At 61.7% G+C, this 56,503-nt stretch carries 54 protein-coding genes and 1 pseudogene (2 of these 55 running past the window's edge); 27 read left to right on the forward strand and 28 right to left on the reverse strand.

What is annotated here, in order from left to right; translation table 11 throughout:
• Positions 1–552, reverse strand: the start of a protein-coding gene (locus QMO80_RS22400) for an ABC transporter substrate-binding protein (RefSeq protein WP_131710463.1). Its footprint begins 564 nt before the window's first position; the window shows 552 of its 1,116 coding nt (coding positions 1–552); the start codon lies at positions 550–552; its stop codon lies beyond the left edge, outside the window.
• 308 nt (positions 553–860) lie between these two features.
• Between QMO80_RS22400 and QMO80_RS22405 the strand changes: the two genes are divergently transcribed.
• Genes QMO80_RS22405 through QMO80_RS22430 form a run of 6 tightly spaced genes read left to right on the forward strand, consistent with a single transcriptional unit; the run spans position 861 to position 9,560 of the window.
• Positions 861–2,942 carry a hydantoinase/oxoprolinase family protein gene (locus QMO80_RS22405; RefSeq protein ID WP_283200615.1) on the forward strand — a complete coding sequence of 694 codons (2,082 nt, stop codon included), beginning with the start codon at positions 861–863 and terminating at the stop codon, positions 2,940–2,942.
• Positions 2,943–2,952: 10 nt separating this feature from the next.
• On the forward strand, positions 2,953–4,620 hold the full coding sequence (locus QMO80_RS22410; protein ID WP_283200616.1) for a hydantoinase B/oxoprolinase family protein: 1,668 nt from the start codon (positions 2,953–2,955) through the stop codon (positions 4,618–4,620).
• The gene (locus tag QMO80_RS22415) at positions 4,617–5,828 is read left to right on the forward strand and encodes a pyridoxal phosphate-dependent aminotransferase (protein WP_283200617.1); all 1,212 of its coding nucleotides are present in this window, start codon (positions 4,617–4,619) and stop codon (positions 5,826–5,828) included. The genes QMO80_RS22410 and QMO80_RS22415 overlap by 4 nt, the downstream gene beginning before the upstream one ends.
• Positions 5,829–5,840: 12 nt before the next feature.
• Entirely contained in the window at positions 5,841–6,653 is an 813-nt protein-coding gene (locus tag QMO80_RS22420; protein WP_283200618.1) for an NAD(P)-dependent oxidoreductase, read from the forward strand.
• 7 nt (positions 6,654–6,660) lie between these two features.
• Positions 6,661–7,854: an FAD-binding oxidoreductase gene (locus QMO80_RS22425; protein WP_283200619.1), complete on the forward strand. Its 1,194-nt coding sequence runs from the start codon at positions 6,661–6,663 to the stop codon at positions 7,852–7,854.
• Positions 7,855–7,874: 20 nt separating this feature from the next.
• A complete protein-coding gene (locus QMO80_RS22430) occupies positions 7,875–9,560 on the forward strand; it encodes a thiamine pyrophosphate-binding protein (protein WP_283200620.1) in 1,686 nt (561 codons plus the stop codon).
• Positions 9,561–9,596: 36 nt separating this feature from the next.
• Here QMO80_RS22430 and QMO80_RS22435 read toward each other — a convergent pair whose 3' ends face one another.
• On the reverse strand, positions 9,597–10,328 hold the full coding sequence (locus tag QMO80_RS22435) for a FadR/GntR family transcriptional regulator (RefSeq protein WP_097628120.1): 732 nt from the start codon (positions 10,326–10,328) through the stop codon (positions 9,597–9,599).
• A gap of 60 nt (positions 10,329–10,388) precedes the next feature.
• Positions 10,389–13,430 (reverse strand): FAD-binding and (Fe-S)-binding domain-containing protein, encoded by a 3,042-nt coding sequence (locus tag QMO80_RS22440; RefSeq protein ID WP_283200621.1) that lies wholly within the window; start codon positions 13,428–13,430, stop codon positions 10,389–10,391.
• A 98-nt stretch (positions 13,431–13,528) separates the two neighbouring features.
• On the opposite strand from QMO80_RS22440, the gene QMO80_RS22445 reads away from it, so the two are divergent.
• The 6 genes from QMO80_RS22445 to QMO80_RS22470 all read left to right on the forward strand — a co-directional run bounded on the left by QMO80_RS22445 (position 13,529) and on the right by QMO80_RS22470 (position 16,759).
• On the forward strand, positions 13,529–14,278 hold the full coding sequence (locus tag QMO80_RS22445) for an SDR family NAD(P)-dependent oxidoreductase (protein WP_283200622.1): 750 nt from the start codon (positions 13,529–13,531) through the stop codon (positions 14,276–14,278).
• A complete protein-coding gene (locus tag QMO80_RS22450; RefSeq protein WP_283200623.1) occupies positions 14,271–15,020 on the forward strand; it encodes an SDR family oxidoreductase in 750 nt (249 codons plus the stop codon). Before QMO80_RS22445 ends, QMO80_RS22450 begins: the two co-directional genes overlap by 8 nt.
• A gap of 183 nt (positions 15,021–15,203) precedes the next feature.
• The gene (locus tag QMO80_RS22455; protein ID WP_283200624.1) at positions 15,204–15,494 is read left to right on the forward strand and encodes a hypothetical protein; all 291 of its coding nucleotides are present in this window, start codon (positions 15,204–15,206) and stop codon (positions 15,492–15,494) included.
• Positions 15,495–15,623: 129 nt separating this feature from the next.
• A complete protein-coding gene (locus QMO80_RS22460; RefSeq protein ID WP_283200625.1) occupies positions 15,624–15,974 on the forward strand; it encodes a hypothetical protein in 351 nt (116 codons plus the stop codon).
• Between the two features lie 31 nt (positions 15,975–16,005).
• Positions 16,006–16,335 carry a DUF2934 domain-containing protein gene (locus tag QMO80_RS22465; protein WP_283200626.1) on the forward strand — a complete coding sequence of 110 codons (330 nt, stop codon included), beginning with the start codon at positions 16,006–16,008 and terminating at the stop codon, positions 16,333–16,335.
• 4 nt (positions 16,336–16,339) lie between these two features.
• Positions 16,340–16,759, forward strand: coding sequence for an HD domain-containing protein (locus tag QMO80_RS22470; RefSeq protein WP_283200627.1), 420 nt, complete (start codon positions 16,340–16,342; stop codon positions 16,757–16,759).
• Between the two features lie 64 nt (positions 16,760–16,823).
• Here QMO80_RS22470 and QMO80_RS22475 read toward each other — a convergent pair whose 3' ends face one another.
• Together QMO80_RS22475 and QMO80_RS22480 are read right to left on the reverse strand one after the other, a co-directional pair.
• Positions 16,824–17,093 (reverse strand): antibiotic biosynthesis monooxygenase, encoded by a 270-nt coding sequence (locus QMO80_RS22475; protein WP_283200628.1) that lies wholly within the window; start codon positions 17,091–17,093, stop codon positions 16,824–16,826.
• Between the two features lie 54 nt (positions 17,094–17,147).
• Entirely contained in the window at positions 17,148–17,411 is a 264-nt protein-coding gene (locus QMO80_RS22480) for a hypothetical protein (RefSeq protein WP_283200629.1), read from the reverse strand.
• A 273-nt stretch (positions 17,412–17,684) separates the two neighbouring features.
• Between QMO80_RS22480 and QMO80_RS22485 the strand changes: the two genes are divergently transcribed.
• The 3 genes from QMO80_RS22485 to QMO80_RS22495 all read left to right on the forward strand — a co-directional run bounded on the left by QMO80_RS22485 (position 17,685) and on the right by QMO80_RS22495 (position 19,041).
• A complete protein-coding gene (locus QMO80_RS22485) occupies positions 17,685–18,191 on the forward strand; it encodes an HIT family protein (protein ID WP_283200630.1) in 507 nt (168 codons plus the stop codon).
• A gap of 159 nt (positions 18,192–18,350) precedes the next feature.
• Positions 18,351–18,626: a type II toxin-antitoxin system Phd/YefM family antitoxin gene (locus QMO80_RS22490; RefSeq protein WP_283200631.1), complete on the forward strand. Its 276-nt coding sequence runs from the start codon at positions 18,351–18,353 to the stop codon at positions 18,624–18,626.
• Positions 18,613–19,041, forward strand: coding sequence for a plasmid maintenance toxin (PemK-like) (locus tag QMO80_RS22495; RefSeq protein WP_283200632.1), 429 nt, complete (start codon positions 18,613–18,615; stop codon positions 19,039–19,041). The genes QMO80_RS22490 and QMO80_RS22495 overlap by 14 nt, the downstream gene beginning before the upstream one ends.
• A 46-nt stretch (positions 19,042–19,087) precedes the next feature.
• Here the strand turns inward: QMO80_RS22495 and QMO80_RS22500 are convergent, their stop codons facing one another.
• The 7 genes from QMO80_RS22500 to QMO80_RS22530 all read right to left on the reverse strand — a co-directional run bounded on the left by QMO80_RS22500 (position 19,088) and on the right by QMO80_RS22530 (position 27,171).
• Positions 19,088–20,938, reverse strand: a complete 1,851-nt coding sequence (locus QMO80_RS22500; RefSeq protein WP_283200633.1) for a DUF2264 domain-containing protein — start codon at positions 20,936–20,938, stop codon at positions 19,088–19,090.
• 76 nt (positions 20,939–21,014) lie between these two features.
• Entirely contained in the window at positions 21,015–22,289 is a 1,275-nt protein-coding gene (locus tag QMO80_RS22505) for a sugar ABC transporter substrate-binding protein (RefSeq protein ID WP_283200634.1), read from the reverse strand.
• Positions 22,290–22,320: 31 nt separating this feature from the next.
• The gene (locus QMO80_RS22510; RefSeq protein WP_283200635.1) at positions 22,321–23,037 is read right to left on the reverse strand and encodes a YesL family protein; all 717 of its coding nucleotides are present in this window, start codon (positions 23,035–23,037) and stop codon (positions 22,321–22,323) included.
• A gap of 18 nt (positions 23,038–23,055) precedes the next feature.
• Positions 23,056–24,165 carry an ABC transporter ATP-binding protein gene (locus tag QMO80_RS22515; RefSeq protein ID WP_283200636.1) on the reverse strand — a complete coding sequence of 370 codons (1,110 nt, stop codon included), beginning with the start codon at positions 24,163–24,165 and terminating at the stop codon, positions 23,056–23,058.
• Positions 24,166–24,180: 15 nt separating this feature from the next.
• Positions 24,181–25,353, reverse strand: coding sequence for a glycoside hydrolase family 88 protein (locus QMO80_RS22520; protein ID WP_283200637.1), 1,173 nt, complete (start codon positions 25,351–25,353; stop codon positions 24,181–24,183).
• A 4-nt stretch (positions 25,354–25,357) separates the two neighbouring features.
• On the reverse strand, positions 25,358–26,194 hold the full coding sequence (locus QMO80_RS22525) for a carbohydrate ABC transporter permease (protein ID WP_283200638.1): 837 nt from the start codon (positions 26,192–26,194) through the stop codon (positions 25,358–25,360).
• Positions 26,191–27,171 carry a carbohydrate ABC transporter permease gene (locus QMO80_RS22530; RefSeq protein ID WP_283200639.1) on the reverse strand — a complete coding sequence of 327 codons (981 nt, stop codon included), beginning with the start codon at positions 27,169–27,171 and terminating at the stop codon, positions 26,191–26,193. Before QMO80_RS22530 ends, QMO80_RS22525 begins: the two co-directional genes overlap by 4 nt.
• 220 nt (positions 27,172–27,391) lie before the next feature.
• Between QMO80_RS22530 and QMO80_RS22535 the strand changes: the two genes are divergently transcribed.
• Positions 27,392–29,185, forward strand: a complete 1,794-nt coding sequence (locus tag QMO80_RS22535; protein WP_283200640.1) for a heparinase II/III family protein — start codon at positions 27,392–27,394, stop codon at positions 29,183–29,185.
• A gap of 69 nt (positions 29,186–29,254) precedes the next feature.
• Positions 29,255–30,103 carry a carbohydrate-binding protein gene (locus QMO80_RS22540; protein WP_283200641.1) on the forward strand — a complete coding sequence of 283 codons (849 nt, stop codon included), beginning with the start codon at positions 29,255–29,257 and terminating at the stop codon, positions 30,101–30,103.
• Here QMO80_RS22540 and QMO80_RS22545 read toward each other — a convergent pair.
• Both QMO80_RS22545 and QMO80_RS22550 read right to left on the reverse strand, forming a co-directional pair.
• The gene (locus QMO80_RS22545; protein WP_283200642.1) at positions 30,098–31,108 is read right to left on the reverse strand and encodes a GlxA family transcriptional regulator; all 1,011 of its coding nucleotides are present in this window, start codon (positions 31,106–31,108) and stop codon (positions 30,098–30,100) included. The two genes, QMO80_RS22540 and QMO80_RS22545, sit on opposite strands and share 6 nt — an antisense overlap.
• Positions 31,105–31,671 (reverse strand): isochorismatase family protein, encoded by a 567-nt coding sequence (locus QMO80_RS22550; RefSeq protein ID WP_283200643.1) that lies wholly within the window; start codon positions 31,669–31,671, stop codon positions 31,105–31,107. The genes QMO80_RS22545 and QMO80_RS22550 overlap by 4 nt, the downstream gene beginning before the upstream one ends.
• Positions 31,672–31,875: 204 nt before the next feature.
• Here QMO80_RS22550 and QMO80_RS22555 point away from each other — a divergent pair, with 204 nt between their 5' ends.
• Together QMO80_RS22555 and QMO80_RS22560 are read left to right on the forward strand one after the other, a co-directional pair.
• Entirely contained in the window at positions 31,876–32,544 is a 669-nt protein-coding gene (locus tag QMO80_RS22555; protein ID WP_283200644.1) for a response regulator, read from the forward strand.
• Complete coding sequence (locus tag QMO80_RS22560) at positions 32,534–33,934, forward strand: sensor histidine kinase (RefSeq protein WP_283200645.1); 1,401 nt, start codon at positions 32,534–32,536, stop codon at positions 33,932–33,934. Before QMO80_RS22555 ends, QMO80_RS22560 begins: the two co-directional genes overlap by 11 nt.
• Positions 33,935–34,015: 81 nt before the next feature.
• Here QMO80_RS22560 and QMO80_RS22565 read toward each other — a convergent pair whose 3' ends face one another.
• The 4 genes from QMO80_RS22565 to QMO80_RS22580 all read right to left on the reverse strand — a co-directional run bounded on the left by QMO80_RS22565 (position 34,016) and on the right by QMO80_RS22580 (position 37,854).
• Positions 34,016–34,897 (reverse strand): ABC transporter permease, encoded by an 882-nt coding sequence (locus QMO80_RS22565; RefSeq protein WP_283200646.1) that lies wholly within the window; start codon positions 34,895–34,897, stop codon positions 34,016–34,018.
• An 11-nt stretch (positions 34,898–34,908) separates the two neighbouring features.
• Positions 34,909–35,727, reverse strand: a complete 819-nt coding sequence (locus tag QMO80_RS22570; RefSeq protein WP_283200647.1) for an ABC transporter ATP-binding protein — start codon at positions 35,725–35,727, stop codon at positions 34,909–34,911.
• A gap of 94 nt (positions 35,728–35,821) precedes the next feature.
• The gene (locus QMO80_RS22575; protein ID WP_283200648.1) at positions 35,822–36,835 is read right to left on the reverse strand and encodes an ABC transporter substrate-binding protein; all 1,014 of its coding nucleotides are present in this window, start codon (positions 36,833–36,835) and stop codon (positions 35,822–35,824) included.
• Positions 36,836–37,125: 290 nt separating this feature from the next.
• Positions 37,126–37,854 (reverse strand): FadR/GntR family transcriptional regulator, encoded by a 729-nt coding sequence (locus tag QMO80_RS22580; protein ID WP_283200777.1) that lies wholly within the window; start codon positions 37,852–37,854, stop codon positions 37,126–37,128.
• 199 nt (positions 37,855–38,053) lie between these two features.
• Here QMO80_RS22580 and QMO80_RS22585 point away from each other — a divergent pair, with 199 nt between their 5' ends.
• Both QMO80_RS22585 and QMO80_RS22590 read left to right on the forward strand, forming a co-directional pair.
• Positions 38,054–38,314: a CopG family ribbon-helix-helix protein gene (locus tag QMO80_RS22585; RefSeq protein WP_049734928.1), complete on the forward strand. Its 261-nt coding sequence runs from the start codon at positions 38,054–38,056 to the stop codon at positions 38,312–38,314.
• Complete coding sequence (locus tag QMO80_RS22590; protein ID WP_283200649.1) at positions 38,314–38,589, forward strand: type II toxin-antitoxin system RelE/ParE family toxin; 276 nt, start codon at positions 38,314–38,316, stop codon at positions 38,587–38,589. Before QMO80_RS22585 ends, QMO80_RS22590 begins: the two co-directional genes overlap by 1 nt.
• Before the next feature lie 64 nt (positions 38,590–38,653).
• On the opposite strand, the gene QMO80_RS22595 is transcribed toward QMO80_RS22590, so the two are convergent.
• Positions 38,654–39,661 carry a LacI family DNA-binding transcriptional regulator gene (locus QMO80_RS22595; RefSeq protein WP_283200650.1) on the reverse strand — a complete coding sequence of 336 codons (1,008 nt, stop codon included), beginning with the start codon at positions 39,659–39,661 and terminating at the stop codon, positions 38,654–38,656.
• Positions 39,662–39,868: 207 nt separating this feature from the next.
• Here QMO80_RS22595 and QMO80_RS22600 point away from each other — a divergent pair, with 207 nt between their 5' ends.
• The 6 genes from QMO80_RS22600 to QMO80_RS22625 all read left to right on the forward strand — a co-directional run bounded on the left by QMO80_RS22600 (position 39,869) and on the right by QMO80_RS22625 (position 47,649).
• Positions 39,869–41,188, forward strand: a complete 1,320-nt coding sequence (locus tag QMO80_RS22600) for an alpha-L-fucosidase (RefSeq protein ID WP_283200651.1) — start codon at positions 39,869–39,871, stop codon at positions 41,186–41,188.
• Positions 41,189–41,237: 49 nt separating this feature from the next.
• Positions 41,238–42,458: a sugar ABC transporter substrate-binding protein gene (locus QMO80_RS22605; protein WP_283200652.1), complete on the forward strand. Its 1,221-nt coding sequence runs from the start codon at positions 41,238–41,240 to the stop codon at positions 42,456–42,458.
• 100 nt (positions 42,459–42,558) lie between these two features.
• A complete protein-coding gene (locus QMO80_RS22610) occupies positions 42,559–43,485 on the forward strand; it encodes a carbohydrate ABC transporter permease (RefSeq protein WP_283200653.1) in 927 nt (308 codons plus the stop codon).
• Entirely contained in the window at positions 43,475–44,359 is an 885-nt protein-coding gene (locus tag QMO80_RS22615; protein WP_283200654.1) for a carbohydrate ABC transporter permease, read from the forward strand. The genes QMO80_RS22610 and QMO80_RS22615 overlap by 11 nt, the downstream gene beginning before the upstream one ends.
• A gap of 199 nt (positions 44,360–44,558) precedes the next feature.
• Positions 44,559–45,488 (forward strand): substrate-binding domain-containing protein, encoded by a 930-nt coding sequence (locus QMO80_RS22620; RefSeq protein ID WP_283200655.1) that lies wholly within the window; start codon positions 44,559–44,561, stop codon positions 45,486–45,488.
• Positions 45,489–45,504: 16 nt separating this feature from the next.
• Positions 45,505–47,649 carry a methyl-accepting chemotaxis protein gene (locus QMO80_RS22625; RefSeq protein ID WP_283200778.1) on the forward strand — a complete coding sequence of 715 codons (2,145 nt, stop codon included), beginning with the start codon at positions 45,505–45,507 and terminating at the stop codon, positions 47,647–47,649.
• Between the two features lie 288 nt (positions 47,650–47,937).
• On the opposite strand, the gene QMO80_RS22630 is transcribed toward QMO80_RS22625, so the two are convergent.
• The 9 genes and pseudogenes from QMO80_RS22630 to QMO80_RS22670 all read right to left on the reverse strand — a co-directional run.
• A complete protein-coding gene (locus QMO80_RS22630) occupies positions 47,938–48,900 on the reverse strand; it encodes an MBL fold metallo-hydrolase (RefSeq protein WP_283200656.1) in 963 nt (320 codons plus the stop codon).
• Positions 48,901–49,087: 187 nt separating this feature from the next.
• Positions 49,088–49,380: pseudogene (locus QMO80_RS22635) on the reverse strand (NAD(P)(+) transhydrogenase (Re/Si-specific) subunit beta); the annotation flags it as partial.
• A 234-nt stretch (positions 49,381–49,614) separates the two neighbouring features.
• On the reverse strand, positions 49,615–50,232 hold the full coding sequence (locus QMO80_RS22640) for a TetR/AcrR family transcriptional regulator (RefSeq protein ID WP_283200657.1): 618 nt from the start codon (positions 50,230–50,232) through the stop codon (positions 49,615–49,617).
• Positions 50,233–50,278: 46 nt separating this feature from the next.
• Positions 50,279–51,712, reverse strand: a complete 1,434-nt coding sequence (locus tag QMO80_RS22645) for an NAD(P)(+) transhydrogenase (Re/Si-specific) subunit beta (RefSeq protein ID WP_283200658.1) — start codon at positions 51,710–51,712, stop codon at positions 50,279–50,281.
• A 19-nt stretch (positions 51,713–51,731) separates the two neighbouring features.
• Positions 51,732–53,303 (reverse strand): Re/Si-specific NAD(P)(+) transhydrogenase subunit alpha, encoded by a 1,572-nt coding sequence (locus tag QMO80_RS22650; protein ID WP_283200659.1) that lies wholly within the window; start codon positions 53,301–53,303, stop codon positions 51,732–51,734.
• Between the two features lie 82 nt (positions 53,304–53,385).
• Positions 53,386–53,832 (reverse strand): RidA family protein, encoded by a 447-nt coding sequence (locus QMO80_RS22655; RefSeq protein ID WP_283200660.1) that lies wholly within the window; start codon positions 53,830–53,832, stop codon positions 53,386–53,388.
• Between the two features lie 43 nt (positions 53,833–53,875).
• The gene (locus QMO80_RS22660; RefSeq protein WP_283200661.1) at positions 53,876–54,382 is read right to left on the reverse strand and encodes a cupin domain-containing protein; all 507 of its coding nucleotides are present in this window, start codon (positions 54,380–54,382) and stop codon (positions 53,876–53,878) included.
• A gap of 203 nt (positions 54,383–54,585) precedes the next feature.
• A complete protein-coding gene (locus QMO80_RS22665) occupies positions 54,586–55,890 on the reverse strand; it encodes an MFS transporter (RefSeq protein WP_283200662.1) in 1,305 nt (434 codons plus the stop codon).
• Between the two features lie 39 nt (positions 55,891–55,929).
• On the reverse strand, positions 55,930–56,503 hold the 3' portion of the coding sequence (locus QMO80_RS22670; protein WP_283200663.1) for an SDR family oxidoreductase. 215 nt of this gene lie beyond the right edge of the window; the window shows 574 of its 789 coding nt (coding positions 216–789); its start codon lies off the right edge, out of view; its stop codon occupies positions 55,930–55,932.

A 56,503-nucleotide genomic window follows, 5' to 3' on the forward strand; every position in this document is an offset into this window, starting at 1 on the left:
GACGGCGTCCACCAGGCCCTGGCCATAAGTGTCCTTGTCATGGATGAGGGCGATCTTGTCCCGCTTCAGCGTATCCAGAATGAAGCTGCCGGCCACCACGGCCTGCTGGTCGTCACGGCCGCAGCCGCGGAACAGATTATCGAAGCCGCGATCGGTCACGGTCGGGTTGGTCGAGGAGGGCGTCATTTCGAGGATGCCGGCGTCATTGTAGACTTCGGACGCCGGGATGGTGTTGGACGAGCAGAAATGCCCGATCACGGCCTGGACCTTGTCCTGGTCGACGAAACGGTTGGCGACCGCCACTGCCTGCTTCGGTTCGCAAGCGTCGTCACCCTTCACCAGTTCGATCTTCTTGCCGTTGATGCCGCCATTGGCGTTGACGTCGCCGACATAGGCCGAGACGCCGCTGAACACCTGCTCACCGAAGGTCGCATTGGCGCCGGTAAAGGGGCCGGCGACGCCGATCTTGATCGTGTCGGCTGCGAAAGCGCTGGAAAAGAGCAGGGCGGAGGCGAGCGTGGTCGCCGTAAGAAGCGTTGAGATGGATTTCATTGTGCTTTCCCTCTGGTTGAAGCAACTCTGATGTTCTTGTCTTTCGGGATGCGGGTTCGGCCCGCATTCACTCTTTGCCGTCACGCGAAGTCATTATTTTTATTCAGTTATTCGTCGTTCTCAAAAAAACGCTTGGAAAGCGCGTTTCGAGATTTTTGACTGTTTTTCCAATTGACACTTATATGATAAGTGACATATACGAAGATCGTCAAGCGGAAATGTTGCAGCGGCGCTGGCAACAGTGAAGAATGGCTGGATGCGGGGCCGCATGAGTGCGGACTCGAACGTGAGAACTGGGGAACAAGACGGTGAGCAGCACGCCACGAAACTGCCGGGTGGGCGTCGATATCGGCGGCACCTTTACGGATATCGCTCTCGACCTCGATGGGACGCTTCACTCGACGAAGATATTGACCGATTATACGGCGCCGGAGCGGGCGATCCTGAAGGGCGTCAAATCCGTCGCCGAGATGGCGGGCATCGCCCTTTCGGAGATCGGCATCCTTATCCACGGCACAACGCTTGCCACCAACGCTCTCATCGAGCGGCGCGGCGCCAGGACCGCTTTCGTGACGACCGAAGGGTTTCGCGATGTGCTGGAGATGCGCACCGAGAACCGTTTCGAACAATATGATCTCAATATTTCCCTGCCGCCGGCGCTGATCGCCCGCGCCGACCGCTTCGTCATACGCGAGCGTATCGATGCTACCGGCAAGGTCCTGCTCGATCTGGACGAGGCCTCGGTCGCCGCAGCCGTCGGGAAGATTGCGGCGGGCGGCTATGAAAGTGTCGCGATCGGCTTCATTCATGCCTATGCCAACGGCGCGCATGAAATTGCCGTCCGCGATGCGATCCTGAAGCGGCTTCCCGATATTTCCGTTTCGATCTCGTCGGAAGTTTCGCCGCAGATGCGCGAGTTCGAGCGCTTCAACACGGTCTGCGCCAATGCCTATGTTAAGCCGGCGATCAAATCCTATCTCGACCGTCTCGTCGTGTCGCTGAAGGAGATCGGCGTCGGCTGCCCGGTCTTTATGATCCACTCCGGCGGTGGGATCGTTTCGGTCGAGAGCGCCTCCGAATTTCCGGTGCGCCTCGTCGAATCCGGTCCTGCGGGCGGCGCGATTTTTGCGGCCGACATCGCCCGCCAATATGGCCTCGATACAGTTCTGTCCTTCGACATGGGCGGCACGACCGCGAAGATCTGCCTGATCGAAAACCAGGTGCCGAAGACAGCAAAGACTTTCGAGGTCGCGCGCACCTATCGCTTCCGCAAGGGATCCGGCATGCCGATTTCCATCCCTGTCGTCGAAATGGTGGAAATCGGCGCGGGCGGCGGTTCGATCGCTTCGGTCGACGGCATGCGCCAGATCCGCGTCGGGCCGCATTCGGCTGCCTCCGAGCCGGGGCCGGCCTGTTATCAGCGCGGCGGCAAGAATCCGACGGTAACCGACGCGGACCTGATCCTCGGTAAGCTCGATCCCGATAATTTCGCCGGCGGCGCCATCCCGCTTTCCATCGAGGCGAGCCGTAAGGCGATGAGCGACGATATCGGCGCAGTCATCGGCCTCGACCCGGAAGCTTCCGCCTACGGCACCTGCGAGATGGTGGATGAGAACATGGCAAATGCCGGCCGCGTCCATACCGTCGAGAACGGAAAGAACATTTCCGATTTCACCATGATCACCTTCGGCGGCGCAGGCCCGCTGCATGCCGCGCGGCTCTGCGAAAAGATGGGGATCTCGACCTTCCTCGTGCCACCCGGCGCCGGCGTCGGTTCAGCGATCGGCTTCCTCAAGGCGCCGTTCGGCTATGAATCGGTCCGCAGCGCCGTCTTCAACCCGTCGCATTTCGAATATGCCGAGGCCAACCGGCTGCTGGAAACCATGAAGGCTGAAGCGCTCGGCTTCGTCGAAGGCGGTCTCGACGCCGGGGCTCCGGTCATCGAACGCACGCTCTTCATGCGCTATGCCGGGCAGGGCTGGGACATTCCGGTGCCGCTTGCTGAAGACAACTTCGATTCAACGAGCGCTGAAGCGATCGCAGCCGCGTTCGAGCGTGAATATGAGCGCTTCTTCGGTCGTGCCATCGAAGGTTTGGATATCGAGATCGTCAGTTGGTCGGTCAAGGCGAGTTCGCCGCTGCCGCCGGTCGAGCGCATCCCTTCCGTCGCCGAAGGCGGTGTCGTGCCGCCGGTCAAGACCCGCCGCCTGTTCGAGGCCTCGCAGGGCGCCTATCTCGACGCCGGCATTCACGAGCGGACCACGCTGAGGCCGGGCGACGTCGTCAAGGGTCCCGCCGTCATCGTCGAGCGCGAGACATCGGCGGTCCTTACCGCCTCCTTCAAGGCCATCGTCCAGCACGACGGCTGCCTGCTCGTAACCCGGATCTGAGGATCGTCACATGAACAAATCCATGATCGATATCCATATGCAGGTCATGTGGAACCGGCTGATTTCCGTCGTCGAGGAGCAGGCGCAGACGCTGATCCGCACGGCCTTCTCCACCTCCGTCCGCGAGGCGGGCGATCTGTCGGCCGGCGTTTTCGACCTCGACGGCCGCATGCTGGCGCAGGCGGTGACCGGTACGCCCGGCCACGTCAATGCGATGGCGGAATCCGTCGCGCATTTCATTGCCGATATCGGGCCGGAGAATATCTTCGAAGGCGACGTCTACATCACCAACGATCCGTGGAAGGGGACGGGCCACCTGCACGACATCACCGTCGTCACGCCCTCCTTCCATCGCGGCAAGCTGGTCGGTTATTTCGCCTCGACCGCCCATGTCGTCGATGTCGGCGGCCGCGGGTTCGGCCCGGATGCGCGCGAGGTCTATGAAGAAGGCATCTTCATCCCGATCATGAAGTTCTTCGAGCGCGGCGAGTTGAACCGGACGCTGATCCACATCGTCCGCAACAATGTGCGCGAAAGCGACAAGGTCGTCGGCGACTTCTATGCGCTCGCCGCCTGCAACGAGACCGGCCATCGCCGGCTCATCGACATGCTGACGGAATTCAATCTCTCCGACTTGTCGACGATCGGCACCTTCATCCTCAAGCACAGCCGCGAGGCCACGCTGGAGCGGCTGAGGAACCTTCCGCATGGCGCCTGGAGCTACAGCCTCGATCTCGACGGCTATGACGAGCCGGTGCATCTGGCAGCCAGGCTCAGCATCGGTCCCGAGGGCATCGTCGTCGATTTCGACGGCACCTCCGGCATGAGCAAGTTCGGCATCAACGTGCCGCTCGTCTATGCAAAGGCCTATGCCTGCTACGGCATCAAATGCGTGGTGGCGCCTGAGATTCCGAACAATGCGGCCTCTCTCGCCCCCTTCGACGTGGTGGCGCCTGAAGGCTGCATCCTCAACGCCAAGCGGCCGGCGCCGGTCGCGGTGCGCCACGTCCTCGGCCATTTCGTGCCGGATCTCGTTTTGGGCGCGCTGCATCAGGCGCTCCCGGGCCAGGTGCCGGCCGAAGGCGCGAGCGCGCTCTGGAATCTGCATATGAGCGTGCGCCCGCTTTCCGACCAGATCGGCGGCAAGGGCGCGGAAATCCTGATGTTCAATTCCGGCGGTTCCGGTGCGCGTGCCTCGCTCGACGGCTTGAACGCCACCGCCTTTCCGAGCGGCGTGCACACGATGCCGATCGAGGCGACGGAGAATGTCGGCCCGGTGATCGTCTGGCGCAAGGAACTGCGCGAGGGTTCAGGAGGAGCGGGCGGGCAGCGCGGCGGTCTCGGCCAGATGATCGAGATCGAGGCGGCCGAAGGCTTCAGCTTCCGTTTCTCCGCCATGTTCGACAGGCTCGGCCATCCCGCGCGCGGTCGTGACGGCGGATTGGACGGCGCGGCCGGCGCCGTTGCGCTCGATGACGGCACGGTTCTCAAGGGCAAGGGGCTGCAGTTCGTGCCGGAAGGCCGCCGCCTCGTTCTCTCGCTTCCGGGCGGCGGCGGTTACGGCGATCCGGCCGCCCGCCCGAGTGAGGCGGTCGAACACGATCTCAGGCATGGATACATCACCGAAGAACAGGCTGGCGCCTACGGCCGGAGCCGGACCCAGGGAGGCAAGGTATGAATATGATTGCATTCGAAAGCGCGCGTGTCGCGACGATCAAGTCCTCGCCCTCCATGGCGGTCTCCATGGCCGCCAAGGCAATGCGGGCCAAGGGAGAGCATGTCATCGACCTGTCGCTCGGCGAGCCCGATTTCGATACGCCCGCTCACATCGTCGAAGCTGCGATCGAGGCGATGAAGCGCGGCTTCACGCGCTATACGGCGCCGGACGGCCTGCCGGAACTGCGCCAGTCTATCGTCGCCAAGTTCAAGCGCGAAAACGGCCTCGACTATGCCATGGACGAAATCTCCATCGGCAACGGCGCCAAGCAGATCCTCTTCAACGCTTTCCTCGCCACCTTGGAGCCCGGCGACGAAGTGGTCGTGCCGGCGCCCTACTGGGTCTCCTACACCGACATCGTCATCCTGCATGGCGGCGTGCCGAAGGTCGTTGCCTGCGGCGTCGAGGATGCCTTCAAGATCACGCCGGAACGCCTCGAAGCGGCGATTACGCCAAGGACGCGCTGGTTCCTGTTCAACTCGCCATCGAACCCGACCGGCGCGATCTACACGGCGGACGAGTTGAGGGCGCTGGGCGCGGTGCTGGCGCGCCATCCCCATGTCGCCATCATGTCGGACGAGATCTACGAGCATATCGTCTGCGCCGACGTGCCGTTTACCTCCTTCGCCGTCGCCTGCCCGGAGCTGAAAGAGCGCACGCTGATCATCAACGGCGTTTCGAAGGCCTATGCGATGACGGGATGGCGCCTCGGCTATGCGGCTGGTCCGAAGCAATTGACCAAGACCTTGAACAAGCTCCAGTCGCAGAGCACGACCTGCCCGTCCTCCATCACCCAGGTCGCGGCCGCTGCCGCCCTCGACGGCCCTCAAGACTTCGTCACGACGGCGGTTGCTGAATATAAGGCGCGCGGCCAACTTGTCGCCAAGGGTTTCGCCGCGATACCGGGCCTCGAAGTGCGGGCGCCCGAAGGCGCCTTCTACCTCTTCCCCAAATGCGCCGGCTATATCGGCAGGACGGCGCCTGACGGCACCCGGATTTCCAACGATACGGAACTGGCCTCCTATCTCCTGAAAGAGGGGAAGGTCGCCACCGTCCCCGGTGCCGCTTTCGGCGTCGAGCCCTATATCCGCCTTTCGTTCGCAACATCGCGCGAAAATCTCGCCATTGCCATCGAGCGCACCGCCGATGCGCTGGCCAGACTTCGCTAAGGGGAAAATATTATGACCGATTATCAGCGCACGCTTCTTACCGGCGCGGCTGGCGCTCTCGGAACCCAGCTGCGCGAATCCGGAACAAGGCTCGGCAAGATCGTCAGGCTGTCGGCGCGCAAACCCTGCGAAAACCTTGCTCCGCACGAGGAGGATGTTCCGGCTGATCTTTCCGATTTCGACGCCGTCTTGAAAGCGGTGGAGGGCTGCGACGCCATCATCCATATGGGCGGCCAGGGGCTGGAAGCGTCCTGGAACACCATTCTCAACGCCAATATCGTCGGCAGCTACAACATTTATGAGGCGGCCCGGCAGCACGGCGTCAAGCGTATCGTCTATGCCAGCTCCGTTCACGCTATCGGTTTTTACGAGCGCACCGAGACGATCGACGGCAACGCGCCAACCCGCCCCGACAGCCTCTACGGCGTGTCGAAGACCTTCGTCGAAAACCTCGGCCGCTATTATTTCGACAAGTTCGGCATCGAGACGGTCAGTCTGCGCATCGGCTCCTCCTTCCCGGAGCCGACGGACCGGCGCCATCTCATCACCTGGCTTTCCTATCGCGATTGCCGCCAGCTCGTCGAAAAGAGCCTGTCGGCCGAACGCGTCGGCTTCATGGTCGCCTATGGCATGTCCGACAACAGCCGGGCTTTCTGGGACAACCGTACGGCGGCTTCCCTCGGTTACAAGCCGGAAGACAGCGCCGACGACTACGAAGAAAAGGTCTTCGCGAAGACACAGCAGGGCGATCCCAACGATCCGGCCGTGCGCTTCCAGGGCGGCAGCTTTGCCGCCGCCGGCCATTTCGAAGACGAGAAGAAGTGAGACGCCGATGCAAGCATCCAAGTCATCCTATGACGTGGTGATCGTCGGCGGCGCGGTGGTCGGCAGTTCGGCCGCCTATTTCCTCGCGACCAATCCCGATTTCAAGGGTTCGGTCCTGGTGATCGAAAAGGACTGGACCTATCAACGCTCGGCCACCGCGCTTTCCTCCAGTTCCATCCGCCACCAGTTCTCCAATGCAATCAACGTCAAGGTCTCGCAATTCGGCACGGAGTTCATCCGCAACTTCAAGGAAAACGTCGCCATCGATGACGACACGCCGGAGATCGGCTTTCACGAGGCCGGTTACCTGTTCCTTGCCGAGGACGAGCGCGGCGATCAGGTCTTGAGACGCAATCACGAGACCCAGCTTTCCTGCGGCGCCGAGGTGACGCTTCTCGATCCTGACAGCCTCGGCCGGCGGTTTCCCTGGCTCAATCTCGAAGGGCTGACGCTCGGCAGCACCGGTGAGCGTGGCGAGGGCTGGTTCGACAGTGTCGGCCTGCTGCAGGGCTTTCGCAAGAAGGCTCGCTCGCTCGGGGTCGAATACATCGAAGACGAGGTCGTCGCCGTCAACAGAGAGGGAGACCGCGTCGTATCCGTATCGACGAAGAGCGGTCAGACGATCGCATGCGGCACGATGGTCAATACCTCAGGCACCAACGGCAAGAAGGTTGCGCGGATGGCCGGTCTCGACGTTCCCATCGAGCCGCGGCGGCGCTCGCTGTTCGTCGTCGATTGCCGCACGCCGCTCGAGGGAAAAGTCGGCCTGACGATCGATCCGACGGGCGTTTTCTTCCGGCCGGAAGGCAAATTCTATCTGATGGGCACCTATCCCAAACACGATCCGGAAGTGGACCCGAACGATTTCGACGTCATGCATGACGAATTCGACGAGGAAATCTGGCCGATCCTGGCGAACCGGGTTCCGGCCTTCGAAGCGATCAAGGTCGTCAACTCCTGGGCCGGCCATTACGACTACTGCACCCTCGACCACAATGTCGTCCTCGGGCCGCATACGGAAGTCGGAAATTTCCTCTTTGCAAACGGCTTCTCAGGCCACGGCCTGCAGCAGTCGCCGGCGATGGGCCGGGGTCTCTCGGAGCTGATCGCCTATGGCGGCTTCAAGACCCTCGATCTTTCGCCATTCGGCTATGAGCGGGTGACGGTGAACCGGCCCTTCCTCGAAGACGCCGTCATCTAACGAACAGGAGAGGGAACCCGATGAGAAACGAAACATCAAAGCGCAGCGGCGGCCAGGTGCTCGTCGATGCCTTGCGCATCCACGGCGTCGATCGTGTGTTCGGCGTGCCGGGTGAAAGCTATCTTGCCGCCCTCGACGCCTTCCACGACCTAGAAGAGGCCATCGAATTCGTCATCTGCAGGCAGGAGGGCGGGGCTGCCTATATGGCGGAAGCCTACGGCAAGATGACCGGCAAGCCCGGCATCTGTTTCGTGACCCGCGGGCCGGGCGCCACGAATGCGTCTATCGGCGTGCATACGGCTTTCCAGGATTCGACGCCGATGATCCTGTTCATCGGCCAGGTGGCGCGCGACCAGATGGAGCGCGAAGCATTCCAGGAGATCGATTATCGCCGGATGTTCGGCCAGATGGCGAAATGGGTGGTCGAGATCGAGGACGCCGCCCGCATCCCCGAACTCATCAGCCAGGCGTTCCACCGCGCCGTCAACGGCCGGCCGGGACCGGTGGTCGTCGCGCTTCCCGAGGATATGCTGACCGATATGGTCGATGTCGCCGACACGCCGCCCCACAAAAAGGTCGAAGCCTTTGCCGGCGAACAGCAATTGGAGGAACTGCTCGGTCTTCTCTCGCAGGCCAAGCGCCCGATGGCGGTCGTCGGCGGCGGCGGCTGGACGCAGCAGGCCGTTGCCGATCTGAAGGCCTTTTCGGAAGCCTTCAGCCTGCCGATCGCCGCGTCCTTCCGTTGCCAGGATCTGTTCGACAACGAGCATCAAAACTATGCCGGCGATCTCGGCCTTGCCGCAGGGCCGAAGCTGATCCGGCATATCAAGGATTGCGATCTGCTGATATCGATCGGCGCCCGTCTCGGGGAGATGACGACAGGCGCTTATACGCTGATCGACATTCCCGTTCCGAGGCAGTCACTCGTTCACATCCATCCTGGCGCCGAAGAACTCGGGCGGGTCTATCACGCAAGCCTGCCGATCAATGCCAGTGTCGCCGGTTTCTTGTCGCAGGCGGCAAAGCTGAAGCCGCCTGTCGCACCGGTATGGACGGATTGGACCAGGACTGCCCATACCGACTACCTCGAAAACCTCAAGCATCCCGAGGTGCCGGGTCCGGTGCAGATGGGCGACATCATGGAATGGCTGCGCGGCCATCTCAAACCCGATGCCATCCTGACCACCGGCGCCGGCAATTATTCCGCCTGGGCGCATCGTTTCTATCAGTATCGCTCGTTCCGCACCCAGCTCGGGCCGACCAACGGCTCCATGGGTTATGGCGTGCCGGCGGCGGTCGCCGCCAAGATCACCGATCCCTCGCGCACGGTGGTTGCCTTTGCCGGCGACGGATGTTTCCTGATGAACGGCCAGGAACTCGCAACGGCGATGCAATATGACGCCCGGGCGATCTTCCTCGTCATCAACAACGGCATGTACGGAACGATCCGCATGCATCAGGAGCGCAGCTATCCCGGCCGTGTTTCCGGCACCCGCCTGACGAACCCGGATTTTGCCGCGCTGGCGCGGTCCTACGGCCTGCATGGCGAGACCGTGGAGAAGACGGAGGACTTCGCCGGCGCTTTCGAACGCTGCGAGGCATCGGGCAAGCCCGGCCTCATCGAAATCCGAATCGACCCGGAAGCGCTGACGCCGAAAATGAGCCTGACGCAGATTCGCCAGCAGGCGATTGCTCAGGGAAAATGATCGGGAATGCGCCGCCTGAAAGCCAGGCGGCGCGCTTCAATCTTCCGCGTCGATGCTCGCCGGCTCGTCAAGCATCGTGCGGTAACGATGCAAGCTTTCTTCCAGGTGGGTGATCAGCGCGTTCTTCGCGGCCTTGACGTCACCCTGGGTGATCGCGGCCAGAATGGCGGCATGTTCCTTGTTTATCTTCTTCAGATAACCGCTGTAGCCGCGCGCCGATTGCCGATGCTTGAGCACGAGATCGAAATTGATGCTCTCCATCACCGCTTCCAGAAAACTCGGAAAATGCGGATTGCGGGTGGCACGGGCGATCGCAAGGTGGAATTCGTAATCGGCGCGCGCCTCGACGACGGCATCATCGGTGACCAGGTTTTCGAGGGCGTCGTAGGCCCGGGCGATCTCGGCAAGCGCCTCTGGCGTACGCCTCGCGGCTGCAAGCGCGACGGACTGGATCTCGACGCCGAGCCGCAATTCCAGGATTTGCATCGCCGAGCGAATATCCTCGATGCGGCTGATCTCGAAATTGAGAGTCTTGGCATCCTTGTCGGAAACATAGACGCCGGCGCCCTGGCGCGCGGTCACCCTGCCGCCGACCTTGAGCGAGGTGAGCGCCTCGCGAATGACGGTTCGGGAAACGCCGAATTCCTCGCACAGCTGGGCACTTGACGGAATTTTCTCGCCGGGTGCATAAAGGCCGGAGTCGATGCGCTCCATCAGCTTCGCAACGACGATTTCCGCGAGATTGCCTCGTTGCGTGATGATTGACACTTGTGTGCTCCGGTTTCCACGATCGAATTTAGCACATATCACATGTCATGCCACATATGATCACGAGATGTCCGGCTTTTCGGAAATTATCCGGTTGATGACCTGAAACGGATGCGGGATACGCTTGCCGTCGATTTCCTTTACCTGGGAGCGGCACGAATATCCTGTCGCCATGAGGATATAGGCTTCACCGGCCGCATCAAGCTCGGGCTTCCAGCTCATTGCGTAGAGACGTTCGGAGATCGGCCGGTTGCGGGCCTCGTGGCCGAAGGTGCCGGCCATGCCGCAACAGCCGGTTTGTGCCGCCTGAAGGTCGATGCCGAGGCTTTCGAATATTTTCTGCCATTGTGCGACGGAGGCGGGCGCATTGGTGCGCTCGGTGCAATGGGCCATCAAGCGGAAGCTTTTGCCTTCGGCAGCGGAAGGCGAGGCGGCGAGCCGATCGAGGTTGGCGACCAGCCATTCCTGCGGCAGCAGGACATTGGCCTTCGATATCCCGTTATATTCGCTGCGAAAGGCGAGCGTCATCGATGGATCGAGCCCGACGAGCGCCACGCCTGTTTCATCCAGTCGCTCGAGATAGCGGGCCGTCCGCTTGGCCGCCGCCTCGAAGCGTCCGAGATAGCCATGAACATGCAGGGCTTTGCCATTGGTGTGGGAGGCTGCAAGGAACGGCGTGAGCCCGATTTCCCTGGCGAGCCCGATTGCGGCAAGCGCAACGTCAGGATCGAAATAGGCGGTGAAGGCGTCGGCGACGAAGACGACGCAGCGCTGCCGTTCTTGCGGCGGCAGAGCTTCGATCGTTTGAGAGGTCGCAAGCGGCACGCCGAGGCGGGCGGCTTCCCTGGCGAGCGAGGTCCGCGGCAGATGCGGCAGGGAGGTCAGCCCGGCGACACGCATCATCGTCCTGCCGGCGCGCGTGCCCACGACCAGATTATAGGCGGGCCGGATGCGCCGGACAAGCGGCAGGGTGGTTTCGATCGCCGCGACCAGCGGATCCTTCAGCGGGCGGAGGTAGCGTCCGTAATAGAGTTCGAGGAATTTCGAGCGGAAGGCCGGCACGCTCACCTTCACCGGACATTGCCCCGCGCAGGCCTTGCAGGCTAGGCACGTGTCCATCGCCGCGCGCACCTCGTGGGAAAAGTCATCGCGGTTTGCCGGGTTCAGCGAATTGAAGGCGCGCCGCGCGAGGCTGGCGAACGGAATGCTCCGCCGCAGGCGCGCCGCCTCCTCGCGGGGGTCGATGCCTTTTTCAGCAAGCAGCCTCAGCCATTCCCGCATCAGCGCGGCGCGGCCCTTGGGCGAAAAGCGCCGGTCGCGCGTCGCCTTGTAGGAGGGGCACATCGGGCTCGTTTCGTCGAAATCGAAGCAGGCGCCGTTGCCGTTGCAATAGGCGGCGTTGTCGAAGGCGGAGCGGATCTCGTTGCCGATGATGCGATCGATGCCTCCGCGCAACGGAACATCGTCGATCTTCGTCAGTCCCTCCGCGGAAGGGGTCGCGATCTTGCCAGGATTGAGCCGATTCTCGGGATCGAATGCCCGCTTGATCTCCTGCAGGCTGGGATAAAGATCGCCGAAAAATTCCGGCACATATTCCGAACGTACGCCCTTGCCATGCTCTCCCCAGAGCACGCCGCCATATTTGCGGGTGAGCGCCACGACGGCGTCGCTGACTTCGCGAACCAGCCTGATATGATCGTCGCAGGTGAGGTCGAGCGCCGGCCGCACGTGCAGGACGCCGGCGTCGACATGGCCGAACATGCCGTAGGAAAGGCCCGCGCCATCGAGAAGCGCACGGAAGTCGCGAATATAGGCCGCCAGATTTTCCGGCGGCACGGCCGTATCCTCGACGAAAGCGACGGGTCTGACCGGCCCTTCCACGTTGCCGAGCAGGCCGACCGCGCGCTTGCGCATCGACCAGATCGCCTCGACATCGGCATGACCCCGGGCGATCGTATAGCCGGCATGGCGGGCATTCGCGCCCGTGTCGAGCGCGGCGGTCACCTCCGCAAGCTGGCGTTCGAGTTCCTCTTCATCGTCGGCGAGCACTTCGGCAATGTTGATGCCGTTCGTCGTGCTGTCCGGATCGTCGGGAAAGAAGCGGGCAATGCCGGTCCAGACGATGTCGCCTTTCGCGAGGCCGAGAACTTTCTCGTCGACCGTTTCCACCGAGGCGACGTTCAGCGCCACGAGGTTGCGGGCATCCTCCAGGGCGGTGTTGAAGTCGCCGTAGCGGATGTTGATCAACGCCGCATGGGCGGGGATCGGCAGAAGGTTGAGTTCGGCTTCTGCGATCATCGCCAGCGTTCCCTCCGAGCCGCAGAGTATGGCATTGAGGTCGAAGTGTCCGTCGTCACGTGTGACATGGGCGAGGTCGTAGCCGGTCATATAGCGGTTCAGCTTCGGGAAGATCTCGGCGATCCGCTCGTGCTTTTCCCGCGCGATCCGTTCGACCGTCCTGTGGATCTCGCCGATTCTGCCCTCTCGCGCGACGGTCTCCTCGAACGCCTCCGCGTCGAGCGGGCGCGACCAAAAGTCGGATCCATCAGTGAGCACGACACGCAATCCGAGGACGTGGTTGCTGGTCTTACCGTAGAGGCAGGAGCCCTGGCCGCAGGCGTCGGTGGAGATCATGCCGCCGACGGTGGCGCGGTTGGAGGTGGAGAGTTCGGGAGCGAAAAAGAGGCCATGGGGCTTCAATGCCCGGTTCAACTGATCCTTGACGACGCCCGCCTGGACGCGCGCAATCCTTCGGACGGGATCGATCTCGAGAACGGACGTCATGTGCCGCGAACAGTCCAGCACAATGCCCGATGTCAGCGATTGACCGTTGGTGCCGGTGCCGCCGCCGCGCGGCGCGAGGCTGATCCCTCGGAAGGCGGGTTCCGATAGCACGGCCGCCACGACCTGCAGGTCTTCGACGGCCCGCGGAAAAAGGATGCCGGTCGGTTCGACCTGGTAGATGGAATTGTCGGTCGAAAACACGGTTCGGCTTGCCGCGCCGGTTTCGATATCGCCGGAAAACCCCGCCTCGACAAGCCGCTGGAAGAAACCTGCGGGGGGCAGGGGGATTGAAACCTTCGGCTGGAGGCGTGGAATCATTTCGAAACCTTCAGAATGCACTTGAGCTTTGCCAAGCTTAGCATATAAGTGATAACATACAATGACGACGGCGCAACGCCAAACAATGAGGTGGAACTTTGAAGAACCAGACCGCAATCATCGTCGGCGGCGCTTCCGGGCTCGGATTGACGACAGCGAAGCTCATGATCACCCATGGGGCCACCAGGATCGGGCTCATCGATCGCAATGAGGAACTGCTGGCCGCGTCGACTGCGGCGCTGCGCGCGCTCGGCGCCGAGGTTGCAACGGCCGTTGCCGATATTTCCAAGGCGGAAACGGCGCATCGCGGCTTCAACGAGATCGCCGGCACGCTCGGCCGGATCCATGTGCTCGTCAACAGCGCCGCCATCTATCCCAGGCGGCCTATCCTCGAGATCACCGACGAGGAGTGGGATCTCGAAAATGCGATCAACGTCAAGGGTACCTATCATATGATGGTCGCCGCCGTCCTGCATATGCGCCAATATGTGAACGCGCCCGCGGTGACGGGGCGGATCGTCAACGTGACCTCGGTCGATGCTTTCAAGGCCCACCCCCAAAACGCCCATTATGCCGCCACCAAGGCAGCCGTCGTCAGCCTGACGAAATCTTTTGCCCAGGAATGCGCCAAGGATCAGATCCTTGTCAATTCCGTCGCACCCGCCGGTTTTGCGACCGACCGCGCAAAGGAGCTCGGATTTCTGCCCGAGCTCGCCAAGGCCAGCGCGCTCGGCCGCGCGGCCGAGCCGGTCGAGATGGCGGAATGGATCGTCATGATGGCGTCGAGCCGCAACACCTATGCCACCGGCGAAAACGTCGTCGTCAGCGGAGGCTATATCTATGTCTGAGCCGCTGGCCTATCGGGTCGCCGTCGTCACGGGTGCGACGAGCGGCATCGGCCGCGCCACCGTCGACAGGCTGCGCCACATGGGGTTGACGGTTTATGCCGTCGGCCGAAACGCCGAAGCGCTAGATGAACTGGCCGGCGAGAGCGGGGCGAAGCCGATCCGGGCCGATGTCCGCGATACCGCTGAAATCGTGCGGCAGCTTGACGGTGTTGATGTCGATATCCTGATCAACAATGCCGGCATTCTCTCGACGCGGGCGACATTCAGCGAGATCGAGCCTTCCGAGATCGATGCGATGATCGACATCAATCTCAAAGCGCCGATGCATCTGACCCGCGCGTTCCTGCCTGCCATGGTCGAGCGAAAGCGTGGCCATCTCATCTATATCGGTTCGAGCGGCGGTCAGGCGCCCTATCCGAATATGGCCGCCTACGGCCCGTCGAAGGCCGGGCTCAGCCTGTTCTGCGACAATCTGCGTTGCGACCTGCTCGGAAGCTCGGTGCGGGTGACGGAGGTGGTGCCGGGCCGCGTGCAGACGGATCTCTACCGAACCGCAATGGCCGGCAATCAGGCGCGAACCCTGCTTTACGACAGCTACCGCCCGATACAGCCCGCTCACATCGCTTCGATCATCGCGAATGCCATCGAGCTTCCTGTTTTCGTCGACGTGTCCCGGATCGAGGTCTTCCCGACCGACCAGGCGACCGGCGGCGGTGCGATGGTCAAATTCTCTGAGCAGTAAGCGGGCGATCCGCAGACTTGCCGCCGATGACCGAGCCTTCGGTTCCGGCAATCCGGCGCCTCGATCGCCCGGCAAACAATGCCGCCGCCGAGGCGCCCGTCTCGCCCCTCCAGGGAACAGAAGCGTGGCTCCGGCGTTCGAAATGAAAGACGATGATTCCCACGTCTTTCCGGAGTGCCTGTCATGGAAGAGAAGACCAATATAATCAAAGACCTCAGCGTCGAGGAACGCGAGGAGATTTTCGTCGACATCGCCCGTTCGCTGGAAGACACGGCACGTGAGGCCCTTGTCGAGGGCGATGCGCAATTTGCAGAACTTTCCATCAACATGGCTGAAGCAATCCGGGTCAGCGCCGATGAGCTGGCCCGTGACGATCCCGAGAATGCCGAGTGCGTGCTGCTGCGGGCAACGGCGATGATATCGCAGTTCGAGGCCGTGCACCCCTATCGCATGGTGAGCATGGCCGTTCATTGACGGCCAGGATGCCGGCCGGGCGCTCCGGCCCGAGCCCTCACTCAGATCATTGCTATCGGTGGGAACTCTCGCTACCCGCGAGGGTTATCGGATCACAACATCCTTTGCATGAATGGAAGGAGGACCGATATGACGTCCAAATCCGCCGTGCCGCCGGAAAGCGGCACTGACGACGCACGCTCCGCCGACACGCAGCAGGCGGCGGATGATCGTCGCCGGACGTTGGAGAATGCCCGCAGGAGTGTAGGCGCGCTAATAGGCGGCGGCGACAGCGAAACCCCCAGCCTGAAACTTGCGAAGGAATATCTGAGACTCGGCGGCTGCCGCCGATCCAAAATTGACGACAACATCACCGAGGTCCGCCAATGGGAAGAGGATCCGCCGGAGGCCGAACGGTTCTGGAAGGAGCGGGTGGAGACGCTTTCAAAAGATGAGCGTAAACAGGTGGAGGATTTTCTGCCGACCATCAACACGCCCTGAACGGCTCATTCAACTGTGCTTGGAGGAGATCATGGCCATAGACAAGCACGAGCAGATACGTCGCCGTGCCTACGAAATCTGGGAGGCCGAGGGTCGCCCGGATGGTGCGGACCAGCGCCATTGGCTGCAAGCCTGCGATGAACTGGCCGGCGAGGACGAGCATGAGACGCTGCAGGACCTGCTCGAAGAAGACGACAGGGATGAGGCGGCGCTGCTTCAGGGCGCCGGTGAGAGCGGCGATCTCGATCGCCGGCCACCAAAGCGCGGCCGGGTCGCCAAGGTTCTTCCCGTGCCGGATATCGAAATGACGACGGGCGAAAAACCGTCCCAGCGGAAGATCAGGAAGACCGAAGGGCCATGATCCGATGCGGCATCTCGATCACGCAATCCAAATCGCTCTCAAGGCGCATGAAGGCCAAGTTGACAAGACCGACCGGCCGTTCTTCGAGCACTGCCAGCGGGTAGCACTTCTCGTTTCCGGCGACGACACCCGAACGGTCGCCTACCTTCATGACGTCGTCGAGAAGGGGAGCGGCTGGACGCTCGACAGGCTGAGGGAGGAAGGCTTTCCGCCGGCGATTATCTCCGCGGTCGATGCCCTGACACGGCGGGCCGACGAGTTGGATGACGATTTCGTCAGTCGCGCGGCATCCAATCCGCTGGCCCTGCCGGTCAAGCAGGCCGACCTCGAAGACATTCTTCGCCAGGCCGAACAGGCCGGCAAGAAAACGGAAAAGTACCAGCGCGGCCTGGATCTGCTGCGTGCCCTGAGGAGCGGGCAATAAGAGCACTCGGCAGAGAGCGCATTCATCTCATGCGCCGCAAGCGGCCTCGATCGTTTGGCCTATTTCAGGTTTTATTGGCAAACCACACGATCGGGGTGCCGAGCACCCCTCCCTTGCGCATCGCTGCCTTCAGCTCTTCCAGCTTACTGAAAGCCTGAGCCGCTTCCAGCGTGGCAAATTCGTGCGTAACGGTAATGTCGTTCGGATTGTCGGTGGCCCGGTAGACGGCTTCCGCCGTAACGCCATTGGCCTTTTGCACCTGCCGAAACGCATCATATATCTTGCGCCATGTGGGGTAATCGGAGACCTCATGCCTGACGAAGAGAGTCGTCATATCATCCTCCCGCGTTGATCCGCGCTGCATTGCCAAGTCCCGTAGAGATGTGTGTTACGATTGAACCAGGATCATCATGGTTTCCGGCAGGACGCCGTCACTGGCCATCGCATCAGCCGCGGCCTTGGTCTGCATGAAGTCCATCAACTTTTGCATGTCCGCAACGTCCATGACCAAACCGACGCGGTTAGAGCTTTGCGGGTCTGCAAAGGTGCGAATATTCGTGACGCCGACGGGTTCCAGTACCTGTTTGCGAACAGGCGAGGCGAGCCAGTGTTTCGTGTCTTTGACGTCGTGACAGACCATTACGGTAGGCATTGCATCCTCCTCCCATGGTTTCAAAAGAAATCAGAGTATACCACCAGGTTCGTCAGGATTTCACTTCAATAATATCTATTGATGGAGAATTAATTTATGAAATTGAGAGGGTTAGTATGATTATTATCAGTAATCCGAAAATGTTAATGGCGCGCGAGAAGATAAAATACATAAAGCTCGGCAAATCTGGAAGATCGTGACGCACTTTAGGATACGATGGCATATCGGTCGACGTATCATCGACAATCGAAGCCGCGCAGGAGAGATTCAGCAATGAACGAACGCCTACCATTTGATCTCAAGGCCTATTTGCGCGGCATTGAAACAAGGCCATGCTTTATCTGCGGCTTGGTCAAGAACGACCCCGCTTGCTTTCATCATCGCATTTTCGAGGACGATGAGACCATCATCTTCCTGAGCAAATATCCGACCCTTCCAGGTTATTGCCTTGTCAGTCCGAGGGAGCACCGCGAGGATTTGGCGCGAGACATATCGACAGACGAATATCTTCGATTGCAGGAGAAGGTTCACATCTTGTCGCGCGCCCTCCAAAAGGTGTTCGACGCCGAGCGAATTTATGTGCTTTCACTCGGCAGTCAGCAAGCCAATAGCCATTTACATTTTCACGTTGTTCCCTTGCCTTCAGGCGTGCCGCTTGAAAAGCAGCAATATCACGCGTTGATGGCAGAGCACGGCGTTTTGCAGATACCGGACGATCAAATGGCAGAATGGGCGCAGCGGATTGCTGAAACTTACGATGCTGAACAGACCGCATCATAGCTAAACAGCGTACGTGAAGCCCGCCGCTGCCGCCTTACATTGGTGGTGCTACCGGTCGCCACACTGTGTGGAAAGCATTCGGTATCCGATTTCAACCTAATCTGCCACGCCTTGTAAAAATCCGGGAATCCCGTATATTACGGAAAGTAGGAGATCCGAATGACATCCACTGTAACGGCCGCTGCCGTGTCCAAGAATTTTGGCGCCTATCAGGATGCGGCTGTACGTGAGCCGGTGATCATCACAAAGAACGGTCGGCCGCGGACGGTATTGATAGCCTATGAGGACTATCTCCGTTTCACGAAACGCGATCGTCGTGTCGAACTGACGAAGACCCTCGGCGATGAAGAGCTTGCGGCGATCGAAGCGTCGCAGATGGAGCCGGGGCTTGAGCATCTGGATTCAGAACTAAAGAATAAGCATGCTTCCGACTGAGCCGAAGGTTGGTTGGCTTTTCCGCTATTCTGATCTCTGGCATTGGCAGCATCTCGAAGGTCGAGAGGAGGGCGACAAGGTTCGCCCGGCCCTGGTGCTTGCGATCGTCACCGCGCTGGACGATGAAATGCCGACCGTGGGAGTGCTGCCGGTCACACATTCGCCACCGTCCGATCCGGGCGATGCGGTTGAAATCCCGGCCGCCACGAAACGGCGCCTTGGACTGGATGACGAGCGATCGTGGATCGTACTGACGGAAAGCAATCGCTTTGTTTGGCCGGGGCCGGACGTTCGGCCGATCGACAATGAGAGCGGCTATTTCGGCCCGTTGCCGCCGGCGCTGTTCGACGAGGTCAAGCGCCGTTTTGTCGAGCTGGCGCGTGGACAGCGACATCGCGCCACTCCCCCGCAGTGAATGATTGTGCCGCTGCAAGGGGCCGCGAAGGGCGCCCATTCCTACGCTAAGACTGGAGAGCAAAGGCCGGCACGCGCACGCCGCTTTCGCGAAAGTGCCCCTCCAGTTCGTCAATATCCGGGCAAACCTGCGGATTGGCGAGCGCCTCTGCCCAGTTCTCCCCGCTGGGCAATGCCATCGCCGCGGTGACGAGTACGGTGGTCCCCGCGCCGATTTCGCCGCGCAGCTGCGGCAGCAGGGTCTTGGCGTGGATGAGGTTGGTGTTGGGGATCGGGCTCATCGCGTGGCCGGCCCTCGGGCTGGACGACAGATCCACGATCGCGCTGACATCCGTCTGTCCGTACCAGATAGCCCGGCCTTCGCCCTGTTCGGATCGGTCGGCATTGAAATCGGCGCGTTCGATCGCAAAACCGCCCTCGATGGTGCTCAGCGCGCGCGGCGTGGCAACGCGGTGGATGCGGATGTGCCAAGGGTTTGCGGGAATGAGCCAGGTTTCGATGACGACATCACTCCAGGGGCGCCAGCGCGAATAGAGCCGGTCGCCCGATATCAGTGCCTCTTCCATTGTCTCACGCATGCGGAAATGGACGCCGTCGTCGGAGAGGCCGAGCATGCCGTCGAAGCTGGCGGCCGCAAAATTCCGGTCGTCGGCCTCGATGTTGAAGGCGTAGCGGGTGGAATAGACGAATTTCGAATATTTCTCGTTGGCACCGCGCATCTTGTCGTGCTGCTGGCCGGAGGAGAGCACGACGACATTTCCCGGCGTATGCATGGCGACCATGCCCGGCGGCTTCAAGGCAACCGGTTCGAGGAATTCAGGCTGCGGTACCTCTTCAGCGGTCCAGAAGGGATGATCGCCTGGAAGCGCGAGCGGCAGGAAGAATTTCAGCGCCCAATAGGGCGAGCCGGGAGAGTTATAGCTCTCGCTGATCAAGAGGTTCGGATAGCCGTAGCCGATGGAGAGAACGCCGTCGCGGTCGGCAATCGGCAGCGCCGACCACCAGCGGATATGGCGCATGTAATAGCCCTTGATCTCCGCCCAGGGCAGCGCTTCGAGGCCGGCAAAGGCAAGCGCGCCCCAGAAGCCGCCGGCCGCGAAACGGTAGGTCTGGCTGCGGCCGAAGGCAAGGGCGGCGCCATCGGGGCCGAACCAGTGGCGGATATCCCGGGCGAAGATTTCGGCGCGATGGCGGAAGCGCTGCTTGCGCGCCTCGTCGCCGCGCGCCAGCACGGCATAGATCAGGCCGTAGAAATGCATGGCGAAGGGGATGTAGTGATCGACCCGTCTGACCGGCCCATCGCGATACCAGCCTTCGCCGAGATCGAAAGCTTCGGCTTCGTCGAGATAGGCGACGGTTTTGCCGTGGTCGAACGGCATGCCGACGCGCTCCAGCCCGAGATCGATGAGGACGCGGAAGAATTTCCAGTTGTTGTCGATGAATTCCAGTTCCCGCGCCTGAAGAAGATAGGCGGCGACCGTCTTCTTGTCGCTGTCGCTCAACGGCTCCCAGATATGTTCGGGCACCAGCGCCAGCGCAAAGCCGACGGCGGCGAGTTCGACGAGCCGCTGGTTGCGGTCGGCGAGATCGCCCCAATATTCGGGATGATCAGGATTGGTGCCATTCGCGAGCCCGCGCCGATAGAGATCCCAATGCGGGAAGTGGCGGCCGCCGGCGGCAAGGGGAACGATGCCCCAGAGCGGCCGCGCAAAACCTTCCAGATCCGCCGCTGCCCGGTCGAAGATCGCGCCGGCAGCACCAAGGCGCACACGGGCGCCGCCTTCGGAAAAATAGGGCAGAAGCGGCTCGAAAAGGTCGATGACGGCCTTTGCCAGATCGTCGCGCGTCTTCAAGGGATTGCCGGAAAGCGGATTGGCCCGGCTGGGATCGTAGATCATTTTTGGCTCTGATTTTTCTGAAACAGAATCGGCCGCGGGCCAGTGCTGGTCCGCGGCCGCCGGTATCTCGCGAGACTTACTTGATGGCCTTCACGCCTTCGGTCATTTCCTTCAGCCCGTCGTCGACGGAGGTGTTGTCGGTCATGATGGCGTCATGGGCGCGGTTCAGCACCACCTCGATCTTGGCGGCGTTCGGATTGACCGCCATTTCCAGATAGGCTTTGGCCGGTATCAGCGCGTCCTTGCTGGCCTCATCCTGCGGGAAACCGGGCGTCGAGGCGATCTTGGCGCTGACGTCGGCGGTCTTCAGCGCCGGGAAGGTGCCGGTCGAAGCGATGACGGCCGCGCCCTCGGGGCCGGTGACGAACTTGATGAAATCGAGCGCCGCATCCTTGTGGGTGGAATTGGCGTTGACCGCCAGCCCCGAGATCTGCGCGGCCGTGGTGCCGGCTGCCACGCCGTCTGGATGCGGGAACTTCACGATGCCCCAGTTCTTGCTCTTCGATTCACCCGATTTGACCTTGGCGATCTGGGTGCCGACGAACCATGTGCCCATCGGCAGCATGCCGATCGTGCCGTTGAAGAAGAGCGCCGAATAATGCGTGTTCGAGGTCTTCAGGAAGGCATAAGAGGGGATGGCGCCATCCTTCTGCAGGGTGAGCGCGCGTTCGTACCAGGGTTTCAGGAAGGCGTAGTCGCCATCAACCAGCGTGTGTTTTCCGTCGAGGATGCCGGGCAGCTGCACGGTCGAACGCCATGTATGCAGCAGCGCGCCATAGGTCTTGTTGGTGCCCATGCCGCCGGCAAGCTTCTCGGCGGTTGCGTCGAACTGCGCCCAGGTCATGTCGTTGGTGGGGTAGGGGACGCCGGCTTTATCGAAGATGTCCTTGTTGTAATAGACGATCCAGAAGTCGGAGCGGAACGGCAGCGAATAGATCTTGCCGCCGACGGTCAGCTCCTCGATCAGGCCGCCATAGGGCGCCGGATCGATCTTCTGATCCTTCACGAAGCCGCTGAGATCGGCGATGTTGCCGGCGCGCACCAGATTGGTATAGCCCGGCACGTCCTTGATGGTGACGATGTCGATGTCCTTCGAGCCGCCGGTCAGCTGCGTCGAAATCATCTGCTGGTAATCCTGCGAGCCGAGATCCATCGGCTCGAACTTCACGTTCGGATGCTTGGCCTGATAGGCCTCGATCAGCGGCTTGTAATAGGCTGTTTTGTCCCAGTCCCACAAAGCCCATTTCAGCGTCACGGCGTCCTCAGCAAGCGCTGCGCCTGCCGTCGTCGCGGCCAGAGTGAAACCTGCCACGGCAAGTTTCACCGTCCTCCCGAATTTGTCCAAATACATTCCTGTTCTCCTTCCCTGGATCGTCTCTGGATCAGTTATTTTTGAAGTGTCGGTGCGGTCGCATTGCCTCTGGCAGGTCCAGAACCAACACCACTGCCCGATGGACGCCGAATGCGACGGCGAACATTCCGAGTGAAAAATTGAAGGTCGCCGGCATGAACACGGAAACCGGATAGAAGAGGATATGCGCCAGCCACAGGGCGACGTTGAAGGCGAGTGCTGCAACTGCAGGAAGCGGGCGGGCGACCGAGGCGAGGGCGGCAAGGCGCAGGAGCCGCAGCGCCGGCAGGTCGCGCATCACCATCAGGACGATGAGATGGCAGGCGGCGACCGCGAGGAAAGCGGCCGCGACGAGGGCGATCGCCAGCGGTGCGGCGAGCATCAGATTGTCCCGCGCACCGGCGGCATAGGTGGCAATCGCATGGACGCCGATGGCAAGCGCGCCCGCCAAGGCCAGGCCCCAGGCGGTGGCGCGCCAGAAGTAGCGTAGGAAGGCTTCAGTGAAGTCCCTGAGCAGATAGGTATTTCGATCTTCGACGAAGGCCACCGAGACCCGGGCCATGGCGGCGAGGGCCGCCGGCAGCGTCACCACGAAGAGCGAGGCCAGGATGAACAGGATGTTGAGCTTGACCATCTCCCACCATTCGCGGGCGAGGATCTCGGCGAACAGGGCAAGGCCGGTCTTCGCAGGCGCATCCTTCGGAATGCCCGGCCCCTCCTTCGTCCACATGTCCCGCAACCACTGCATGGCCATCTCTCCAGGCGCTCAGTAGAGAATCGAGCGTTCGGTTTCCGTGTCGAACAGCTGCGCATTGCTCATGTCGGCGACGAGGCTCGCCTCGTCGCCGATATCAGGCCGGAAGCGCGGCGACACACGGGCGATGAGATTGCGCCCGCCGGCCACCATGTTCAGGTGCACTTCCGAGCCCATCGGTTCGGCAAGCTCCACCACCGCCTTCAGAGGCGCCAGGTTCTCGGCCGGGATATCGGCCGGCGGCAGTTCATGGAAATTCTCCGGACGGATGCCGAGCACCAGCTCGCGGCCCTCATAGGGGGCGATCCTGCTCTTGTCGAAATGGGCGGGCAGCGGCAGTTCCCGGCCGTCGAAGACGGCGACATAGCCGTCGCCCCGGCGCTGAATGGTCGATGGCAGCATGTTCATCTGCGGCGCGCCGATAAAGCCGGCGACGAACATGTTGACGGGGCGGTCGTAGAGGTTCTGCGGCGTGTCGACCTGCTGGATATGGCCGTCCTTCATGACGACGATTCGGTCGGCCATGGTCATGGCTTCCACCTGGTCGTGGGTGACGTAGATGAAGGTGGCGTTGAGGCGCTTGTGCAGCTTGGTGATTTCCGAGCGCATCGTGCCGCGCAGCTTGGCGTCGAGGTTGGACAGCGGCTCGTCGAGCAGGAAGACGGCAGGATTGCGCACCATGGCGCGGCCGAGCGCGACGCGCTGGCGCTGCCCGCCCGAAAGCGCTTTCGGCTTGCGGTTCAGGAGATGGGTGATGTCGAGGATCTTGGCGGCGTCCTGCACCTGCTTGTCGATGAAATCACGCGAGACTTTGCGCAGCTGCAGGCCGAACGCCATGTTCTTGTAGACGGTCATATGTGGGTAGAGCGCATAGTTCTGGAAAACCATCGCGATATCCCGGTCCTTGGAGGGGACGTCGTTCATGACGTCGCCGCCGATCTTGAGTTCTCCGCCGGAGATCTCCTCGAGGCCGGCGATCATCCTAAGGGTCGTCGATTTGCCGCAACCGGAGGGGCCGACCAGGATGATGAATTCCTTATCGGCAATTTCCAGATCGATATCGTGGACGACGGTGAGCGCGCCGTAGGATTTGTTCAGCTCTTTAAGCGAAATGCTGGCCATCGGGTTCTCCTGACGTCACCAATAGGAAGACCAGCGGCGCGAAAGACGCGTCAAAGCTTCCATGTAATAATAATCTCCCCAGGAGACGCACTCATCGACGCCCTCGCCGCGGCAGGTGTTGAAGGGCGATTTCTTCGAATAGGTGGCGTGCAGCACCAGGCCGTTGGAGACAGTGGGATCCTTGACCGCATAGTGATCGGCAAGGCTCTTCACCATGCGCCGCGCCAGCATGCGGTAGCGCTCGGCGGTGTCGGCGTCGACGAGATCGGCCATCTCGAGCAGGCCGCAGGCGGTGATCGAGGCGGACGAACTGTCGCGCGGCTCGCCGTCGCCATCGGAAAAGACGAGATCCCAATAGGGCACCATGTCGGTCGGCAGCCGGTTGAGATAGAAGGCGAGCAGCCGGTCGAAGGTCTGGCGATATTCCTCGATCCGCTCGTAGCGGTACGAGAGCGCCATGCCGGCGATGCCCCAGGCCTGGCCGCGCGCCCAGGCGCTGTCGTCCCTATAGCCCTGTTTGGTGGCGCCGCGCACCGGCGCTCCGGTGACCGGGTCCATGTAGAATGTGTGATAGGTGGAATCGTCGGGCCGCACCGAATGGGCAAGCGTGGTGCGGGCATGAATGAGTGCGATCTCACGGTATTTCGGATCGCCCGTCTCGCGGCTCGCCCAATAGAGAAGCGGCAGGTTCAACAGGCAGTCGATGATGTAGCGGTATTCTTCCGGCCTGCCCTTGTGGCCCCAGGCCTGGATGAACTGGCCGATCGGCTGGAAGCGCTCGATCAGCTGGTCGGCGGCGAGGATCGCGGCCTTGCGGCCGTCCTCGTCCCCGACGAGTTTCCAGGCGGCGATGCAGGAGGGCGAATAGAGAAAGCCCATATCGTGATGGTCGGTCTCGATGCGGTTGACGATCCGGTGCAGGAAGGACTGGACCTGGATCTGCGCGGCATGCCGGAACACCGGATCGCCGCTGTGCTCGAAGGCAAGCCATATCTCCCCCGGCCAGAAGCCGGCCGTCCATTGGTCGTTGGCGACGGCGGGATAGACATTGTTAACGCTCGAATGGTTCTGCGCGGCATAGGTGAACTGAGGAAGATTGCGCCTGACCTGCTCGACGGCAAGATCGAGCGCGGCTTGTACCTCTTCGTCGGTGATCGGCTGCGGGGCGACTGTTGAAACGGCATTCATGGCTTTAACCCTTCAGTCCCGTCGAGGCGATGCCCTCGACGAAGAAGCGCTGCAGCGCGAGGAAGACGACGAGGACCGGAATGAGGGCGACGACCGAAGCCGCCATGATCAGCCCGTATTCGGCCGAATATTGCGAGATGAACATGCGCAGGCCGATCTGCACGGTCTTCAGCTCGGTCTTGGTCAGATAGATCATCGGGCCGAGGAAATCGTTCCAGGTGCTGACGAAGGTGAAGATCGTCAGCGTCGAGAGCGCGGGCTTGGACAGCGGCAGCATGATGCGCGCCCAGATCTGATATTCGTTCATGCCGTCGATGCGGGCCGCTTCGCAGAGTTCGGTCGGGATCGACATGTAGAATTGCCGCATCAGGAAGACGCCGAAGGCGGTGAAGGCCTGCAGGCAGATCAGCGCCAGATGCGTGTTGTTGAGGCCGAATTCGCGCATCAGCAGGAATTGCGGCACCATATAGACCTGCCAGGGCATGGCGATGGTGGCGATATAGCCGAGGAACAGCGTGTTCTTATAGGGGAAATTCAGCTTAGCGAAGGCGTAGGCGGCAAAGCTGGAGGTCAATAGCTGCAGCAGCGTGACGATGATCGTCAGCTTCGACGTGTTGTAGATGAAGAGCGCAAGCGGGATCTTCGTCCAGATGTCGACATAGTTCTGCCATTGCGGCTGCGACGGTATCCATTCGATCGGGAAGGCGAAAACGTCGCGGGTGAGCTTCAACGATGCCGAGAGCATCCAGGCAAAAGGCATCAGCATCACCACCGTGACCGTGATGACGATGGCATAGACGAGGACCGTCTTGACGGTGATCTTGCGTCCGGCGATCCTCATGCCTCGTCCTCCCTCTGGCGACGGAACTGGAAGACCGTGACCGCGAGCACGAGGAAGAACAGCACCAGCGAAACCATGCTGGAATAGCCGAGATCCCAGGAAATGAAGGCCTCGTTGTAGATGTGGTAGACGAGCACGAGCGTCGAGGTGCCGGGGCCGCCCTGGGTGATCATGTAGATCTGGTCGAACACCTTGAAGGACTGGATCGTCAGCATGACGGTGACGAAAAAGGTCGTCGGCCCGAGCTGCGGCACGGTCACATGGATGAATTTCTGCCAGGAATTGGCGCCGTCGAGATCGGCGGCTTCGTAGAGTTCGGCATTGATGCCCTGCAGGCCGGCCAGGTAGATGACCATGTAATAACCCATGTTCTTCCAAATGCCGAAGAGGATCACCGTCACCATCGCCCAGTGGCGATCGGCCGCCCATCCCGGCATGTTCTTCGGATCGAGGCCGAGCGTATAGAGGATCATGTTCACCGGTCCCATTTCGGGATTGAAGATCATGTTCCAGACGACGGCGACGGCGACCAGCGAGGCGACATAGGGGAAGAACATCGCCGTGCGGAAGAAATTGCGCCCCGCGATCTTCTGGTTGAGGAGGACGGCGAGGCCGAGCGCGCAGAGCAGCGTCGCCGGCACCGAGGCGACCGTATAGATGATCGTGTTCCAGAAGGCCGCGACGAAGGCCTTGTCGTCGAACAGCCGCCAGAAATTATCGAGCCCGGCGAATGTGATCGCATTCGAGCCGTCCCAATGCATGAAGGCGAGCGCGAAGGCGAAGAGGATCGGGCCGAGCGTGAAGACGGCAAAGCCGATGAAATTCGGCGCAATGAAGGAATAGGCGACGAGCGCGCTGCGGATCTTGCGCTGGCGCTTGGACAGAACCGCGACCTTCCGGCGTGGCGTTGCCGGGGCGCCATCCCTGGCGATGACCGAATTCGATATGGACACCGATGCTTCCTCCTGGTCGGGCATTCCGCTGGCGGCTTCCGGGCTTTTCTAGCCTCAATCCAGAGCCGTTCGGGCGGATGGGCGCCGCCTGTTCTTCCTCCTGCCAAGGACATAGCACATCTCCGGTATTGGTCAAACAAGTTCTGAATAGATCATACAAATTTTATGGCGAGCGCCGAAAACATATGATAGGTGGAAATGAAGGCCAGAGGCCGGTCGATGCTTTTCCGCTGCGGGGAGGGACATGTTCAGCGAGATTTCAGGCGCGTTGCCGGACGTCCTCGGCGATTTCTCGCCGGGCGCCGTCTACTCCGACCGCGAGAGATGGAACGGAGTGCCGCAGGCGGTGCGGGACGTGGTCGTGCGCGACGCCGAAGCCACACTTGCGCGCTCATGGCCTCTGATCACGGCCGCGGATTACCGGGAATATACGGCGACCGGCAATCGTTCGCGTTTCGAGGCGCTTTATTTCACGCGGCGGCGGATGCTCAACGATCTGGTGCTGGGCGAACTCGTCGAAGGGAGCGGCCGGTTCCTGCCCGGCATCGTCGACGGCATCTTCCTGATCGCCGAGGAGAGCGGCTGGCAGCTTCCGGCGCATAATGCCTATGGGCGCGGCGGCCCGCGTCTGCCGCTTCCCGACAGTTCGCAGCCGGTCGTCGATCTGTTCGCCGCCGAAACGGCAGCCCTTCTGGCAACGATCGTGGCCTTGCTCGGCGCTGCGCTCGACGGCATCAGCCCGGAGATTACGGCGCGTGTAAAACGCGAGATCGAGGCCCGCATCCTGACGCCCTATCTCGGCCGGCATTTCTGGTGGATGGGCAGCGGCGACGAGCGAATGAACAACTGGACGGCCTGGATCACCCAGAACGTCCTGCTGACCACCTTCTCGCTGGCGACCGATCAGCCGGTGCGCCGCGCCGTTGCCGAAAACGCGCTCGGCAGCCTCGATGCCTTTCTGAAGGACTATGCCGAGGACGGCGCCTGCGAGGAGGGCGTGCTCTATTACCGCCACGCCGCACTCTGCCTGCACGGCGCGCTGACCGTGCTCGATAGCGTCGCGCCCGGCCTGTTCGCCGGGATCTGGCGGCAGCCGAAGATCCGCAACATGGCCGAATATATCGCCCACATGCATGTGGCCGGCCGCCATTATTTCAACTTCGCGGATTCTTCCGCCGTGGTCGAACCTTGCAGCGCGCGCGAGTATCTGTTCGGCAAGGCTGTTGGTTCCGAGATGCTGGCCGCCTTCGCCGCAGCCGACCGGGCGGAAGCCGAGAGCCCGCACCTGCCGGGAGAATGGAACCTCTGGTACCGCGTGCAGGAACTGCTGACCGGGCCGGCATTTCCAAAGACCGAGCCGAATCCGGTGCCCAGGCGGGATATCTTCTATCCCGGCATCGGCCTGTTCGTCGCCCGCGACGGGCAGTTTTCGCTCGCGGTCAAGGGCGGCAACAATGGCGAGGGCCACAATCACAACGATGTCGGCAGCGTGACGCTCTACAAGAACGGACGCCCGTTCCTGATCGATGTCGGCGTCGAGACCTATACGGCCAAGACCTTCTCGCCGCGACGCTACGAGATCTGGACGATGCAATCGGCCTATCACAACCTGCCGACTTTCTCCGGCGTCATGCAGTCTGCCGGCGAAGCCTTTGGCGCTAGAGATGTCGAGGTCGAATTCGGCGAGGCCAGCGCGCACCTATCCCTCGAAATTTCAGGCGCCTATCCCGAGGAAGCGCAACTGCGCAGCTATCGCCGCACGGTCTCTCTGCTGCGCGGGCGCCATGTCGAGATCGTCGATATCCATGACGGCGACCGGCCGGCGGTGCTGTCGCTGATGGCGTGCGTCACGCCTGTTATCACCGAAAACAGGATCGATCTCGCCGATCTCGGCAGCATTTTTGTCGACGGCGCCGGCGCAACCGAAATCGACGAGATCGAGGTGAATGATGCCAGGCTGAGAGCGGCCTGGCCCGAGAAACTCTACCGGCTGCGCCTGCCGCTCGCCGGCAACCGCCTGAGATTGCAGATAAATTAAAGAGTTAGAGCATGATGTCCTTCGAAAACCGCTCACAGTTTTCGGCATCATGCTCTGAGGAGGACGAACATGGAATTGACGCTGAAGATCGTGGATGCCGACGGGTTCGTGTTGGCGAGCGCCACCGGGCGGGACGAGACCTTTCTCGTCTATCGCCTGAGCTATCGCGAAGGCGACTGCGTCGTCGTCGAGGCTTCCGAGCCCGGCCATGTCTTCCTCGCGCTCGATAGCGCAATCCACCCCGCTTTCGTCTATCTCCAGGAAAACGCCTATTCGCTCGCCGTGCCTTTCGGAGACAAGCGCAAGTCCTATTCGCCGAACGCCTTCAAGGGCGATATTCACCGGCTTTCGGTGCGAAGCGCGCGGCCTGACGAGTTCGCTCAGCGGCGCAACCTCGCCCTCAACCCCTGGGACGATCACGCCAATCGCGCGCTTTTCCCGCATGCCCGCGCCAATGTCGAAACCCGCGGCGAAGCGGTCTTTGCCGCCCGCAACGCGATCGACGGCGAAAAGGCCAACGACAATCACGGATTCTGGCCGTACACGAGCTGGGGCATCAATCGCGATCCCGAAGCCGCGCTGACGGTGGAATTCGGCCGGCCCGTCCGGATCGACGAGATCGTCTTCTACATCAGGGCGGATTTCCCGCATGATTCCTGGTGGGAGCAGGCAAGCGTCACCTTTTCGGACGGCAGAACCTCCGCTTTTCCGCTGGTGAAATCCGGCGCCGCGCAGCGCTTTCCGATAGAGCCCTGTACCGTCGAATGGGTGGAGTTGCACGGGCTCATCAAGGCCGAGGACGGCTCGCCCTTTCCGGCGCTGACGCAGATCGAAATCTGGGGAACGGAGGCGCCGGGCGCTGCAGCCGTCGCGGTCAAAGACAAGGCCGGGCACGCCGCCCTTCCTCTTACACTATGAACCCAAGGCCGGCTTCGGCCGGGCCGCGCTCGGCGGGCTGTCGTGCAGCCGGTTCCACGCGCGGCGCAGCTGCCGGGCCGAGCCGAAGCCTGAGCGCATTGCCACGGCCTCCATATCCAGCCGTGAACCGGCGAGCATCTCGCGGGCGAGCGCCACGCGGATGCGGTTGACGAAATCCGTGACGCTCATGCCGGTCTGCTCGTTGAAGAGCCGCGAGAGGTTTCGCGGGCTGGCGCCGCTGAGACGCGCGAGCGAGGCGACCGACCAGTCGTGCGAGGGGTCGGCGGCGACCGCATCCTGTGCACGGTGAATGACCGGATGGATATGGTTGCGGCCTTCGAGCCAGGGCGAGAGCTGCGGGTCCGAGCCGCCGCGCCTGAGATAGACGACGAGATATCGCGCGACTGCGACAGCGCATGCATGGCCGGCCGCTTCGGCGACGATATGCAGCATGAGATCTATGCCGGCGGTGATGCCGGCGCTCGTCAGACGCTCGCCGTCCTCGACATAGAGCCGGTTTTCCCGGATGCGCGCGGTGGGCGCCAGCTTTTCCAGGTCCTCCATGCAGCCGTGATGGGTGGTGCATTCGCGCCCGTCGAGCATCCCGGCCTCGGCAGCGAGCAGGGCGCCGGAGCAGATCGAGACCAATCGAATCCCCGGACGGATGGCGCGCTTCAGCCAGGCGACGATGGCGGCCTGTGCGTCGCGCTCCTGCTCGTCCCAGGGATGGTTGCTCTCCATCGGAGCGTCGGCGCTGCCGGCGATGACGACAAGCGCTTGATCGGGCAAGCGTTCCGGCAGGGCGGCGACGCCGGTGACGGCAAGGCCGATCGAGCTGCCGACTGTTGCCGACGGGCCGATATAGGTGACGCCGAAGCGCACCGCCTGCTGTTCGAGATTGGTCTTGCGCAGCACTTCGATTGGGCCGGCGACGTCGAGCAGCAGCACGCGCGGCGGCACGACGACGAAGACGGGGATATCGAAGGGCTGCGCGGCCTCGGTCATGCGGCGAGCGACTTTCCGCGCCCCGCCAGTGCCTGTTCAACCGTGGCGATCCTGGCAAAACGGCCCGACAGGACCAGTTCCGTGCGGCCGCGGATTTCCTCGGCGCTCCAGGTGCGTCCCGCCGCGTCGGTCATCGGGAAGGTCAGCGTCGCTTCGCCGACATAATCGACCTGATAGCCGAGATCCGATGCGTGGCGGGTCGTGGTCTCGCAGCATTGTTCGGTGCGGATGCCTGAGACGATGATTCGACGCACGCCGTTCTCGGTCAGCCAGACGTCGAGCCCGGAGCCGACGAGCGCGCTGTGACGGCTCTTCCTGAAGGTCGCCTCGGGGGCGATCCTGAGCGGGGCGAGCGTCCTGACGAAGCCCGAGCTTTCCGAAAACGGCCCGCTTCCATCGACATGGAAGATCTGAATGACGGGTATCTCGCTTGCCACCGCGCCGTCGATCAGAACCTGCTGACGATCGATATAGGCGGATGCGAGGCTTTCATCCCAATAATGGCGCTGCCGGAAGGACTCTTGAGCGTCGATGACGAGAAGGACGGTATCATGGCCGGACATTTCTTGCTCCGTGGATGTTGATCATGAAGCCATTTCCGGTGATCCCAGGACAGAGGAAAATGCACGCGCCGGACAAAAAGCGGACAATTCACGCCAATGAAGGCGGAGGGCCGTCTGGTGCCGCCAGCGGCAGGCGATATCGAATGTTGTCGGCCATCTATGCGCACGCTTCCGCGAGCCCCTCTGCCCATGCTAAGGGGATGCATGAGACTGCTTGTAGTGGAGGACAACAAGGATCTGGCGGCCTGGCTGGGCAAGGCCCTGCGGCAGGCGCAATACGCTATCGACATCGCTTATGACGGCGAAGATGCGGAGCATCTGCTCAAGGTGGCGGAGTATTCGGCGATGATCCTGGACCTTTCGCTGCCGAAGCTTGACGGATTGACGCTTCTCAAGCGGCTGAGACAGTCGGGGAACAAGCTCCCGGTGATCATCCTGACCGCGAATGCGAGCCTGGACGGCCGTGTGGCGGGCCTCGACAGCGGCGCCGACGACTATCTCGCCAAGCCCTTCGAAATCGCCGAACTCGAAGCGAGAATCCGCGCGGTGGTGCGCCGCGGACAGGATCGGGCATCCTCCGAGATCACCATCGGCAACTTGCGTTTTTCCGGCGGCACACGGCAGTTTTTCGTCGAAGACGAGCCGCTGCAACTGACGCCGCGCGAATATGCCGTTCTCGAACAGCTTGTCATGAAGCTCGGCAACACGGTTTCGAAAGCCGCGCTTTCCGAAAGCGTCTTCGGTTTCGACGACGAGGCGGATCCGAGCGCCATCGAAATCTACATCCACAGGCTCAGAAAGAAGCTAGAGAGCAGTTCGGTTCAGATCGCGACGTTGCGCGGGCTCGGTTATCTCCTCCGACATGTCGAATAGCGTCGTCACAAAGGCCGGTTCGAAGATCGTACGGCTCAGCCAGAGCCTGAGAGTGCAGCTGCTCTGCTGGGTGCTGCTGACGCTGTTCGGCGCCATCGGCTTCAATCTTTACGACAGCTTCTGGACGGCTGATGCGACGGCAAAGCTGGTGACGGATCGAACGCTTCTGGCTTCGGCCCGCGTCATCGCCGAGGCCGTCCGTGTCGACGAGGGCGGCAATGTTCAGGTGGATGTGCCGCCGGCTGCACTCGAGATGTTCGACACCGGCTTTGGTGACCGGGTGTTTTACCAGGTGATCACCGCCTGGGGCAGCTTGGTAAGCGGCTTTCCCGATTTGCCCTTGCCGAGGGTCCAGCGCGCCGGCGAGGATCGCGTGTTCCATGGCGCCGATGTGCGCGTCCTGATGCTCGACCATCCCGTCGTCGGCCTTCCCGATGACGGCACGATCTCCGTGACTGTCGCGGTGACGCATAACAGCCAGCATGCGATGCGCAAGCAGCTTTGGCTTTCGGATTTTTCGAAGCAGTTCGTGCTCGTCTTCGTCGCCAGCCTGGTGACCATCCTCGGGCTCCAACGCGGCCTGGCGCCTGCTCTGAGGCTTCGGGACGCCGTGCGCCAGCGCGGGCGCAACCGTCTTGATCCGCTGCCGCCGGAGATGGTGCAGAGCGAACTGCGTCCGCTCGTCCATGCGCTCAACGACTATATGGAGCGTGTCCAGAACCAGATGGCCGCACAACGACGGTTCGTATCGAATGCCGCCCATCAGCTCAGAACACCTCTGGCGCTGATTTCGACGCAGGCGAGCGTCGCGGCCCGCGAACAGGATGCGGCTCGCCGCGACGAGGCGCTTGTCGCCCTTCGCACCAGCACCCGGCAGATTTCGCGGCTCGCCAGCCAGCTGCTGACCTTGTCGCGCGCCGAGCCGGGGAGCAGGCGCCCGCGCAGCGATGCGACCGACCTCAGCAAGGCTGCCCGCGAGATATTGGAAGCGCATGCCGAAGCGGCGCTGAAGCGCAACATCGATGTCGGCCTGGAGGCGGATCGCCCCGTCATCGTCGAAGGTGACGGCACGATGCTGCGGGAAATGCTGGTCAACCTCATCGACAACGCGATCCGCTATAGCGGTGTTGATGGACGGGTGACCGTCTCGGTCGAGCAGGTCGACGGAAGCGCCGTCTTCACCGTCGAGGACAACGGGCCGGGTATTCCGGAAGGCGAGCGCGACCAGGTGTTTGAACGCTTCTATCGGATCATGGGCACCGAACCTGACGGGAGCGGCCTGGGGCTTGCGATCGTTCGGGAGGTCGTGGAAGGCGCGGGAGGTTCAGTGTCGCTGGGTGATGCCGAAGGCGGCGGTCTCATCGTGACCGTGCGGCTGCCGCTCGCGTAAATCTGAGGTACATCAAATAATGAAGGCCGGGCATGGTGCCCGGCCTTCGATACGATCCGCCTTGGGAGGAAGTTGATCGTATTACTGCGTATCCATGTGCTGCTGCGGACGCCATTTCGCCAGGCGGTTTTCGATTAGCGTCATGATGTATTCGGCGACAAGCGTGACGACCATGACGAGGAGGATCGCCGCGAACATGCCGGCTGCGTCGAACGTGCCCTTGGCGATCGAGATGAGCTGGCCGATGCCGAAGCGGGCGCCGACGAATTCGCCGACGATGGCGCCGATGATCGCAAAGCCGAAGGAGACGTGCAGGCTGGCGAAGATCCAGCTCATCGCCGAGGGAATGACGACAGTGCGGGTCACCTGCCAGTCCGAGGCGCCGAGGATGCGGGCATTGGCGATCATGTTACGGTCGGCCTCGCGCACGCCCTGGAAGGCGTTGGCAAAGACGACGAAGAACACCATGATGAAGGCGAGCGCCACCTTGGACGGCAGGCCGAGGCCCATGATCATGATGAAGATCGGCGCAAGGACGACGCGGGGGATCGAGTTGATCGCCTTGATGTAGACCGAGAAGATATCCGACAGGAAGCGGTTGCGGCCGAGGCCGATGCCGACGAAGACGCCGGTGATCGAGCCGGCGAAGAAGCCGATCAGCGCCTCTTCCATCGTCACCCAGAGATTGTACCAGAGCGAGCCTTCGGTGGTGCCTTCGGTCGCCCATTCATAGAGGCGCTCAACGACGCCGCTCGGGCTCGAGTAGAAGAACGGATCGATCCACTGCATGTTGGAGGAGAGCTCCCACATGCCGATCACGAAGACCAGGATGGCGATCTGCCAGAAGCGCACGAGCGCGTTGCGCCGGCGTATTGCCGCCAGAGCCGAGGCTTCGATCTCGGCATCCGAAGTGCCCGGACGAAACAGCGCGGCCGAACCGGCCTCAAGAGTGGTGTGTGCCATGATATCCTCCCTCAGGCCGCTTCGCTTGCGCGGCGGTAGCTGGTCTCGACCTCTTCGCGCAGGTCCTCCCAGATCGTCTTGCAGTAATCGATGAAGCTCTGCTCGTAGCGGATTTCCGAGACGATGCGCGGGCGGGGAAGATCGATCGTATAGACCGACTTGACCGTGGCCGGGCCGGCGGTCAGCACATAGACCTTGTCGGCAAGCGCCACCGCCTCTTCGAGGTCGTGGGTGACGAAGACCACCGAAGCCTTGCGCTCCGCCCAGAGCTTGAGCAGTTCCTCGTGCATGACGGTGCGGGTCTGGACGTCGAGCGCCGAGAAAGGCTCGTCCATCAGCAGGATTTCAGGCTCGTTGATGAAGGTCTGCGCCAGCGAGACGCGCTTGCGCATGCCGCCGGAGAGCTGATGCGGATAGTGATGCAGAAACTTCGGGAGGCCGACGCGCGCCAGCCAGTCGCGGGCCATCTTCTCAGCGTCGGCGCGCGACTTGCCGCGGAACAGCGGACCGGCCATGACGTTGTCGATGACGTTCTTCCAGGGAAAGAGCGCGTCGGTCTGGAACGCGAAGCCGACGCGCGGGTCGATGCCGGTGATCGGCCCGCCCATCAGGCGGACTTCGCCGGCGGAGGGGCGTGCGAGGCCCGTCACCAGGTTGAGCGTCGTCGATTTGCCGCATCCGGTGGGACCGACGACGGCGACGAATTCGCCGCGGGCGACCGTCATGTTGAAATCGCGCAGCGCAGTGAGCGACTTGCCGGTCGGCGAGACGAAGCGGCGGCTGACATTGATCAGCTCGATCGCCGGGATCTGCTTGTTGTCCTGTTGCATGGTGATACCTGAGGCGTGCTTGAGGGCGCGCACGCAAAGCCCATGATCGAACGGAGGCCGCTCCCGCCTAGGAGCCGGGAGCGGCGCGACTGACTTACTTGACGTTCTTGACGAACTCAGTCGTGTAGGTCTTGGAAAGATCGATTTGCTTGCCCTTGACGTTCTTGGAGAACTCCGAGAGCACGGCAAGCACGGTCTTCGGGCCATCTTCCGGCATGACGCCGTCAGGCGTGAACATACCCTTGCCCTCGTCGAGAGCCTTGACGTAGCCGTCCTTGTCGCCGACGTAGAAGTCCTTCGGCATCTTGTCGGCGATCTCGGCGGCAGAATGCGTGTTGATGTACTTCAGCGTCTTGACGAAGGCGTTGGCGAGTTTCTGCGCCTCTTCCTTGTGTGCGTCGACCCAGGCGGTTTCCATGTAGAGCGAGGCGGCCGGATAGGTGCCGCCGAGCGCCTTTCGGGTCGATTCGACCGTGCGCATATCGACGAGAACGCTGGCTTCGCCGGTTTTGACCAGGCGCGAAATGGTCGGCTCGGTCGTCATGCCGGCCTGGATTTGATCCTGCTGCATGGCGGCGATGAAGGTGCCGCCGGCACCGACGGGAACGGTAACGACGTCGCCCGGCTGCAGGCCGGCTTTCGAGGCCATGAAGAGGGTCAGGAAGTTGGTGGACGAGCCGAGGCCGGTGACGCCGAGGGTCTTGCCCTTGAAGTCGGCGGGCGACTTGATTTCAGGATGCTTGCTGGAGACCATCTCGACCTCGCCCGGCGCCTGGCTGAACTGGACGATGGATTCGACGAACTTGCCCTTGGCCTGCAGGTCCACGCAGTGGTCGTAGAAGCCGACGACGCCCTGGACGGCGCCTGCCAGCAGCTGGTTTTCAGCATCGACGCCGGCAGCTTCGTTCAGCAGTTCGACATCGAGGCCCTCGTCCTTGAAGTAACCGAGGGATTCGGCGAGTTTGGCGGGCAGATAGATCTGCTTCTCATAGCCGCCGACCATGATGGTGATCTTGTCGGCCGCATGGGCAGCTGTTGAAGCAAAGGATGCCGCGGTCAGCAGTGCGGAAAAAGCGACGGTGTGAAAAAGGCTGCGTGAAGAACGCATTGATATCTCCTCCTGGTGGTGTGACTGCATCGTCGTCTCGCCACTTCGACCGTGTCTCCTCCACGATGCTGGCCTTTCCTATGACCTCGAAGCTTTCAATTAGCTTTCAGCCGCAGACGGGATAGCCAGTCCGTCCCTGCATCCCGCTGATGTGCGCCGTGCAGGGTCGATCACAATAAAGGCGGCTGCGCAAACCTGCCAGCAGCTTCGTTCCCGACGCCATGTTCGGATGGCGGGTTGGCTGATGATTTCCGGAAAACCTTGAGTGCTGGCAGCGCTTCTGGCAGTCGTCAGCTCGTAAAGCTCCGCAGATCCTTCAGCAGGTTCCGATATCTGGCCTGGCTGCCGACCAGATGCTCGCGCATGGCGTTGCGGGCGGCCTGATCATCCCTGTCCGAGATCGCCATGACGATCGCTTCGTGTTCCCTGTGGATCAGCTTTCGGTAAGCGGTCTGCTCGGCGGTTCTCGTTTCCGGAACGAGCCGCGACTGCGGGATGATCACGGTTCCCTGCGATTCCAGGAAGTGTTTGAACAGCGGGTTGTTCGTCGCCTCGGCGATCGCCACATGGAGATCGAGATCCGCCTCGCGGATGGATTGATCCGTCTCGATGCGCTGGAGGATTTTCCGGTGGCATTCGAAGATCGCCTCCTCCTGCGCCGGCGAGCGGCGCAAGGCGGCAAGTCCCGCCGCCTCGATTTCGACGGGTGTTCGGATTTCGAGTACTTCCAGATCGGAGGCGACGCGGGCCTTGTCGAGTTTTCGGCCTGACAGCGCCGGATCGGCGCCGATCACGAAAATGCCGGCACCCTGACGCACTTCGACCAGTCCGTCGGAACGAAGTGCGGCCACGGCCTCGCGCACCACGGTGCGGCTGACACTATGCGTCTCGGTCAGCTCATGCTCACTCGGAAGCTTGTCGCCGGCGGAATACTGGCCGCTGAGGATGGCTTGCCGAAGGCTTTCGCCGACCTGTGAGACCAGCGATCCCGTGCCTCTGCTGCGATCCTTCATCTGCATAGCCACGCCTTGACCCCCGCTCCGGCTTTGATCCGGATGCTGCCAAGGTCGGTGACATGTGACATCCTGATTCATCACACATGTATGACAAATTTCCCTTTCTTTCAATGGAGGAAAAGAGCGCTAACATTCATGGGGTTCGACATTGGACATAATCGGAACCAATCACTATGATTGATCATGATTGAAGGAGGTTTTGATGGAAACCAAAGTGCTGACTGCGCATGTTCCCCTGCCCCTTGCGCAAAAGGTCGATCAACTCGCCGCAAGGCTTGAGCGCTCGCGCGGCTGGATCGTCAAGCAGGCGCTGACGGCATGGATCGATCAGGAGGAGGAGCGTCGCCGTTTGACGCTGGAAGCGCTGGCTGATGTGGATGAAGGCAAAGTGGTCGATCATCAGTCCGTCCAGGCCTGGGCCGATAGTCTCGACAGTGACGCGCCGGTTTCGTTGCCTCGCTAATGGAACTCAAATGGACGAGCAAAGCGGTCTCGGACATTGACCGCCTCTATGCCTTTCTCGCTCCGGTCAATCGACAGGCGGCGGCTCGGACTGTGCAGGCCTTGACGGCAGCGCCGCTGCGACTGCTTGAGCAGCCGCGCCTTGGCGAGCGGCTGGAGGAGTTCGATCCTCGGGAGGTCCGCCGCATTCTCGTTGGTCACTACGAGCTACGTTATGAAATACGGCAGTCGGCCATCTATGTATTGCGGCTCTGGCATACGCGTGAAGACCGGTAAAAACGAACAGGGTTGGGCACGTTATTGAAAGTGTCCTCCAGAGGCGCTGCCGGCTGAGAGTTGCTCAAAGCCGCCTGGTCGACTCCCCGCGCACGAATCTCGGCGTCAGGATAAAATCCCGCGGCGGCTCGGCGGCGGCTTCGGGGCTTGATATTCTTGCCAGCAGGCGCTGGGCTGCGAGTTCGCCGAGCTTCTGGGCATCCTGCACGACCATGGTGATGCGCGGGGTGATGACGTTGCTCCAGGGCACGTCGTCGACCATCGCCAAAGACACGTCGTCGGGGCAGCGGAAGCCCATTTCCTGCATCACCTGCAGTGCCGCCAGGCCCATCATGTTGTTGGCGCCGATGATGGCGGTCGGGCGGTCGCGCCGTGTCAGCAGCCGCATCGCCTGTGCATGGCCGCCGGTCCTGGTGTAGCCGCCTTCCACCACCAGCGAGGGGTCGATATCCGCCCCGGCGGCGGACATCGTATCCATAAAACCCTTCAGGCGCTCATCGGCGGTATGCAGGCCGGAAGGGCCGGAAATGAAACCGATGCGGCGGTGGCCGAGCTGCAGCAGATGCTCCGTCAGGATGGTCGTCGTCAGCGGATTGTCGGAGCCGACGAAATCGCGTTCCGCGCCCTCCACCTTCTGGTCGAACATCACGATCGGGGTCTTGAAGTCGCGCAGGAAGGCGGCGTATTCCGCGCCGTGGCCGTTTGTCGCCAGCGCAATGCCGGCGATCTTCTGCGCTTCCATCCGCTCCAACAGCGCCCGTTCGAGTTCGGCCCGGCCGGAAGAATCGGCGATCAGGACGAAATAGCCGTGGTCGAGCGCCTGGTGCTCGATCTCCCGGCGGATGTCGCCGAAGAACATGTTGCCGAGATTGGCTGAGACGAAACCGATCAGCGAACTGCGGCCGCGCGCCAGCGTCTGGGCGACCGGATCGATGCGGTAGCCCGTCGATTTGATCGCCTGCTGGATTCGGTCGAGCGTCTCGGCGCCGACCCGTTTCGGGCTGTTGAGCGCGAGCGAGACGGTCGAGATCGAAACTCCCGCCAGGCGCGCGACATCTCGTATGGTCGTCATGTCTATCGAACCGGTTCTAAAGCCTTGTTATGTCAGTTTCTATTTTCCGGTGCAACAGACTTGTCGGAAATGACCTCTCGAAGCAGGGAAAACTTTTCAGTAGCGGTTGTGGTGGAATCGGCTTGACAGGCGGGACATCAAGGAAGATGTTCACTCACCGAACCGGTTCGATATGATGTCGAGCCGGAAAACAGGGAGGAGAAACCTGTGACGAGTTCGGAGCGCCAGCCGCAAAATCCGGTATCGGGAGTGGGCAAGCACGCCTGGTTCAGCCATGACAGACTGGGCATGTTCATCCATTGGGGCCTCTATGCTCTGGGAGCCCGGCACGAGTGGCTGAAGAACCGCGAAGAGCTGACCGACGATCATTACCAGCGCTATTTCGACAATTTCGATCCCGATCTTTACGAGCCCAAGGAGTGGGCCCGGCGGGCGCGTCTTGCCGGCATGAAGTATGTCGTGGTGACGACCAAGCATCACGAGGGTTTCTGCCTGTGGGACAGCAAGGTCACCGACTACAAGGCGCCGAACACGCCCTGCGGCAGAGATCTGCTGACGCCGCTGGTCGAGGCATTTCGCGCCGAGGGGCTGAAGATCGGCTTCTATTATTCGCTGCTCGACTGGCACCATCCTGATTTTCCGATCGACGTCCACCATCCTCTCCGCAACCATCCCGAGGCCAAGGCGCTGAATGCGGGCCGCAACATCGCTAACTACGCCGCCTATATGCGCGAACAGGTGCGCGAACTTCTGACCGGCTTCGGCCGCATCGATATCATCTGGTTCGATTTCAGCTATCCCGGCCGCGAATATCTCGGCCTGCCCGGCAAGGGGCGTGCCGACTGGGAGAGCGAGCGGCTGATCGGGCTGGTGCGCGAGCTGCAGCCCGAAATCATCGTCAACAACCGCCTCGACCTGCCGCCGGGCAAGCTGCCCGACGTGACGACGCCGGAGCAATATACGCCGCGCGTGGCGCCTGCCATTGCCAGCCAGGGGGTGCTCTGGGAAGCGTGCCACACCTTCAGCGGCTCCTGGGGCTATCACCGCGACGAGGATAGCTGGAAGAGCCCGGAACAGATCATCCAGCTGCTGATCGATTCTGTCGCGCTCGGCGGCAACCTGCTGATGAATGTCGGCCCGACCGGCCGCGGCACCTTCGATGCGCGCGCTGTCGATGCGCTCGAGGTCTACCAGAACTGGATGGCCGTCAACGCCCGCTCCATCTACGGCGCCGGGCCATCGGAGCTGCCGGTACCGGCCGGATGCCGCTACACCCAGCGCGGCAACCGTCTCTATTTGCATGTCTACAACTGGCCTTACCGCCACATCCACATCGAAGGCCTCGCCGACAGGATCGCCTATGCGCAGTTCCTGCATGACGCCAGCGAAGTGCGCTGGCTCAGTCATACCAAGGATGTGGATTCCAATATCGGCGTGATGGTGCCGGAAGGCATGATCACGCTCGAACTGCCGGTCCGGCGGCCTGACGTTGCCGTGCCGGTGATCGAGATCGTCCTCAAGGCGTGAACTCGGTCGCATCCGCGTGTTCATTGCGTCATGGAGGGAGGAGAAACCCATGAAGGTTCTGAAGAAAACGCTTTTGCTTGCCGCAATCGGCGGCAGTCTTTTGGCGACCACCGCATCGGCCGAGCAGGTGAACCTGACCTGGCAGATGTGGACCGGTTCCGATGCCGATACCAAGGGTTGGCAGCATCTGGCCGACATGGTCACCGCCAAATATCCCGATATCAAGGTCACGCTGACGACGACGGGCTGGGTCGACTATTGGACGCGGCTGCCGGTGCTGGCGGCGTCCGGCCAGCTTGCCGACATCGTTTCCATGCAGTCGCTGCGCATGCCGAATTTCTATTCGCTGCTCGAGCCTCTGAATGACCGGATCGCGGCCGACAAGTTCGATGTCGGTGCCTTCACCCCCTCGATCATCGGCGGCATGTCCGTCGACAAACAGCTCTACGGCCTGCCCTATGACGTCGGTCCGTGGGTCATCTATTATAACCAGGACGCGCTCGAAGCCGCCGGGATTCCGCTGCCGAAGCCGGGCTGGACGCTTGCCGAATTCACCGATGCCGCCAAGAAGCTGACCAAGGACGGCAAATACGGCTTCGGCATCACCCCGCAGAACTATTCGGTCCTGGCGTCGGCCTGGGGCGATAAATATGTCAACGATTCAGGCGCGCTCGATCTGACCAATCCGGGCGCCATTGCCGCCGCCGAGAGGGTGATCGGCTTTGCCGCCAAGGACAAGATCGCGCCGCTGGTGCCGTCGAGTGCCGATGCCGGCACGGTCATCCAGGGCCGGTTCTATTCGGGCAATGTCGCCATGTATGTCGATGGTCCATGGTCGATCATCGGCATGAAGGACAAGGTCAAGTTCAAAATCGGTTCCACTTCCCTCCCGCGCGCAGAGGCGGAGCTTACGGCCGTCACGGCGGGCTCAGGTTTCGGCATCGCCACGACGAGCAAGAACAAGGATGCGGCCTGGAAGGCGATCCAGGTGCTGACCAGCCCCGAGGCATTGCAATATCTCGCCGAGCAGGGCCGCGCGCTGCCGGCGCGCACGGCCTCGCAATCCTCCTGGTACAAGGTGGCGGCCAAGGACATCACCAATGGCGGCGAGGCCATCGACTATTCCCTGGCGCATTCCGTGCCCTACGTGATCACCAACAACTGGGCGGCGGTGGAAAACCTCTTCAACCAGTATTTCCCGCCGGCCTTCGGCGGCAGCGCCGACGCCAAGCAGACGATGGAGTCGATCCAGAGTCTCGCGCAGCAATAATGCATGTCGCCCGTAAGTGTGCCGCGGTTCCGGGACAACGACATGCGCGAAAACAAGAGGTTAAAGCGCGGCGGCAGGATTGCCGCGCAGGGAGGAAGACATGTCGCAAAGCGCCGTCGCCGAAATTTCCCTGCAGCCCGGTCGGCCGCGGCGCTTTCTGAAGCCTGAGACGCAGACGGCCATGCTGTTCCTGCTGCCGAGTTTTCTCGGCTTCATGATCTTCATGGCCCTGCCGATCCTGGCGTCGCTGGCGCTCTCCTTCACAAACTGGCAGCTGATCTCGACGCCGTCCTTCGTCGGTCTTCAGAATTATATCAAGCTCTTCACCGTCGATCCGGCCTTCTACACCATCCTCAGAAACACGCTGTTTTTCGCCGTCGAATATCTGGCGGTGAACATCATCGTCTCGCTGATGCTGGCGGTTTGGATATCCAGCCTGAAGCGCGGCAAGGCGATCTTCCGGGTGATTTTCTTTCTGCCGACCTTCACCCCGACGATTGCCGCTTCGGTGGTGTGGCTGCTGATCTTCACGCCGGACGGGCTCGCCGACAGCGTCATCCGTTCGCTCGGCCTCGGCCTGCCGAATTTCCTGCTGAGTTCGGCCTGGGCGATGCAGGCGGTCGTGATCGTCACGCTCTGGGCCAATGTCGGCTACAACGTCGTGATGTTCAACGCCGCGCTCGATCTGGTGCCGAAACACTATCTCGAGGCGGCGACGATCGACGGTGCCAATGCCTGGCAGCGCTTCTGGCGCATCCGTCTGCCGCTGATCTCGCCGACCGTGTTCTTTGCCACCGTGATGACGGCGATCACCTCGCTGCAGGTCTTCGACGAAATCTTCGCGATGACGCGCGGCGGTCCGGGCTCGGCGACGGCGACGCTGGGCTTTGCCATCTACCAGAAGGGCTTCACCAACTTCCAGATGGGCTATGCTTCCGCTCTCGCCTGGGTGATGTTCGTCATGATCATGGCGCTCACCATCCTGCAGTTCCACATGCAGCGCAAATGGGTGCATTATGACGACTGACCCGACCTCACGGCATCCTTATTCCGTCTCTGCGGGCCGGCATCGCATCCTGCGGCGCATCGGCAGCTTTTTGAGTTATGCCGGACTTTCGCTGATCGCGCTGCTTTTCCTCTTCCCCTTCTTCTGGATGGTGTCGAACGCGGTGCGCTCCAATACCGAAGTGATGGCCGTGCCGGTCCGCATCTTCCCCGAGGAGTATCATTGGGGCACCTTCGTCGAGGCGCTGGTGTCCCTGCCGTTCGGCACCTTCCTGCTGAATTCCGTCGTGGTCGCCTGCGGCGTCACGGCGATCGTGATTGCGGTATCCTGCCTTTCCGCCTACGCCTTCGCCCGGCTCAGCTTTCCCGGCCGCGAAGGGCTGCTGCTCACCTATCTCAGCACGCTGATGATCCCGCAGGTGATGCTGGTCATTCCGCTCTTCCTCGTCGTCAGCAAGCTCGGCTGGATCAACACCTATCACGGCATGATCCTGCCGGTCGCCTTCTCCTCTTTCGGCACCTTCCTGCTGCGGCAGTTCATCCTCGGCATTCCCAAGGATCTCGATGAGGCGGCGATGATGGACGGCGCTTCGCGGCTGCGCATTCTGGTCAAGATCATCGTGCCGCTTGCCATGCCGGCGATCGGCTTGCTCGCGCTTTTTACCTTCATCGCCCAGTGGAAGAGTTTCCTGTGGCCGCTGATCGCCACCAGCGGGGTGGAAAAAGCCACGCTGCCGCTCGGGCTCACTTTGTTCCAGACGCAGCAGGGCACGGCGTGGAACTACATCATGGCGGGCGCGACGATCTCCATGCTGCCCGGCGTCATCCTGGCCATCGTGCTGCAGCGGGTGATCTACCGCGGCATCACCGTCAGCTCCGGCTTCGGCGGAAGATAATTCCAGTTAAACAAAGGCTTGAAGGCGCCGCATCAAGTTCGTCTCGATGTCCTTCAAGTCCGACCGAGCGCCGCCGAAGAACGCGCTTCTGCCGCCGCTAGATCATTTCCGCGCGCTTAACTTTCGCTTCACGTCGAAAAGTAAAATTTAACCAAGATTTGAAATAACGCGTTCATATTTGAATTGCACAGGGGAATTCATGAAAACCGCCACGCTTGCATCCATCGCCCTGGTGATATCGGTCACTGTTGCCAATGCGCAGACGATCGGGGTTTCGATGACCAATCTCGACAAGTTCAGACAGATGCTTGTGAACGGCGTCGTCTCGCACGGGAAGACGATATCAGGCCTCAAGCTCGTCACCGAGAATGCCAATGGCGACAATGAGCTGCAGAAGAAGCAGGTTCAGCAGTTCGTCGCCGACAAGGTCGATGCCATTATCATGATGCTGTCTGATGGCGATCTCGGGCCGCAAATGACCAAGATTGCCGCGGATGCCGGCATTCCACTTGTTTACATCAACACGACGCCCTCCAATCTCTTGGACTTGCCGGACAATCAGGTCGTTGTCGCCTCCGATGAGAAAGACTCCGGTACGCTGGAGACGAAGCAAGTATGCTCTCTCCTCAAGGGCAAGGGCCGCGTCGTCGTGCTGATGGGCGAGGTTTTCCATGTGGCCGCCCGCACCCGCACCCAGGACATATCAGATGTCATCGCGACGCCGGAATGCAAAGGTCTTGAGATCGTCGAGCAGCAAGCAGCCTATTGGTCGCGCGATTATGCCGATCAGCAGATGCAGGAATGGCTGGCGGCCGGCGTCAAGTTCGATGCTGTGATCGCCAACAATGACGAGATGGCGCTCGGTGCGATCCGCGCCATGAAGAAAGCCAATATCCCGATGAAGGACGTCGTCGTCGGCGGCGTCGACGCGACCGACGACGCGCTGGCCGCGATGGTGGCGGGCGATCTCGATGTCACCGTTCTCCAGAGCGCCGTCGGGCAGGGCGCAGCTGCGGTCGATGCCGCCATGAAGCTCATCAAAAAGGAGAAGGTGCCGCGCGAAAACAACGTTCCCTTCGAACTCGTCACACCTGAGAACATTGCCCAATACCTGCCGAAGAGCCAGTGAGCATAAGAGGCCTATGATGTTGCATTTCTGGAATAAATTCGGCATTCGCGCGCAGATCACCGCAGGTTTCGTGCCGTTGATCCTGCTGATGAGCCTGCTCACCGTCAGCGCGATCTCCGGCATGAACGGGCTCGCCGCGATCTTCGCCTCCTACCGCGCTACGGCCGGCCAGAGTCTGGCCATCTCCGACTACAGCGACCAGCTGCACGAAATCCAGATGTCGGCGGAGGCTTTCCGCTCGACGCCGACACAGGCTGTCGTCGACAGCTTCCGCGCCGGCGTGAAGGCCTTCGAGGCGGAGGATCCGCGTTTTGCCGGCAATAAGGACCTGCAGGCCGGTCTCGCCGTCATCCGCCAGGATATTGCGGCCTACGGCAAGGCATTCGAACAGATCGTCTCTCTTCAGGCCCGGCGCGACATCTTGATTTCCAAGGTGACCGAATTCGGCCCCTGGACCAGCATCGCGCTCAACGACGTCGTGCGCAGCGCCTGGCGCCAGAACGACGTGGCGCTGCTGCAGATGACGGCGGCGACGCTGGAAGCCTTGAACCGCAGCCTCTATTTCTCCGAGCGCTTTGTGCATTCCGATGATTTCCCCGCCTATGACACGGCGCAGGCCGCACTCGCCGAGGCGGTCGCGCTCAACGACGCTGCCGCCAAGGCCGCCAAAAACGAGTTGCAGAAGAAGCGCCTGATGGGCGCCGGCCAGCTCATGCAGAACTACACCGCCCGTCTCGGCGACATGAAGGAGGTGCTTCAGGCCTCCGGCAATATCCGCCAGACGCAACTTGGCCTGCTCGCGCCGAAAATATCAGGTGAATTCCGGGATCTGCAGGCGACCGTGACGGGCGCCCAGAAGAACCTGGACGGTTCGGTGGACGCAACGGTTGCCTCCGCAACCAGCACGACGCTCGTCATCAGCGGGTTACTGATCGTCATCGGTCTCGTGCTCTCCTATTTCGTCGGCCGGCTGATTTCCTCGGCGGTCCGTAACATGGCGCAGTCGATGGAAAAGCTTGCCCGCGGCGAGGAAGGCATCGCGATCACCGGCGTCGAGCACCGCCACGAACTGGGAGCCATGGCGCGTTCGCTGAAGGTTTTCCAGGAGACGGGCCGCGCGAAGCTGATTGCCGAAGCCAATGCCGAACGCGCCCGCCTGGCCGCCGAAGAAGAGCGGCTGCGCCAGGAGGCCGAGCGGCTTTCCGATGCGCAGGTGATGGAACATGCCTTCCGGCAGATTTCCGTCGGTCTCGACGCGTTGTCGAAGGGTGATCTCACCGTCCGCGTCGGCGATGTCGACCATCGTTACGTCAGGATCCGGGATCATTTCAACAACTCGGTCGCGAGCCTCGAGGAGGCGGTCGACTCTGTCATCCGCGCGGTCGCCACCATCCGGTCCGGTCTGTCGGAAATCTCCACAGCCTCCAACGATCTCGCCCGCCGCACCGAGCAGCAGGCAGCGTCGCTGGAAGAAACGGTTGCCGCACTCGGAGACGTCACCCGCGGCGTCAACGGCACGGCGGAGGGCGCAGGCCGCGCCCAGGCTGTCGTGGCGACGGCCCGCACCAATGCTGAAAAGGGCGGCGAGATCGTCGCCCGCGCCATCGACGCGATGACGGAAATTCAAAATTCGTCGTCGAAGATCGGCAACATCATCAGCGTCATCGACGAAATCGCCTTCCAGACCAACCTGCTGGCGCTCAATGCCGGCGTCGAAGCGGCGCGTGCCGGTGAAGCCGGTAAGGGCTTTGCGGTGGTCGCCCAGGAAGTGCGCGAACTCGCCCAGCGTTCCGCCAATGCGGCGAGGGAGATCAAGCAGCTGATCTCGACCTCCTCGGCGCAGGTCAAAACCGGTGTCCAGCTGGTCGGCGAATCCGGCCTCTCGCTCGAACAGATCGTCGAGCAGGTCACCGCGATGAATGCGACCGTCGCCGAAATCGCCGTTGCCGCCCGCGAACAGGCGACCAGCCTGCGCGAGGTCTCGGCCGCCGGCGACCAGATGGACAAGGTGACGCAGCAGAATGCCGCGATGGTCGAAGAAACCACGGCCGCCGCCCAGAGCCTGACCCAGGAAACCGAAAGCCTTGCCGAGTTGCTGCGGCGCTTCAAAACCGGCAGCGGCCGGGCATCGGAGCAGCGGTATTACGCCATGGCGTCCTGAAGTCGTGATGAAGCCGTCAATTGCTCCCGCCGAGGCTAAGTCCGGCGGGAGCAGCGTTTTCAGCGAAGCTCGGAGGCTTCGGTAAGCTCGTGGTGCTAACGGGGAAGGGCCGCGAGCCGTTCACCGCTGCCATGCACCTCCAGGCCCCTTTGGGCGAGCGGCCCGGCGGAAGGCCTCGAAATCACCAACATCAGACGACCCACCGGGTCATGAAGGCACTTCTCCAGAAGCTGGAGAGGAACGAAGGCGGCGAGGAGCTGATGGTTTCAGAGACGCGCTTCACGCGTCTTAGGTCAAAGGCACATATGCGTAGGTTCTGTCGCCGTTGTCGTGCACATGCCCGAGCCCAGGAAACGGCAAGTGCGCGCCGCCGATCATGTACCGGTTCCGGGCGGCATCGTCGAAGACCCGCAGGTGTTCCTGTTCGGCCGCTACCTGGTCGACATCGTATCCGATCGTCACCGTTGGATCGGCAAACTGGACTGAGGCGACATGGACAATATCGCCCCACACCAGGAGCTTTTCGCCCCTGCTCTCTACCTCGTACATCGTGTGTCCCGGAGTATGCCCATAGGCCGGCCGCGCTCGGATTCCCGGAGTCAGGTCAGCGCTGCCCTCGAACGTATCGAGTTTGCCCACTTTCATATAGGCGGACAACGAAGTCGTAGCGGCGTCGAAGAAGCGCTTCGCCTCGGCGGGGGCGGCACGCATGTTTTCCTCGCTCAGCCAGTAATCCGTGTCGCGCCGGTCCGCGCGAACGACAGCGTTGGGAAAAGTCCGCTCATTTCCCGACATCAACCCACCGATGTGATCGGTATGCATATGCGTCAGATAGACCTCGTCCACCTGCTCCGGCCGGTAGCCTGAGGCGCGAAGATTGTTCAGCAGCTTGCCGGTATGTGGGCCTAGCAGAGTGCCGGCGCCTGCGTCGACCAGCACCAGCTTCTCACCCGTGTTGATAAGAAAGGAATTGTGAGAAGTCTCCACCTGTTCTCCGAGAAAGCCGCTTTTCAGAGCGTCGGCAATTCGCGAGGGATTGCCTTGCAGCAATTTCATGGCCGCGAGTGGATTTTTGCCGTCGGACAGCACCGTGACTTCATAGTCACCAACCATCAAACGACGGAATTCCGGAGCCTCGCTCTTGACCATCGGAGCGTCGGCAAACAGGGGGCCGGGCATGGCGCACCCTATGCAGAGGCACGACGCGATGAGGAGGGAGCGGCGCGTGGGATCGATCGGTCGGTTCTTCATCGTGTTGGTCTCCTTGGCGGCCGTTACCGATTGGTGGCGCGATGACGCGAATATTCGGGAGGATGAAGTGTCGTCGGCCCCAGTCCGGAATGCGCACAGGTTGCACCGGCGCTATACATCCGTCTAATTCAGAGTTCGACGGTACCATTATAACAAGCATGAATGATGGCAGGAGCGAACCCGCTCCTCAGTTCGTCATCGCCGGCAATTCACCAATCGATTTCTTCCCATCGCCATAGAACATGCGGGTGTTCTCCTTGAAGAACAGCGGATTCTCGATGCCGGAATAGCCGGTCCCCGGTCCTCGCTTGGAGACGAACAGCTGCTTTGCCTTCCACACTTCGAGAGCCGACATGCCGGCGATCGGTGAATTGGAATCTTCCTGACTCTCGAGTTGACGATGTCGTTGGAGCCGATGACGATGGCCACATCGGTTTCGTGGAAGTCCTCGTTGATCTCGTCCCTCTCAAGCACGATGTCGCGGCCGCTCAGCTGGCATAGAAGTTCAGCTTCCTCGGTCGTATAGCGGCGATGACAGGGTTGATTGGCATCGGCATTTCAAGGATCGTTGGCTTGATTGCCCACTATTTGATCGCAAATCACCACGCAACATCCCGATGTCTTGCTGCTGTCAATCGCCATGCCACATGGAGTCGCCTCCGGGCTTTTCTGCTGCCGCCAGCTCTCTGGCCGACCTGGCGCGGCAAGGAGACTTTATTTTGAGACAGCGGTGGTGGCGTTGGCTCGATGGGAGTCACGGTACATGGAACCTAGAACGATCTTCAACAGGACACCGGGCGCCCCGTCCTTAAGGAAGCTGGAAATACCGCTATATGTCAGTTCAAGGACTATGCCGCCGATGTAGAATGCACTGGCAGGTGGCCGCGGTGCCAGACCTAATTTTCGGATAAGGATGTTTCCTACGCCCTCCCATTGATCCCGGAAAAGCTTGATTTGGCGGTCCCCCAACATTTCGTCATCTTGCGCCCTGCGCAGCAACTCGATGGCAAGCAAGCCCCACCTCCGGTCTCCTCCCCGTTCGCTCGCCCAGTTCGCCAACACATCGATCAGCTCTTCCGGATTGTCGTATTTGTCCAGAAGCTCGGTCAATTCCGCGACGTCGCGACCTGCATTGTCTTCAAGGAGCTGAATGAAAATGTCCTCTTTGCTTACAAAATTCGAATAAAACGCTCCTTTGGAAAACCCAGCGTCCTCGGCGATGCGTTCGATCGAAGCTCCGCCGTAACCAAACCGGGCCATTATCTGATAAGCGGATTCGAGAAGTTTGTTTCTCGTACGTGCTTGACTTTGCTCACGCGTTAATCGTGCCATTCGCTTTTCCTACCGATGCGGATCCAGACGCCTCAGCGAATTCTCCTCAGTTCGTCATTGCCAGCAATTCACCAATCGACTTCTTCGCATCGCCGTAAAACATGCGGGTGTTCTCCTTGAAGAACAGCGGGTTCTCGATGCCGGAATAGCCGGTTCCTTGGCCGCGCTTGGAAACGAACACCTGCTTTGCCTTCCAGACCTCGAGCACGGGCATGCCTGCGATCGGCGAATTCGGGTCTTCCAGAGCGGCCGGATTGACGATGTCGTTGGAGCCGATGACGATGACCACATCGGTTTCGTGGAAGTCGTCGTTGATCTCGTCCATCTCGAGCACGATGTCGTAAGGGACCTTGGCCTCGGCAAGCAGCACGTTCATGTGCCCGGGCAGGCGTCCGGCAACCGGATGGATGGCGAAGCGGACGCTCTTGCCGGCGGCGAGCAGCTTGCGGGTGAGTTCGGAAACAGCCTGTTGCGCCTGAGCCACTGCCATGCCGTAGCCGGGCACGATGATGACGCTGTCGGCATCGTTGAGTGCCGCCGCCACGCCATCGGCATCGATGGCGATCTGCTCGCCGACGATCTCCATTTGCGGTCCGCCGGTCGCGCCGAAGCCGCCGAGAATGACCGAGCTGAAGGAGCGGTTCATCGCCTTGCACATGATGTAGGAAAGGATCGCGCCGGAGGAGCCGACCAGGGCGCCGGTGACGATCAGCAGGTCGTTGCCGAGCGAAAAGCCGATCGCCGCCGCGGCCCAGCCGGAATAGGAGTTCAGCATAGAGACGACCACAGGCATGTCGGCGCCGCCGATGCCCATGATCAGGTGATAGCCGATGAAGAAGGCGAGCGCCGTCATCAATCCGAGCGCCCAGATCTCGGCCCCGTTCACATAAGTCAGCATCAGGATCAGCGACAGAAGCGCCGCGCCGGCATTGAGGAGTTGGCCGCCTGTCAGCTTTCTTGCCTTGCTGTCCACCTTGCCGGCGAGCTTGCCGAAGGCGACGACCGAGCCGGTGAAGGTGACCGCGCCGATGAAGATGCCGAGGAAGACCTCGACCTTCATGATCGAAAGTTCCACCGGCGTCTTATGGGCGAGGATGCCGGCGAAACCGTCGAGGGCTGTGCGGGCGGCCTCATCGAGGCCGGCGACGCGGGCAGCCTCGAGATGCGCGCTGAAGCCGATGAACACCGCGGCGAGACCGACGAAGGAATGCAGCGCGGCGACGAGCTGCGGCATCTCGGTCATCTGCACGCGCGAGGCGACATAGTGCCCGAGCACCGAGCCGCCGGCAATCATCAGCGCGATGACCAGCCAGTTGCCGACACCTGGCCCGAATATGGTGGCGATGGCGGCAAGTCCCATGCCCACGATGCCGTACCAGACCGCGCGCTTGGCGCTTTCCTGGCCGGAAAGGCCCCCGAGCGACAGAATGAAGAGAACCGCGGCGGCGATATAGGCGGCCGAGACGATACCGATGGTCATTTTGAGAATCCTTAGCCGCTCAGGACTTCTGGAACATGGCGAGCATGCGCCGTGTCACGAGGAAGCCGCCGACGATGTTGATGGTGGCAATCAGCACCGACAGCGCCGCCAGTGTCGCCACCAGCGAGCTCCCGGAGCCGATCTGCAGGAGCGCGCCCAGGATGACGATGCCGGAGACGGCATTGGTCACGGCCATCAGCGGCGTGTGCAGCGAATGCGAGACGTTCCAGATGACCTGGAAGCCGACGAAGCAGGCCAGCACGAAGACGATGAAATGGCTCATGAAGCTGGCCGGTGCAAAGGCGCCTGCAAGAAGCAAAAGCGCGGTGCCTGAGGCGAGCAGCATGCCCTGGTTCTTCGTCTGCGCCTTGAAGGCGGCGGTCTCGGCCGCGCGCTTCTCCTCCGCTGTCGGCTCCTTTGCCTTTTCCTTTGGCTTCTGTGCGGCAATCGCCTGGATCTTGGGCGGTGGCGGCGGATAGGTGATCGCTCCTGTGAAGGCGACGGTGGCGCCGCGGATGACATCGTCTTGCATGTTGTGGACGAGCTTGCCGTCCTTATCAGGCGTCAGGTCCGCCATCATGTGACGGATGTTGTTCGCATAAAGCGTCGAGGCCTGGGCCGACATGCGGCTTGGGAAATCCGTATAGCCGATGACGACAACGCCATTGTCGGAAACGATCTTCTGATCGGCGATGGTCAGATCGCAGTTGCCGCCGCGTTCAGCCGCGAGATCGATGATGACCGAACCGGGCTTCATCATTGCGACCATATCGGCGAGCCAGAGCTTCGGCGCATCGCGGCCGGGGATCAGCGCCGTGGTGATGACGATATCGATCTCAGGCGCCAGTTCGCGGAACTTTTGAAGCTGCTTCTCCCGGAACTCCGGCGACGATGGCGCGGCATAACCGCCGGTCGCTGCGCCATCCTGCTGCTCATCGAAGTCGAGATAGACGAATTCGGCGCCCATGCTCTCGATCTGCTCGGCGACCTCGGGACGCACGTCGAAGGCATGGGTGATGGCGCCGAGCGATGTTGCCGTGCCGATCGCCGCAAGGCCGGCGACGCCGGCGCCGATCACCAGGACCTTGGCCGGCGGCACCTTGCCTGCCGCCGTTACCTGGCCGGTGAAGAAACGCCCGAAATTGCTGCTGGCCTCGATCACAGCGCGATAGCCGGCGATATTGGCCATCGACGACAGGGCGTCCATCTTCTGGGCACGGGAAATGCGCGGCACCATGTCCATGGCGATGACATTGGCGCCCCTGACCCGAGCCTCTTCCAGCAACTCTGCGTTTTGCGCGGGATAGAAGAACGAGATCAGTGTCTGGCCGGGAGAAATACGCGCGATCTCCGCATTTTCGGGAGGCCGAACCTTGGCGATGATATCGGCGGCGCTGTAGAGGTCGGCCGCACTTTCGGCGATCGCTACCCCCGCGGCGCGATAGGCATCATCGGAAAAACCTGCGGCTTTGCCGGCTCCCGTTTCCAGGACGCAGTCATAACCAAGCTTCTGAAGTTGCCGCGCGCTGTCCGGCGTCATCGCGACCCGCGCTTCGTGTTTACTGATTTCCTTCGCTGCACCGATCTTCATAATGTCTTCTCCCTCGACGATCGTCTTGCGGTATTCGATCGTCGCTCGACGCATACCCCGTGTAAGGTGACTGGCGCGGCGCTCAGCCCGCTCGTCCAACCACCGCGATGAAATCGCACTGAACCATCGAAGGGCCTTCCACCAGCAAAGGCTGAGCGTGCCTTGCGGGTCGCGCCGCAGGATCCGGGAACATGCGGACCCATTCCGCGTTCAGCGGCCCCCGATTGTCGCGGTCGCGCAGATAGACCGTCATCTTGATGATGTCCTCGATGGTGCCGCCGGCCGCCTCTACGATCGCCTTCATATTTTCGAATAGGTGGGCGCATTGGGAGGCGAGGTCCTCGGGCATTACATGCGTTTCGGGATCTACCCCCTGGATGGCGCCGGACACCACGAGGTTGTCGATCCGGCAGGCATTCGGCACCGGATACTTGTGGGCAAGGGTTTCGACTGTGACGCTCCGGCGGCGGCTTGTGTTTGCGCCTGCCCGCGCTGCCTCGGGGAGGTTGTCCGTTGGCGATTGGTCCATTTTGTTTCTCCTGTCTTGCTTCCATGCGGTCCGGGGACAGCCTCTAATTCTTGACCTTGCCCGGTGCGTCGGCTGCATTCGCGTAGGTGGTGCCGCTCGGGCCATATCCGGTGATGGCGACCATAGCCGGCTCGTCCCGGGTCTCGCCGAAATGGTTCGCATTGGCGGGTTCCGTGTAGATGCCTCCCGCCGCCAGCTCTTTGAGTTTTGTCTCGTCGTAGGTGTCACCCCATCCGATGTAGAACTTTCCCGACAGCACGGTCACGAAGCGCGAGTCTGGATGTGACAGCGGCATGATGCGCTTGTGGGGCTCGAGGCGTAGAAGAACCGTATAGAGCTGCGGTTTGGTCGGATCGCCATAGAGCATCTTGGCGCTCTGGCCGCCGACCTGGGACACGCCCACAGTGTTCGAAGCGCTTTGCGAGACGGCCAGCTCCTGAGGCGTGGCGACGATAACCTGCATTGGTCCGCCGGCGTCCTGGGCTTCAGCCACGCTTGCCTGCGTGATCACGGTCATGGCAAGAACCAGGCATGGAAAAGTCGATTTCATTGGTCACTCCTTCGTCTTGACGGAAATTCCATAGGAACATTCAAGCTCCGTCACGGAAATCGGTTGGGAATTTGCCCAGCCAGCCCAAAGCGCCCGCCTGGGAAGATCTGGTTGGTCCTGTCTGTCTTGATAGAGCTGCCGGGATCGAAGTGCCGTTTTGTCGATTGCATGGAAACGGCCGGGTTCTCGGCAGCTTTCTGCAATTACTGCCCGCCGGTAACGGTTTGCTCCGCCGCCGCGATGGAACCGCGCTCTTCCGTGGCCTGCCCAACGCTTGGCGTGAGCTTGATGCCTTTCGTTTCGGGGAGCAGCAGCGTCGCGAGGATCGCAATGCTGTACCCGAGCAACGCGATCAGCCCGATGGCCTCGGCCAGGGTGATCCACTGCGCCAGAATACCGATGCCCGAGACGGCTGCTGCGCCGGCGGCCTTGCCGAAATTGTAGGCGAAGCTCTGGCCGCTGCCGCGCACCGCGGTCGGGAATAGCTCGGTGAAGAATGGGCCGAGTGCGGCGTAATTGCCGATCGTGAAGAAGCCGAACGGAACTCCCATCAGAATAAGCTCCCAGCCCGACAGCGGCAGGAACATATAGGCGATGGTCACCAGCCACGAGCAGACCAGAAACAGCTGGAACGTACGGCGCCGGCCGAGCACATCGGACAAATACGCACTCGCCAGGAAACCGAAGAAGGAGCCGCCCGTGACCAGGAAGATGTAATAGCCGGAGGCGCTGGGCGAGAGGTGACGGACCGTTTTCATGAACGTCGGCAGCCAGTTGACGATCGCGCCGCCGACACCAACCACGCCAAAGGCCAGCAGAGACGCCAGGATCGTCACGCGCAGTACGTCGGGAGCGAAAATCGCGCTGAGGCCCGGGTCGCGGCCACTGGCCTTAATCGCAGCACGGGTCTGTTGATAGAGCTCCGGCTCCTCGAGCGATCGACGCAGGTAGAGCACCAGAAAACCGGGCAGCACGCCGATCATCAGCAGGGTCCGCCAGGCATATTCCGCCGGTACGTGGGCGAGAACGATGCCGGCCAGGATTGCCGCGGCACTCCAGCCGACGCCGAAGCCGCTTTGAACGCTCCCCACCGCCTTGCCGCGATGGGCAGGCCGGATGATCTCGCCCATCAGCACTGCGCCGGCCGCCCACTCGCCGCCAAAGCCCAATCCCTGCAACACCCTGACGATGATGAGTTGTTCGAAGTTTTGCGTGAAGGCTGCGAGGAAGGTGAAGACCGAGAACCATAAAATGGTGAATTGCATGATGCGGACGCGACCGAACCGGTCGGCCAGATAGCCGCACGCCCACCCGCCCACTGCCGCAGAAAGAAGTGTGGCCGTGGCGAGATAACCCGCCTGCGCCGTCGACATGCCCCAGGCGGCGATCAGCACCGGAAGCACGAAGCTGAAAAGCTGTGCGTCCATCGCATCCACCGCCCAGCCGGCAAAGCACCCCCAGAACGTATTTCGCTCTCGTTTTGTTAATTCACGATACCAGCTAAACATTTGGTTTCCTCCCAATGTTGATTGTCCCGGCTCGGCCGGTCACACGACGAGCGGCGTCAATCCTCCATCCATGGTCAGCGATGCGCCGGTCACGTAGGAGGCTCGCGCGCTCGCAAGGAAAAGCGCCGCGTCGGCCACCTCTTCCGGGGTGGCGTAGCGCCCGAGCGGTATGCGCTGCTGATTTTGACGCAACAGCTCCTCAGGCGGCTTTCCGGTCGCGCGCGATTCCGCCTCCAATGACATCTGCACCCGGTCGGTCATCGTGGCGCCGGGGTTGATAACGTTGACGCGTATGCCGGCGTGGCCCCAGGCGGCGGCCAGACCTGCAGAGGCGAGCATCAGCGCCGCGTTCGCAGCGCCGCCGGGAATGTGGATCGGCGAGGCAATCTTGCCTCCGGTTCCGATGATGTTGACGATAGCGCCAGCGCGCCGCGACACCATGCGCGGCAGCACATAGTCGGTGACGTTCATGTAGGTGAAAAACTTCGCGTCCATCGCCACGCGCCACTTGTCCGGCGTCAACTCGCTTGGCGGTACACGCACGGCGCCGCCTGCGGAATTCACCAGCACTGCAATCGGGCCGACCTGCTCTTCGGCTGCGATCACCGCCCGT

The sequence above is a fragment of the Rhizobium sp. BT03 genome (assembly GCF_030053155.1).
Classification (GTDB): domain Bacteria; phylum Pseudomonadota; class Alphaproteobacteria; order Rhizobiales; family Rhizobiaceae; genus Rhizobium.

Coding starts and splice junctions, on each gene's coding strand:
- QMO80_RS22410 (WP_283200616.1), top strand. CDS start 2,953: ATGAACAAATCCATGATCGATATCCATATGCAGGTCATGTGGAACCGG.
- QMO80_RS22415 (WP_283200617.1), top strand. CDS start 4,617: ATGAATATGATTGCATTCGAAAGCGCGCGTGTCGCGACGATCAAGTCC.
- QMO80_RS22420 (WP_283200618.1), top strand. CDS start 5,841: ATGACCGATTATCAGCGCACGCTTCTTACCGGCGCGGCTGGCGCTCTC.
- QMO80_RS22425 (WP_283200619.1), top strand. CDS start 6,661: ATGCAAGCATCCAAGTCATCCTATGACGTGGTGATCGTCGGCGGCGCG.
- QMO80_RS22430 (WP_283200620.1), top strand. CDS start 7,875: ATGAGAAACGAAACATCAAAGCGCAGCGGCGGCCAGGTGCTCGTCGAT.
- QMO80_RS22440 (WP_283200621.1), bottom strand. CDS start 13,430: ATGATTCCACGCCTCCAGCCGAAGGTTTCAATCCCCCTGCCCCCCGCA.
- QMO80_RS22450 (WP_283200623.1), top strand. CDS start 14,271: ATGTCTGAGCCGCTGGCCTATCGGGTCGCCGTCGTCACGGGTGCGACG.
- QMO80_RS22455 (WP_283200624.1), top strand. CDS start 15,204: ATGGAAGAGAAGACCAATATAATCAAAGACCTCAGCGTCGAGGAACGC.
- QMO80_RS22460 (WP_283200625.1), top strand. CDS start 15,624: ATGACGTCCAAATCCGCCGTGCCGCCGGAAAGCGGCACTGACGACGCA.
- QMO80_RS22465 (WP_283200626.1), top strand. CDS start 16,006: ATGGCCATAGACAAGCACGAGCAGATACGTCGCCGTGCCTACGAAATC.
- QMO80_RS22470 (WP_283200627.1), top strand. CDS start 16,340: ATGCGGCATCTCGATCACGCAATCCAAATCGCTCTCAAGGCGCATGAA.
- QMO80_RS22475 (WP_283200628.1), bottom strand. CDS start 17,093: ATGACGACTCTCTTCGTCAGGCATGAGGTCTCCGATTACCCCACATGG.
- QMO80_RS22480 (WP_283200629.1), bottom strand. CDS start 17,411: ATGCCTACCGTAATGGTCTGTCACGACGTCAAAGACACGAAACACTGG.
- QMO80_RS22485 (WP_283200630.1), top strand. CDS start 17,685: ATGAACGAACGCCTACCATTTGATCTCAAGGCCTATTTGCGCGGCATT.
- QMO80_RS22490 (WP_283200631.1), top strand. CDS start 18,351: ATGACATCCACTGTAACGGCCGCTGCCGTGTCCAAGAATTTTGGCGCC.
- QMO80_RS22495 (WP_283200632.1), top strand. CDS start 18,613: ATGCTTCCGACTGAGCCGAAGGTTGGTTGGCTTTTCCGCTATTCTGAT.
- QMO80_RS22500 (WP_283200633.1), bottom strand. CDS start 20,938: ATGATCTACGATCCCAGCCGGGCCAATCCGCTTTCCGGCAATCCCTTG.
- QMO80_RS22505 (WP_283200634.1), bottom strand. CDS start 22,289: ATGTATTTGGACAAATTCGGGAGGACGGTGAAACTTGCCGTGGCAGGT.
- QMO80_RS22510 (WP_283200635.1), bottom strand. CDS start 23,037: ATGCAGTGGTTGCGGGACATGTGGACGAAGGAGGGGCCGGGCATTCCG.
- QMO80_RS22515 (WP_283200636.1), bottom strand. CDS start 24,165: ATGGCCAGCATTTCGCTTAAAGAGCTGAACAAATCCTACGGCGCGCTC.
- QMO80_RS22520 (WP_283200637.1), bottom strand. CDS start 25,353: ATGAATGCCGTTTCAACAGTCGCCCCGCAGCCGATCACCGACGAAGAG.
- QMO80_RS22525 (WP_283200638.1), bottom strand. CDS start 26,194: ATGAGGATCGCCGGACGCAAGATCACCGTCAAGACGGTCCTCGTCTAT.
- QMO80_RS22530 (WP_283200639.1), bottom strand. CDS start 27,171: ATGCCCGACCAGGAGGAAGCATCGGTGTCCATATCGAATTCGGTCATC.
- QMO80_RS22535 (WP_283200640.1), top strand. CDS start 27,392: ATGTTCAGCGAGATTTCAGGCGCGTTGCCGGACGTCCTCGGCGATTTC.
- QMO80_RS22540 (WP_283200641.1), top strand. CDS start 29,255: ATGGAATTGACGCTGAAGATCGTGGATGCCGACGGGTTCGTGTTGGCG.
- QMO80_RS22545 (WP_283200642.1), bottom strand. CDS start 31,108: ATGACCGAGGCCGCGCAGCCCTTCGATATCCCCGTCTTCGTCGTCGTG.
- QMO80_RS22550 (WP_283200643.1), bottom strand. CDS start 31,671: ATGTCCGGCCATGATACCGTCCTTCTCGTCATCGACGCTCAAGAGTCC.
- QMO80_RS22555 (WP_283200644.1), top strand. CDS start 31,876: ATGAGACTGCTTGTAGTGGAGGACAACAAGGATCTGGCGGCCTGGCTG.
- QMO80_RS22560 (WP_283200645.1), top strand. CDS start 32,534: ATGTCGAATAGCGTCGTCACAAAGGCCGGTTCGAAGATCGTACGGCTC.
- QMO80_RS22565 (WP_283200646.1), bottom strand. CDS start 34,897: ATGGCACACACCACTCTTGAGGCCGGTTCGGCCGCGCTGTTTCGTCCG.
- QMO80_RS22570 (WP_283200647.1), bottom strand. CDS start 35,727: ATGCAACAGGACAACAAGCAGATCCCGGCGATCGAGCTGATCAATGTC.
- QMO80_RS22575 (WP_283200648.1), bottom strand. CDS start 36,835: ATGCGTTCTTCACGCAGCCTTTTTCACACCGTCGCTTTTTCCGCACTG.
- QMO80_RS22580 (WP_283200777.1), bottom strand. CDS start 37,854: ATGCAGATGAAGGATCGCAGCAGAGGCACGGGATCGCTGGTCTCACAG.
- QMO80_RS22585 (WP_049734928.1), top strand. CDS start 38,054: ATGGAAACCAAAGTGCTGACTGCGCATGTTCCCCTGCCCCTTGCGCAA.
- QMO80_RS22590 (WP_283200649.1), top strand. CDS start 38,314: ATGGAACTCAAATGGACGAGCAAAGCGGTCTCGGACATTGACCGCCTC.
- QMO80_RS22595 (WP_283200650.1), bottom strand. CDS start 39,661: ATGACGACCATACGAGATGTCGCGCGCCTGGCGGGAGTTTCGATCTCG.
- QMO80_RS22605 (WP_283200652.1), top strand. CDS start 41,238: ATGAAGGTTCTGAAGAAAACGCTTTTGCTTGCCGCAATCGGCGGCAGT.
- QMO80_RS22610 (WP_283200653.1), top strand. CDS start 42,559: ATGTCGCAAAGCGCCGTCGCCGAAATTTCCCTGCAGCCCGGTCGGCCG.
- QMO80_RS22615 (WP_283200654.1), top strand. CDS start 43,475: ATGACGACTGACCCGACCTCACGGCATCCTTATTCCGTCTCTGCGGGC.
- QMO80_RS22620 (WP_283200655.1), top strand. CDS start 44,559: ATGAAAACCGCCACGCTTGCATCCATCGCCCTGGTGATATCGGTCACT.
- QMO80_RS22625 (WP_283200778.1), top strand. CDS start 45,505: ATGTTGCATTTCTGGAATAAATTCGGCATTCGCGCGCAGATCACCGCA.
- QMO80_RS22630 (WP_283200656.1), bottom strand. CDS start 48,900: ATGAAGAACCGACCGATCGATCCCACGCGCCGCTCCCTCCTCATCGCG.
- QMO80_RS22640 (WP_283200657.1), bottom strand. CDS start 50,232: ATGGCACGATTAACGCGTGAGCAAAGTCAAGCACGTACGAGAAACAAA.
- QMO80_RS22645 (WP_283200658.1), bottom strand. CDS start 51,712: ATGACCATCGGTATCGTCTCGGCCGCCTATATCGCCGCCGCGGTTCTC.
- QMO80_RS22650 (WP_283200659.1), bottom strand. CDS start 53,303: ATGAAGATCGGTGCAGCGAAGGAAATCAGTAAACACGAAGCGCGGGTC.
- QMO80_RS22655 (WP_283200660.1), bottom strand. CDS start 53,832: ATGGACCAATCGCCAACGGACAACCTCCCCGAGGCAGCGCGGGCAGGC.
- QMO80_RS22660 (WP_283200661.1), bottom strand. CDS start 54,382: ATGAAATCGACTTTTCCATGCCTGGTTCTTGCCATGACCGTGATCACG.
- QMO80_RS22665 (WP_283200662.1), bottom strand. CDS start 55,890: ATGTTTAGCTGGTATCGTGAATTAACAAAACGAGAGCGAAATACGTTC.